The sequence below is a fragment of the uncultured Paracoccus sp. genome (assembly GCF_937873615.1).
Classification (GTDB): domain Bacteria; phylum Pseudomonadota; class Alphaproteobacteria; order Rhodobacterales; family Rhodobacteraceae; genus Paracoccus.
In genome coordinates this window covers 1-54999 of the sequence record NZ_CALMYP010000004.1, presented here as the reverse complement: position 1 = coordinate 54999, position 54999 = coordinate 1, and the positions used below count along the sequence as shown (strand labels likewise).

The window sequence follows — 54999 nt, the reverse complement described above, 5'->3', positions numbered from 1 at the left end:
GGGCCTCGAAATCGCCCAGAACCGCTTCACCGTGAACGGCAAGCCGGTCGATCTGGGCAAGATCAAGGATGTTGCCGTCTTCACCGTCGAGGGCGCGAATGACGACATCTCTGCCCCCGGCCAATGCGTCGCCGCGCTCGACATGCTGACCGGGCTTGATGCCAGCAAGAAGCAGCAGCATCTCGAACCCGGCGCCGGCCATTACGGCATCTTCGCCGGCAAGAGCTGGCGGCTGAACATCCGCCCCATCGTGCTCGACTTCATCGACGACAATGCCGGCGGCGAGGTCCGGCCCCATCGTCGCCGTGCCAAGGCCAGCAACAACAATGTCGACGCGCCTGTCATCAACAGCAGCCGGATGCCGGTCTGACGACAGCACGCCAAGCCGGGCCAGCCTGAGCCGCTGCCCGGCAGAGCATCTGACTGACCTGCCAAATCCGGTATGGCACCGGCTTTCCGGCGGATTGGCTGTCCGAATATCTCAGAACGCAGGGCAGAACCACCAAAGTGAGGCGTGAAGTTTCGCCCTCACCCCATCCGTTCCGACGCATAGCTTCCCGGCGAAGCCGGAAACACCACCGTCCGGTTGCTGTTCAGAAACACGCGGTGATGGATATGGGCGTGGATGGCGCGCGCCAGCACCTGCGCCTCGACATCTCGGCCAAGCGAGACATAATCCGCCGGCGATTGCGCATGGGTGACGCGCACGGTGTCCTGCTCGATGATCGGGCCCTCGTCCAGATCGGCGGTCACATAATGCGCCGTCGCCCCGATCAGCTTCACCCCGCGCTCATAGGCCTGCTTGTAAGGGTTCGCGCCCTTGAAGCTGGGCAGGAAGCTGTGGTGGATATTGATGATCCGCCCCGACATTTCGCGGCAGAGCCGGTCCGAGAGGATCTGCATATAGCGCGCCAGCACCACCAGTTCCGCCCCGGTCTCCTTGATGACGTCCATCAGCCGCGCCTCGGCCTCGGGCTTCGTGTCCTTCGTCACCTTGATGTGGTGGAAGGGGATGTCGTGGTTCACCACCAGCTTCTGATAGGTCAGATGGTTCGAAACCACACCGACGATCTCGATCGGCAGCGCGCCGATGCGCCAGCGATAGAGGATGTCGTTCAGGCAATGCCCGAAGCTCGACACCATCAGCAGCACCCGCATCGGCCGGGTGGCGTCGTGAATGGCGGCCTCCATCTCGAAACTTTCCGCCACCGGGGCAAAGCCCGCGCGCAAGGCCTCGATCCCGTGGTCGTCCGTGTCACGAAAACTGATCCGCATGAAGAAGCGCCCGGATTCGAGATCGTCGAACTGGGCCGAGTCGGTGATGTTGCAGCCGTTTGCCGCCAGAAAGCCCGAAATCGCCGCGACGATCCCGCGACGGGTCGGGCAGGTGACGGTCAGGACCAGATCGGACATGAGGCTCTCCACGATTATGCGGCCGCGTTCACCGCTGCCCGGGGTGCGATTGCAGAAATGGATCGGCGCGGGTCAGATCTGCTTTTCGGGCATCTGCACGACCAGACCGTCAAGCGCATCGCTGACTTTCAACTGGCAGGTCAGGCGCGAACGCGCGGGGTCCGGCTCAAAGGCGAAATCCAGCATGTCCTCTTCCATCGGGTCCTTCGCCGGCAGGCGGTCCACCCATTCTGGGGCGACATAGACATGACAGGTCGAGCAGGCGCAGGCGCCGCCGCAATCGGCCTCGATCCCCGGAATGCCATTGTCGCGGGCGCCTTCCATGACCGTCATGCCGGTCTTGACCTCGACCTCATGGGCGGTGCCGTTATGCTCGATATAGGTGATCCTGGCCATGACGTTCTCCTGTATTTGCGGAAGGAAATAGGTCATTCGGCAGGCAAAGGAAAGGGCGGGACCGAAGCCCCGCCCGCCTTGCCGTTCCAGATGTCGCGACCCGATCAGTCGGCGACCGAGATGGCGACGAATTGCGGCTCGCCGCCGCGACGGATCATCAGCAGGATCGACTTGCGGCCGGCCTCGCGGGCCTCCTTGATGCGGTCGTCGAAATCGCTGACCGAGGTCACCGGCTGCTGGCCGGCCTCGGTGATGACATCGCCCGGCGACAGGCCCTTGTCGGCGGCATCCGAATCCGGCGCAACTTCGCGCAGGACCAGCCCCTCCTGCCCCTCGTCGAGGCCCAGTTCCACCGCCAGTTCGGGCGTCAGCGCCTGCAGTTTCATCCCCAGCAACTCATCGCCGGCACCGCTGGCCTGCGGCGCATTGCCGCCATCCGCGGCACCGCCCTCGGCGGTCTCGCGCCGGCCAAGGGTCACGGCGATATCCTGGGGCTTGCCGTCGCGCAGCACGGTCACATCCACCGCCTCGCCGATCGGGGCCTGGGCCACGCGGGCCACCAGATCGCGGTCGTCCTCGATCTCATTGCCGGCGAAATCGAGGATGACATCGCCGGGACGAATGCCGGCCTCGCCCGCGGGTCCGTCGAAAACATCGGTCACCATGGCGCCGCGATCATTCTCCAACCCCAGCGATTCCGCGATCTCGGGCGTCACCCGCTGGATCTTCACGCCCAGCCAGCCGCGCCGGGTCTCGCCGAAATCGCGCAACTGGTCGACCACATTGGTCACCACGTTCGACGCCATCGAGAAACCGATCCCGATGGAGCCGCCATTGGGCGACAGGATCGCCGTGTTCACGCCGATCACCTCGCCATCCATATTGAACAGCGGGCCGCCCGAATTGCCCCGGTTGATCGAGGCATCGGTCTGGATGAAATCGTCATAAGTGCCGGTGAGCGCTCGGCCGCGCGCCGAAACGATCCCGGTCGAGGCCGAGAAGCCCTGCCCCAGCGGGTTGCCGAGCGCCAGCACCCAATCGCCCACCCGGGCATCATCGCTGTTGCCGAAGCCGACGAAGGGCAGATCGTTCGCATCGACCTTCAGCAGCGCGATATCGGTCTGCTTGTCGGTGCCCACGACCGTGGCCGAGCGGCGGGCGCCGTCCTTGAACTCGATCTCGATCTCGTCCGCGCCCTCGATGACGTGGTTGTTGGTGACGATGAAGCCGTCATCCGAAATCACGAAGCCCGAGCCGAGCGCATTGGCGCGCTGCGGCGAACGCTGCTGCTGCTGACCGAAGGGGTTGTTCTGCCCCGGCGCCGGCATCCCGAATTCGCGGAACAGGTCCGAGAAGGGGCTGCCTTCGGGGAACATCGGATTGGTCGGCTGCTCGATCACCGAGGTGGTGTTGATATTGACCACCGCCGGCGAGACCTTCTCGACCAGATCGGCGAAGCTGTCGGGCATGACCTGCTGGCGCCGCGCGGCGCTGTCGGGCGCGGTCAGCGGGGCATCGGCGCTGTTGGCGGCGGGGGCCGCTTCCTGTGCGGTGACGGGCAGCGCGCCCAGGGTCAGTGCCGCAATCGAAGCGGTCGCCATAAAACGAGTGACTGGATTGCGCATCCAATGATCCTTTCCATTTTTCGCGCGGGGGCTGATCCTCCGACCGGAAAGCCGGCTTGCCCAAGGCAACAAATGCCAGATAGGGCTTCGTTGCAATTAAATCACGTTCAGCTTCGATGAACTCATTGTGACTTGCCCATGGCGCCATGAAAAAGGGCGGCCGAAGCCGCCCCTTTGTTCTCAATTCGTGGCCGGTGCCGCCGGCTCCGGCTGGGCCTCCTCGGCTGCGGGTTCCTCCGCAGGCGCGGGTTCCGCCGCATCCGCTGCCGGGGCATCGCCCGACAGGGCCTCGCTGGCGGTGGGCATCGGGCTTTCATCGGCGGTTTCACCGATCCCTGCCCCCGGCTCGCTGTCCCAGGGCATCTCGATGGGGCGCGGCACGACGGCGCTTTCCGGCTGGATCGGGGCCGCTGCCGGGTCGGCACCCTGAGCAAGCTCGGGTTCCGGCAGATCCTCGACCGGGGTCAAAGGCTGCGCCTCGGCGGCACCATCGCGGCCCATATAGCTGAAGAAATCGCCGTTCGGCGGCACGACCAGTTGCGAATTGCCGGCTTTCAGCGACTTCTCGTAGGCTTCCAGCGAACGGGTGAAGGCGAAGAATTCCGGGTCCAGCTGATAGGCTTCGGCATAGATGGCGTTACGCGCGGCATCGGCCTCGCCTCGGATGATCTCGGCGCTGCGGCGCGCGTCCGAGGTCAGCTCGACCTGGGTCCGGTCGGCGGCGGCGCGGACCCGGCGGGCGGCCTCGTTCCCGCGCGCGATCAGGTCGGCGGCCTCGCGCTCGCGCTCGCGGCGCATCCGGTTGAAGGTCTCGGTCAGGTTCTGCGCCGGCAGGTCGGTCCGGGTCAGGCGCACGTCGATGATCTCGACGCCAAGGCCTTCCGATTCGACCCGCACCTCGTCGCGGATCGCGTTCATCAGCGAGGTCCGGTCATCCGACAGGATCGCCGTCGAGGGCACGCCACCCAGCACGACCCGGATCGCGTCCTGCACGATCGGATCGAGCCGGCGCATCGCCGCCTCCTCGCCATCGGGGCCGACAGCCTGACGGAAGCGGACCACATCGACGATCCGCCAGCGGGCGAAGGCATCGACGATGACCCGGCGCCGGTCGAGCGGGTTGATTTCCAAGGGCGAGGTCTGCAGCCCCAGCATCCGGTCGTCATAGCGCACAACATCGTCAAGAAGCGGCATCTTGAGGCCCAGACCGGGGGTTTCCTTCACCGTCACGACGCGGCCAAGGCGCAGCACAAGCGCCTTCTCGCGCTCATCGACGATATAGACCGACATGGCGACGACGACACCGGCGACGACCAGGGCGGGAATGGCCAGCGTGGCAAGTAGGTTTCTGCGAGCCATCAGTTGCCCCCGTTCGTCGTCGTGGTGGTGGATGCGTCCATGCCTTCATCCGGCAGGGCCGTGGCCGCGCCGGACCGGCGCAGCTGATCGAGCGGCAGATAGGGCACCACGCCCTCGCCCGCCGAGGGGTCGATGATGACCTTGTCGACGCTGCCGAGCACGCGCTCCATGGTTTCCAGATACATGCGCTTGCGGGTCACTTCCGGGGCGCGGGCATATTCGGCATAGACCGACTTGAAGCGCGCCGATTCACCCTGGGCGTCGTTGACCGACTGGGCGCGATAGGCCTCGGCCTCCTCGACCAGAGCCGCCGCTTCACCGCGCGCGGCGGCAAGGACGCGGTTGGCATAGGCGTCGGCTTCCAGTTCCAGCGCATCGCGGCGCTGCTCGGCGGCCTGAACTTCGCGGACGCTGTCCAGCACCTCGGTCGGGGCGTCGACATTGCGCAGGTTGACGCGCACGACATTGATCCCGGACTGATAGCTGTCCATGGTCCGCTGCACGGCCCGGCCCAGTTCCTCGGCAATGGCGCCGAGATCGCGGTTCAGGATCGGCGACATTTCCGAACGCGCCACGATGTCGCGCATCGAGGATTCGGCCACCGCCCGCATCGTCCCCGACGGATCGGCGAGGTTGAACAGGAACTGTTCCGGGTCCGAGATATTCCAGACCACCTGATATTCCATATCGACGATATTCTGGTCGCGGGTCAGCATCAGCCCGGTATCGGCGGCGACGATATCGCCCGGCCCCTTGCGGCTGGTATCGACCTGATCGGTGCCCAGATCGGTGACGCGTTCGCCGGTGACCTGCACGATTTCCTTGGTCACCACCGGCCAGGGGGCGAAGTTCAGACCCGGCTCGCCGGTGCCGATGGCACGGCCGAACAGGAACTCGACCGAGCGTTCCTCGGGCCGGACGGTATAGAAACTGGCCAGGGCCCAGGCGCCGATGGCGATCAGACCGCCAACGACCAGTGCCCGGCGGTCAAGACGGAAGCCACCGCCGCCGCTGCCGCCCGGACGGCGCGGACGCCCCCCGCCAGAGCCGCCGCGCCCGCCCATGAGCACGCGCAGCCGGTCCTGGCCCTTGCGCATCAGATCCTCGATTTCGGGCATCTCGCCCTGCGGACGCTGGCCGGGACGGCGCGGCGGTTCGGGGCGTTGCCCGCCCTGATCGCCACCCTGACCCCAGGGGCGCTGACCGCCGCGCGGCGGCTCGTTGCCGCCCTTGTCGCCGTCATCGCCGCCGTTTCCACCGCTGCCGCCACCCCAGGGGCCTTGTGCCATCGAATTGCCTCTTCCTGTTTCGTCTTTCGTCATTGTGCCTGAAACTGGGGGCCAGACCGGGAATGTCAAGCGTTACCGCCGCTTCCCGACCCCTGCCCCTAGCCCTCGGGCCGCTCGTGCCGACGTGTCGGCATGCGCATGGTCACCAGTTCCTCGGCCAGGGTCGGATGGACCGCCACCGCCTGATCGAACTGTTCCTTGGTCGCGCCCATGGTGATTGGAATCGCTGCCATCTGGATCAACTCGCCCGCCTCCGGTCCGAATATCTGGCAGCCCACGACCCTGCGGGTTTCCTCGTCCACCATCAGCTTCATCATCACCCGCGCGTCGGACCCCGCGAAAAGCGAGCGCATGGGCCGGAAGCGGGCGTCATAGACCTCGATCCGGCCATGGCGGATGGCCTCGTCCTCGGTCATGCCGATGGTGCCGATCTCGTGCGGGCGCAGGTAAACGGCGCTGGCGACAAGGCCGTGATCCATGAAATGCGGCTTGCCGCCGAAGACGGTATCGGCAAAGTCGTGCCCCTCGCGGATCGCGACCGGCGTCAGGTTCACGCGGTCGGTCACATCGCCCACCGCGAAGATCGAGGGCACATTGGTCTGCGACCACTGATCGACAAGGATCCTGCCATTGTCGCCGGTCCTGACCCCGGCGGCCTCCAGCCCCAGCCCCTTGGTATAGGGTGCCCGGCCAGTGGCGAACATGACCTGGTCGAAGCGATCATTGCTGCCATCGGCGAAATGGACGCGGATGCCTTCGCCGTCCTGTTCCAGCCGGGTCGGCGTGGTTTGCAGCCGGACATCTATGCCGATCTCGGCCAGTTGCTCGCTTGCCATGATGCGCAGGTCGTCGTCGAAGCCGCGCAGCACCTTGTCACCGCGATAGGACAGCACCGTCTCGACGCCGAGGCCCTGGAAGATGGTGGCGAATTCGCAGGCGATGAATCCGCCGCCGACGACCAGCACCCGGCCCGGCAGGTGCTCCATCAGGAACATGTCGTCCGAGATCATGCCCAGTTCCTCGCCGGGGATGCCGGGCCGCTGCGGGCGGCCGCCCACGGCGATCAGGATATGCTTGGCGCTGATCCGGGTGCCATCGGCCAGTTCGACCTCATGCGGGCCGACAAGCTGCGCCCGCTGGTGAAAGACGACCCCGCCCGCAGCCTCGATGCCGCTGGTATAGGCGCGCTCCAGCCGGTTCAGTTCGGTATCGAGCTTGCCCTTGAACGCATCCCAGCTGAACGCCCCGGCGCTTGCTTCGGGCCAGCCATAGCCGCGCGCCTCGGCGGCGGCGGCGGGCGCGGTCGAGGCGAAGATCATCAGCTTCTTCGGCACGCAGCCCCGGATCACGCAGGTGCCGCCCATCCGGCTTTCCTCGGCCAGGGCCACGCGGGCGCCATGGGTCGCGGCGATGCGCCCGGCCCGGACCCCGCCCGAGCCGCCGCCGATGACGAAAAGATCGTAATCGAAGCTCATTCCTCGGCCTCCTGTTCGGGGCGCAATTCGACCGCCGAACCATCGGGCTTGCCGATGATGGCCAGATCGCAGATGCCCAGAAACAGCCCGTTCTCGACCACGCCCGGCAGCGCGTTCAGCCCCGCCGAGAGCGCCGCCGGATCGGGGATCGCCTGCAGCGACAGATCGAGGATGAAATTCCCCTCATCGGTGCGCAGCGGCAAATCGTCGCGCTTGCGCAAAACGATCGGTCGCCCCGACAGGTCGAGCCGGTCGAGCAGGCGCGAGATCAACTCCTTCGTCGTCTGCCAGCCGAAGGGAATGACCTCGACCGGCAAATGAAAGGCGCCGAGCACTTCTACCACCTTGCTGCCATCGGCCATGACCACCATCCGGTCCGAGGCGCAGGCCACGATCTTCTCGCGCAGCAGCGCCGCACCGCCGCCCTTGATCAGGTTCAGATCGGGGTCAAGTTCGTCGGCACCGTCAATGGTCAGGTCGAGCCAGCCGATCTCGTCCAGTGCCTCGATCTTGATCCCAAGGCTTTCGGCCAGATCGGCAGTCGCCTTGCTGGTCGAGGCGCAGCGCAGCCGCAACCCCTCGGCCTGCACCCGTTCGGCCAGCCGGCGCACCATGAAAGCGGCGGTCGAGCCGGTGCCGAGGCCCACGCGCATCCCGTCCTCGACAAGCGCCACGGCGGCGCGGGCGGCGGCATCCTTGGCGGCATCTGCGGGCGAAAGTTCAGTCATGGCATTGGTCCTTCATGCGCATCCATTCCGAAGCGTGCCCTGTCTAGCCTGCCCCGCCCCCAATAGACAGCGCCAATTCGCCCGAGGCGGTCACAGATGCGCGCCCGATTGCGCGACCCGCGCGGCTGCAATAGACCATGGCCATGAAGGATCTGTCCCAATTCGCCGTCATCGTCACCGCCGCCGGGCGCGGCACCCGCATGGGCGGGGCACCGAAGCAATGGCGCGATCTCGGCGGGCAAAGCGTGCTGGCGCGTTCCATCGCCGCCTTCGCCGCCTTCCCGCGCGTGATCGTGGTGCTGAACCCCGAGGATATGGATCGCGGGGTCGAAGAACTTGCCGGCCCCGTCGTGCTGGTCGCCGGGGGAAAGACCCGCTCGGACAGCGTGCGCGCCGCGCTGGAAACGCTCGATGGCAGCGGTTTTACCCATGTGCTGATCCATGACGCCGCCCGGCCCCTGGTGTCGCCCGGGGTCATCATGGGCGTGATCCTGGCCCTGCAGGCCGGTGCCGTGGCGGCCGCGCCCGGCGTGCCGGTCTCGGACGCGCTCTGGCGTGGCGAAGGCGGGCTGGTGACGGGACTGCAGCCCCGCGACGGGCTTTACCGCGCCCAGACCCCGCAGGGCTTCCGTCTGGACGCCATCCTCGCCGCCCATCGCGCCCATCCCGAAGGTGCCGCCGACGATGTCGAACTGGCCCGCCGCGCCGGGCATGAGGTTGCCATCACCCCCGGCTCGGACGACAATCTGAAACTCACCTACGGGCCGGATTTCGACCGCGCCCGCCGCATTCTGGGGACAGGCATGGATATTCGCCTTGGCAACGGTTTCGACGTGCACGCCTTCGAGCCCGGCGATCACGTCACGCTTTGCGGCGTGGAGGTGGCGCATGACCGGGCCTTGAAGGGCCATTCCGATGCCGATGTCGGCATGCATGCCCTGACCGACGCCATCTATGGCGCGCTGGCAGAGGGCGATATCGGCCGGCATTTCCCGCCTTCGGAGCCGCAATGGAAAGGGGCGGCCAGCGAGATCTTCCTGCGCCACGCCGCCGATCTGGCCCGCGCCCGCGGCTTTGCCATCGGCAATGCCGATGTGACGCTGATCTGCGAAGCGCCGAAGATCGGCCCCCATGCTGAGGCCATGCAGGACCGGCTGGCCGCGATTATCGGGATCGCGGCGGACCGCATCTCGGTCAAGGCCACCACCTCGGAAAAGCTCGGCTTCACCGGCCGGGGCGAGGGCATCGCCGCCATCGCCACCGCCACGCTGATCAAGGAGTAGACCATGCATCGACTGATCGCCACCTGGTTCGGTGCCGGCGACATGAAGCCCGCGCCGGGGACCTGGGGTTCCGCCGTCGCCGTGGCACTTGGCGTCGTCATCCACTGGATCGGCAGCTTTCCCCTGCTGGCGCTGGCGACCGTCGCGGTCACCGCGCTCGGCTTCTGGGCGGTGTCGCATTACACCGCCGGGATGGAAGACCCCGACCGCTCAGAGATCGTCATCGACGAGGTCGCCGGGCAATGGCTGGCGCTGCTGTTCCCGTCCTACGGCTTCTGGCATGCCGGGCTGCCCTCGACCGATTTTCCCTGGCCGGGCTGGCTCGCGGCCTTCCTGTTCTTCCGCCTTTTCGACATCTGGAAACCCTCGATCATCGGCCGCGCCGACCGCGAGGGCGGCACCATGGGGGTGATGATGGACGACCTCTGGGCCGGGGTCTTCGCCGGCATCTCGGTGATGATCTGCGCCGGAATCTATCACGGGTTGATCGCATGAGCCTTGCGGCACAGGTGCTGGACGCCGCCCGCCGGCAGGGGGTGACGATCGCCAGTGCCGAAAGCTGCACCGGCGGGCTGGTCGCCGGCGCGCTGACCGAGGTGGCGGGGTCCTCGGATGTGTTCGACCGTGGCTTTGTCACCTATTCCAACGCCGCCAAGCAGCAGATGCTGGGCGTGCGCGCCGAAACACTCGATGAATACGGTGCCGTCAGCGAGGCAACCGCCTCCGAGATGGCCACCGGCGCGCTTGCCCATTCCGGGGCGGGGCTGGCGGTCTCGATCACCGGCATCGCCGGACCGGGCGGATCCGAGCACAAGCCCGAAGGCCGGGTCTGCTTCGGCATTGCCGACACATCAGGCACGAAGACCGAGACCGTCGAATTCGGTGCCATCGGCCGCGACCGGGTGCGCGCCGCCTCGGTCGAACATGCCCTGAACCTGCTGCTGGCCGCGCTGCGAAGGCGATAGCGGGCAACGAAAAAGGGCGCGACCCGAAGGCCGCGCCCGATGATCTTTTTTCAGGCTCAGCGCGCGGATTCGCGCATCACCTCGCCCTTCGGCGAGACCACGATCACCACTTCCTCGCCCTGCGGGTTCAGGGCTTCGATGGTGATGCCACGGCCGGGGGTCGGGGCGATGGCGCCAAGCTCGGTATAACCGGCAGCCTCGACCGCGCTGCGAAGCGAGGCCTCGTCGATGGGCGCGGGCGGCGTGGCGGCACCCTCGCGCGGCCCCATCTGGGCGCCCTCACGGGGGGCCATCTGACCCTCGCGCGGTCTCATCTGGCCGCGATCCCCACGCTCGCCACGCATCATGCCATGCTCGCCGCCTCGGCCCTTGCCGCGCTGTTCGGCGTGATCGCCGCCGCGATCCCCCATGCCGCGCTTGCCCTGGTTGCCCCGGTCGCCGCGCTCGCCCATGTTCATGCCCATATCGCGCTTGCCATGATCGCCCCGCATGAACTGGGTCAACTCGCCCTCGGCATCGAAACCGATACGCACCTTATCGCCCGAGGCGTCCTGGCCACTGACCATGACCGCCCCCCCACGGGTGCCGATGGCGTTCAACTCGGTGATTTCCCCCAGGATCGGATTGGCGCGGGCGGTTTCCGGCAACAGCGCGTCGATTACCGATTGCGGCAGGGCCGAACCTTCGGCGGTGCGAATGCCCATCAACTGACCATCCGAATTCACCATGGCCTGAAAATCCTTGCCGCTTTCGGTCAGGCTGCCCTGAACGAACATCCCGCCGCGACGGCCCTGGCTGCTTTCGACATCGGCGAAGGCATCGCCCTGAAGGATCTCGGGGATCGTCACCGCCGGCGCGGGCGCGGCCTCGGTGGTGGCTTCGGGCGCGGCCTCGGGCGTTGCCGGCGCCGTCTGGGCAAAGGCCAGACCGCCCCCCAGAACACCCATCAGACCAAGTGCGAGAACGGAGGTTTTCAACTTGCTGCTCATTTGGTTTTTCCTTTCCAAACTCCGGTGGGGCGACATCAGAGCCAACCCCGGATGAGACCTTCCTAGCGCGGCTTCTGCAAACCATTCGCCAATGAGCCGTTGGGTTTCCATTTACGTTAATCGGCCTATTGTCAGGGCATGTTCCGCGCCGCCCTTGTTTTCCTGCTGATTCCCTTCATGTGCCTGGCCGACGAGCCACCGGCGCCCGACCTGCTGCCGCTTCACGAGGTCGTGAAAATCGTCGGAGAACGCTTCGAAGGCCGGCTTCTGGCCGCGCGAATCGATGAGCCGGAGCCATTCGAATTCGCGCTCGGCACCGATGTGGTGCAGGAACTGGTGCTGCTGTCGAAACAGGGCAATATCCTGAAAATCCGACTCGATGGCGTGACCGGGCGGGTTCTCGACATTCGCGGGCGCGGGCTTGGCGATGCCCGGCTGCGCGAGGACAAGAACGACCGGAAAGGACGGGACTGATGCGCTGCCTGATCGTGGAAGACGACCCGACGCTGTCGTCGCAACTGGCGCGGGCGATGCGCGATGCCGGCTTCGTCACCGATTGCGCGACGGACGGGACCGAGGGCGAGTTTCTGGGCGCGACCGAAAGCTATGACGTGGCGGTGCTGGATCTCGGCCTGCCGGGGATGCCAGGGATCGAGGTGCTGGAAAGCTGGCGCGGTGCCGGGGTCTCGATGCCGGTGCTGATCCTGACCGCGCGCGGCGAATGGGCCGACAAGGTCGCGGGCTTCCGCGCCGGGGCCGACGATTATGCCGTCAAACCCTTCCGGCTGGAGGAGGTCGTGATCCGCGCCCAGACGCTGGTGCGCCGCGCCGCCGGCCATGCGCAATCGACGATCCGGGCCGGCGCGCTTGTGCTCGACACCCAGCTAGGCATCATCACGCAGGACGGCTCGCCCCTGAAACTGACCGCGTTCGAACAGCGCATCCTGGCCTATCTGATCCACCACAAGGGCCGCGTCGTCTCGCGCTCCGAACTGGCCGAACATCTTTACGACGCCAATGCCGACCGCGATTTCAAATCCATCGAGGTGGTGATCGGCCGCCTGCGCAAGAAGGTCGGCAGCGGTGTGATCGAAACCCGGCGCGGCGAGGGCTATGTCCTGAACGACCAGCGGGCGACCCCGGCGTGAGCGGTGTGATCGGCTGGCATTCGATCCGGGGGCGGCTGCTCTGGCTTTCGGCGCTATGGCTGGTGGCAGCACTTGTCGCCGCCTATCTGGTCATCGGTGCGGTGCTGGAGCGTTTCGTGACCGACCGTTTCGATGCCGAACTGGCCGCCGTCACCGATGCACTGATGGTCGGCACAGGCGCCGATGCGTCGGGACTTGCGCAGGTGCTGGACAGTCCCGGCGATCCGCGTTTCAGCCGCCCGCTATCCGGCTGGTACTGGCAGATCGCCGCCGATGGCGAGGTCTTTGCGATGTCCGAATCCCTTTTCGGCACACCGCTTGCCACCCCCGGCACGGGCGACCTGACCGGCGCCGGCCTTGCCGGGCCGGATGGCGCGCGGCTTCGGCTGATGCAACGCGCCTATACCGTGCCGGGCAGCGAGGAGGCGCTTCTGGTCGCCGTCACCGCGCCGCAGGCGGAAATCGACGCCGCACTTGCGGCGGTGCGCAGGCCGCTGGCGCTGACGCTGGCGGTGCTGGGTATCGGGCTGGCGCTGGCGGTGCTGGTGCAGGTGACGGCGGGGCTGTCTTCTCTGCGTCGGATGGGCCGGGCGCTGCGCGATGTGCGCGAAGGCAGATCCGTCGCCCTGCCCCGCCCCGATGTCGCCGAATTGCAGCCGGTGGCCGAGGAGGTGAACGCCCTGCTGGCCCAGAATCGCGCGCAGCTGACCCGCAGCCGCGACCAGATCGGCAATCTCGCCCATGCGCTGAAGACCCCGCTGATGGCCTTGCAGGGGGAATTGGCCCCCGACGATCCCGGTCAGGCGGTGATCGCGCGCATGGATCGCCAGATCGCCTGGCACCTGAAACGCGCCCGCAGCGCCGGCGGGCGGCGGGTGCTGGGGCAGTTGACGCCCTTGGACCCGGTGATCGACGATATCCTGCTGGTCCTGAGCCGCCCCTTGCAGGATCAGGGCATTGCCGTCAGCCGCGACATTGCCCCCGGCCTGACCCTGCCGGTCGAGCAGGAGGATGCGCAGGAAATCTTTGGCAACCTGCTGGAAAACGCCGCGAAATGGGCCAAGGCGCACATCGCCATAAGGGCCGAGGAACAGGAGGGGCGGATCAGCCTGACCATCGCCGATGACGGGCCGGGCATGAAGGATGCCGATTTCGCCCTCGCCCTGTCGCGCGGCACCCGGCTAGACGAACGCGGCCCCGGCGCCGGGTTGGGCCTCTCCATCGTTGCCGATTTGGCGGCGCTGAACGGCGGCAGCTTGCGGCTTGGCCGTGACGAGGCGCTTGGCGGGCTGGCCGCGCGCGTCACGCTGCCGGCGGCTTAGGCTTTCGGCCCGAACCCCTCGACCCAGTCGATCAGCCGGGGCAGGCTTTGGCGGCGCAGGTCATAGCCGTCGAGGATCGTCGCCCGTGCCGCCTTGCGCAACCGCGCAGCCTCGGGATCGGCACCGGCAAGGCCCCGGATCAGCGCCGCCGAAAGCGCATCGCGGTCGAAGAAGGGCACCAGCCGGCCATTCTCGCCATCGCGGATCAGTTCACGCACCGGCTCGGTATCCGAACCGACGATATAGGCCCCCGCCGACATCGCCTCGGTCAGCGACCAGCTGAGCACGAAGGGATAGCTCAGATAGCAATGCACCCGGCCAACCTGGATCACCCGGCGATAATCCTCGTAAGGCACCCGGCCAAGGAAATGGATGCGGTCGAGGTCCAGCTTCTCACCCACCTCGGCCAGCAGCTTGGCCTTCCAGCTTTCGGCGTCGCCCGGCTGGCCGCCATAGCTGACGCCCTCATTTCCGACCATCACCACCTGCGCCTCGGGCCGCGCCGCCATCACCTCGGGCAGCGCCCGCATCAGCATGTGAAAGCCGCGATAGGGTTCCAGCGAGCGCGAGACATAGGTCAGCACCTCGTCGCCGGCGCGCAGGACCTTGCCATTCGGCAGGGTGAAACTGGCCTCGGGATCGGGCGTCATCACATCGCTGTCGATGCCGTCATGGATGACGGTGATCTTCGATTGCAGCTCTGCCGGGAAACTGCCCGCCTGATATTGCGTCGGTGCCAGCGCCGCATCGCATTGCAGGATCCCCATCGCCAGATGGGCATTGCGCGCCGTGCTCTTGAACCGCGCAAGGTCGAGATCCTGCGTCATCTCGGGGTCGAAGCCGATATCGTGACCGCGCGAGCGATAGAGAAGCTCGGCATAGACCAGCAGCCGGGCCTCGGGCCAGACCTCTTTCAGAAACAGCGTCTCGCCCCAGCCGGAATGGCCGAATATCACATCGGGCGTATACTTATAGCGATCCCGCAGCGCCCGCGCCCCGCGCGCCGCCATATAGCCACGCTCGACATGTTCGGCATAGGCACCGGCCATGGGCTGACTGCATTTCACCTCAACCGGGGTCTTGTATTTCAGCACCCGCACCTTGCTGGGCCGGTTGTTCTTCTGATCGGTCAGCGCCAGCACCTCATGCCCGCGCGCCATAAGCGCCGGGCCGAGATGCAGGAACTGGCCGGGATAATTCTGATGAACGAGAAGAATTTTCATGAATGCCTGTCTCTGAAAGCCGCTTCCATAAGCTCGCGGGTATAGTCGGTTTCGGGCGCATCGAAGATCTGCTCGACCGAGCCCTGTTCGACCACTTCGCCCGCGCGCATCACCATGATCTTGTGGGCCATGGCGCGCACCACCCGCAGGTCGTGGCTGATGAACAGGAAGGCCAGCCCGTGATCGCGTTGCAGCTTGCGCAGCAATTCGACGATCTGCACCTGCACGGTCATGTCGAGCGCGCTTGTCGGCTCGTCCAGAACCACCACCTTGGGGCGCAGGATCATGGCGCGGGCAATGGCGATGCGCTGACGCTGCCCACCGGAAAACTCGTGCGGATAGCGGTGCATGGATTCGGGCGGTAGGCCGACCTCTCCCATGATTTCGGCCACCATCTCGCGCCGGTTGCGGCCCGGCTCGACGCCGTGCACACCAAGCCCCTCGGCGATGATCTGCTCGACCGTCATCCGGGGGCTGAGGCTGCCGAACGGGTCCTGAAAGACGATCTGCATGTCGCGCCGCAGACGCCGAAGCTGCCGCGCCCGCCAGTCCGAGATATCCTGCCCCAGATAGAGGATCGGCCCCTCGCTTTCGATCAGCCGCATGATCGCCAGCGCCAGCGTGGTCTTGCCCGAGCCGGATTCGCCCACGATCCCCAGCGTCTCGCCCTCGCGGACCGAGACCGAGGCCCCGTTCACCGCCTTCACATGACCGACCACCCGGCGCATCAGCCCGCGCTTGATCGGGAACCAGACCTTCAGATCGCGGGTCTCGACCAGCACCTTCGCCCCATCCGAAACCGGTTCGGCCCGGCCCGCAGGCTCGGCGGCCAGAAGTTTCTTGGTATAGGGATGGCGCGGATCGGCGAAGATCGCCTCGACCGGGCCCTGTTCGACGATCTCGCCATCCTTCATCACGCAGACCCGGTCGGCGATGCGCCTGACCAGCCCGAGATCGTGGCTGATGAACAGCATCGACAGGCCTTCCTCGCGCTTCAACTCGGCCAGAAGATCGAGGATCTGCGCCTGAATGGTCACATCGAGCGCCGTCGTCGGCTCGTCCGCGATCAGCAGTTCGGGGCGGTTCGCCAGCGCCATGGCGATCATCACCCGCTGGCGCTGCCCGCCCGACAGTTGGTGCGGATAATCCGCCAGCCGGCTTTCCGGGTCGCGAATGCCGACCCGGTTCAGAAGTTCCAGCACCCGCGCCCGTGCCGGCGCGCCTTTCAGGCCCTGATGCAGGGCGATGCTTTCGGAAAGCTGCTTTTCCAGCGTGTGCAGCGGGTTCAGCGAGGTCATCGGCTCCTGAAAGATGAAGCTGATATCGTTGCCGCGAATGGCGCGCAGCTTGGCCGGATCGGCACCGACCAGTTCCGCCCCCTCGTACTTGACCGAACCTTCAAGATGCGCCGCATCGCCCAGCAGCTGCACCGTCGAAAGCGCCGTCACCGACTTGCCGGACCCGGATTCGCCCACCAGTGCCACCGTCTCGCCGCGCCCGATATGGAAGCTGACGCCGCGCACGGCGGGGACGATCTGGCCATCCTGGCTGAAACCGACCCGAAGGTCGCGGATCTCCAGCACCGTCTCGGCAGGCGGGGGCGCGGGATGGGTCACATGCGCCTCTGCTGCGGCGGGCAGAACGGTCTCGGCACTCATTTGAAGGTCTTCCGGGGGTCGAAGGCATCGCGGACGCCTTCGAAGATGAAGACCAGAAGCGACAGCATGATGGCGAAGGTGAAGAAGGCGGTGAAGGCCAGCCAGGGCGCGTTCAGATGCTGCTTGGCGACGAGGGCCAGCTCTCCCAGACTGGGGGCGGAACTGGGCAGGCCGTAGCCAAGATAATCCAGCGCCGCCAGCGTCGAGACGGTGCCGGTGACGATAAAGGGCAGCATGGTCAGCGTCGCCACCATGGCATTGGGCAGGATATGGCGGAACATTATCTTGCGGTCGGACACGCCAAGCGCGCGCGCCGCCCGGACATATTCGAAATTCCGCGCCCGAAGGAATTCGGCCCGGACCACGCCGACCAAGGCCGGCCAGCCGAAGATGATCATGATCAGCACCAGCAGCCAGAAACTTCGCCCGAAGACCGCGAACATGATAATGATGACGTAAAGCACCGGCGTGTTCTGCCAGATCTCCAGCACCCGTTGCAGCAGGATATCGGTGCGACCGCCGAAATAGCCCTGGATCGCGCCCATGGCGATGCCGATCACGGAGGCCACCGCCGTCACCACCAGCGTGAACACGACCGAGGCGCGGAAGCCATAGATGGTGCGCGCCAGCACGTCACGGGTGGTGTTGTCGGTGCCCAGCCAGTGCCGGCTGTCGGGCGCGCTCGGCGCCTCGCCGACCTTGTCGGTATCGAGGTAATGGAAGGGAATGATCGGCCAGATCATCCAGCCCTGTTCCTCCTCGGGGACGCCGGCACTGCCGTCCTTGACCGCCGCGATATAGGCCTCGGGGTCTTCGTCCCAGCATTCCTCGCGCCCGCCCGAGACGATCAGGCATTGCGTATCGGGCAGCCGGTACAGCGCCTCGGTGCGGAAATCGCCGCCGAAGGTGGTCTCGGGGTAGAATTTGAACACCGGGAAATACAGCTCGCCCCGGTATTTCGCCACGATCGGCTTGTTATTGGCGATCAGTTCCGCCCCCAATGAGACGACGAAGAGGATCGAGAACAGGATGAGCGACCAATAGGCGCGCTTGTTGGCGCGGAAATTGCGCCAGCGGCGGCGGTTCAATTCCGAGATCGCCATCAGCCCGCCCTCTTCTCGAAGTCGATGCGCGGGTCGACCAGCACATACATCAGGTCCGAGACGATCCCGATCAGCAGGCCGAGAAGGCCGAAGATATAAAGCGTGCCGAAGACCAGCGGATAATCGCGCTGCACCACCGCATCGAAGCCAAGCCGGCCCAGCCCGTCGAGCGAGAAGATGGTCTCGATCAGGATCGACGACCCGAACAGGATCGCCAGCAGCATTCCCGGCAGCCCGGCGATGATGATCAGCATGGCGTTGCGGAAGACATGGCCGTAAAGCACCCGCGCCTCGGTCAGGCCCTTGGCGCGGGCGGTCATGACATATTGCTTGTTGATCTCGTCCAGAAAGCTGTTCTTGGTCAGCAGCGTCAGCGTGGCGAAACCCGAAATCGCCATGGCCAGCACCGGCAGGGCGATATGCCACAGGTAGTCCTTGACCTTGCCGAAGGCCGACAACTGCTCGAAATTCGAACTGGTCAGCCCGCGCAGCGGGAAGATCTGCCAGTAACTTCCGCCCGCGAACAGCGTCATCAGCATGACCGCGAACAGGAAGGACGGGATCGCATAGGCCACCACGATCACGCCCGAGGTCCAGGTGTCGAAGGGCGTGCCCGCCCGCACCGCCTTGCGAATGCCCAGCGGGATCGAGATCAGATAGGCCAGCAGCGTCGTCCACAGCCCCAGCGTGATCGAGACCGGCAGCGTGCGCGCGATCTCGGTCGTCACCGAGTTCGACCGGAACCAGCTTTCGCCGAAATCGAAGCGCATGTATTTGCCCAGCATGATGCCGAAGCGGCGCACGGCCCCGATGGGTTCCTTGTGGCATTCCTCGGCGCTCAGGCTGGGGGTGCCGTCAAAGCCCGGATCGCAGACGATCTCGGCGAAACCCATCTGCAATTCCAGCTCGGCCAGAAGCTCCGGCGGAATGCCCTGGGCGCCGGCATACTGGATGCCGCCCTCGCCCGAACCGCCGCCCGAGACCTCGGCCATGGTATTGCCCTCGCCCTGCACGCGGGCGATCACCTGCTGGATCGGGCCGCCCGGCACGAACTGGATCAGGGCGAAATTCACCAGCATGATCCCGATCAGCGTCGGTATGACCAAAGCCAAGCGCCGTAGAATATAGGCTGCCATGCCCTGCCCTTCTTGTCGTCAGGTCTGTTGCCTGCGCATTGCCGACCGGTTAGCGCAAGACCCCGGCCTGTTTCAGCTTTTCCGCCTTTTCCGCGTTATACCACGCGATATCAAGATACCAAGGCGCATTGAGCGTTTCGGTCAGATAGGGCGGCAGGGTCTCGGGCCATTCATACTGGTCGTAATAGGCCAGGAACTGGTCCGGGTTGTACCAGTTCGGTACCCACGGATACATCGCCCTCAGCACACGGTCGAGCGCCTGCGTCGCCACCCGCATCTCGTCGTAGCTTTGGGCGGCGACGGCGGTGCGGATCAGGATGTCGATGGCCGGGCTGGTCACGCCCGAGGGGTTGAAGACATCGTCCTTGCCCTGCGACCCGAAGACCTGAAACAACCCCTCGCCGGCGATTTCCGCGGTCTGGGCGTGGCCGATGATGATGTCGTAATCGAATTCGTAGCGCCGGGTCTCATGTTCGGTATCGTCGACACGGGCCATGACCGCATCGACCCCGACCGCGCGAAGATTTTCGATGAAGGGGTTGATAACGCGGTCGAAAGTCGGGCTGTCATTCATGAACTCGACGCGCAGAACCTCTCCGGCGGCGTTGCGCCGCATCCCGTCATCGCCGGGCAGCCAGCCGGCCTCGTCCAGAAGTGCGCCGGCCTTGCGCAGATTGCCGCGATCGAGCTGCCGGTCGCTGCCCTCGGGCGGCACCACCGCCTCGGCACTCAGGATGCCTTCGGGCAATTGGTCGGCCAGCGGCTCCAGCAAAGCCAGTTCGGCCTCGGAGGGGGTGCCCGTCGCTTTCAGATCGGTATTGTCCCAGAAGGATTCGGTGCGCGTATACAGGCCATAGAACAGCGACGCGTTCGACCATTTGAAGTTGAACAGCAGCCCCAAGGCCTGCCGCACGCGCGCATCCTGGAACTTCTCGCGCCGCATATTGATGAAGAAGCCCTGCGCCGGCGCCTTGTTCTGGTTATGGATCGTGGTCTTGATGACATGTCCACTGTTCAGGTTCGGGAAATTGTAACCCGTCGCCCATTGAACCGAGGAATTTTCGTGCCGGATGGTATATTCCCCGGCCTTGAACGCCTCGAACGCGGCCTCGCTATCGGCGAAATACTCGGCCCGGATGGTGTCGAAATTGTTGCGCCCGATATTGATCGGCAGATCGTTGCCCCAGTAATCCGGGTTGCGCTTGTAAACCGAGGTCCGCCCGATATCGGCGCGCTCGAACATATAGGGGCCGGAACCGATATAGGGCGTGCCGCCCGGCGCGCTCAGGTCGCGGCCGTTCTTCTCGAAATCCTTCTTGGAAAAGACCGTCATCCCCCCCGCCGACTGAACCACGTCGCGGCGCGGATAATCGGGCATGAAATCGAAGCGGATGGTGTGCTCGTCGATGACCTCGGCGCCCTTGGTCGATTGCGCCAGCACCGCGCGATAGGAGGACAGGCCCTTGTCGCGCATGGTCTCATAGGAAAACAGCACATCCTCGGCGGTGACCGGGCTGCCATCGGAAAACTTCGCCTCGGGGCGCAGATGGAAGATCGCCCAGTCGCGGCTTTCGGGATATTCGACGGTCTCGCAAAGCAGGCAATAGGCGGTGCCGATCTCGTCCATGGTCCCGACCATCAGCGATTCGAGCATGATCGTCGACAGGATGTCGGCCCGCCCCTTGACCGTGAACGGGTTATAGCTGTCGAAACCGCCCGGCATGGCGACCGAAATCTCGCCGCCCTTCGGCGCCTCCGGGTTCACATAGCGCAGATGCGGGAAATCCGCCGGCAGTTCGGGCGCGCCGAAAACGCCGATGCCATGGGCGATGGTGACATCGCCTTCGCCCGGCGCGGGGGCGGCATCCTGCGCGGCCAGCGGGCCGGCAAGGATGGAAAGCGGCAGGAACAGGGCGGCAAGGCGGACAGTCCGGGTCATCTCGATCCTTCGCAAAACAATCGCAGCAAGGCTAAGGCAGGGCGCGCGCCGGGATCAATCCGCGATTTCGCCCGACCCCGGAATCGTGATCGCCAAATGAAAACGCCCGGCCGCAAGGGGCCGGGCGCATTTGGTTCGAAAAGCCCGATCTTACGGATTCGCCTGCAGATAGGCGATCAGGTTGGCGCGATCCTCGGGCTTGGGCAGGCCGGCGAAGCTCATCTTCGTGCTCGGCACGACGCCTTTCGGATTTTCCAGGAACTCCTGCAGCGCATCCGGCGTCCATTCCGGCGCTTCGCCGGCATGGGCCTTCATCGGGTCGCTGTAATTGAAGCCGGCGGCACTGGCGACGGCGCGATCGACCACGCCGTTCAGATGCGGGCCGGTACCGTCGGTGCCGTCAAGCTTGTGGCAGGCCTTGCACTTGCCGAAGACCTTCTCGCCCTTGGCCGGATCGGCGGCTTCCATCAGCGATGCGAAGTCGACCTGAACCTCTTCCTCACCCGCATCGTCGCCACCGGCGGATTCGACCGGAATCGTATAGGCCTGCGCGACCGGCTCATCGCCATGGGCGCCTTCGGCGGGGCCGACATGGAAAAGCGCGCTGCCAGCCCAGAGCAGCAGCATCAACGACAACAGCGATCCGATCAGCGCGCCCGCCGCCTTGGTGATGGTCATGGTGTTGAACATTTGCCGTCCCCGCTAGGTAGTGTTCAAATTTCTCGCGGTATCTATCCGCTTTCTTTCCCCCGGTTCAAGGTATAGTTCACGCTCGAACCCCCGACTTGTCAATCGGATGCGACCCAGATGCCCCACCCCACCAACCTCATCGCCTTTCAGGGCGAACCCGGCGCCTATAGCCATCAGGCCTGCCGCGACGCCCGCCCCGACATGCAGGCCCTGCCCTGCCGCACCTTCGAGGACGTGATCGAGGCGGTCCGCTCGGGTCAGGCCGATCTGGCCATGCTGCCGGTCGAGAATTCCACCTATGGCAGGGTCGCCGATATCCACCACCTGTTGCCCGAATCCGGGCTGCATATCATCGACGAGGCCTTCGTGCGGGTCCATATCTCGCTTCTGGCCCTGCCCGGCGTGCCCCTGTCCGAGGTGACCGACGCCATGAGCCATACCGTGCTTCTGGGCCAGTGCCGCCGTTTCCTGCGCGAAAATTCCATCCGCGGCATCACCGGCGCCGACACCGCCGGCTCGGCCAAGATCGTCGCCGAACAGGGGCAGCGTCACATTGCCGCACTTGCCGCCCCCCTTGCCGGCGAGATCTACGGCCTGAACCGCCTCGCCGACGAGATCGAGGACCGCCAGAACAACACCACCCGCTTCCTGATCATGGCCCGCGAGCCCGATTACAGCCGGCGGGCCAACCGCGCCGGCGAAGCGGGAATGCTGACCAGCTTCGTCTTCCGCGTCCGCAACATCCCGGCGGCGCTTTACAAGGCGATGGGCGGTTTCGCGACCAATGGCGTCAACATGACCAAGCTGGAAAGCTATATGGTCGACGGCGTCTTCACCGCGACCCAGTTCTATGCCGATATCGAGGGCCATCCCGAGGACGACAATGTCCGCCTGGCCCTGGACGAGCTGAGCTATTTCACCTCGATGACCAATATCCTCGGCGTCTATCCCGCCGATCCGCTGCGCGCCGAGCAATTGCGCCAGCAACCGGCCTGACCTGCGGGGCCGCGACATGCGCGGCCCGGTCTTGGCAAGCCCTGTCTCAGCCCGCCATGGCGTCGTCGACGAACTGGGCGACCCGCGCCGACAGCTTGCGGTCGATCTGGGTCTTGCCCAGCTTCGCCGTCTGCAGGATCAGCCGCGCCCGCATGTTGCGCGGTTTCACCTCAAGCTCGAAGATCAGCCGCGAGCGGTCGCGCGCCAGCGCCACCGCCGTCATGTCGATGCGCAGCTCGAACGGTTTCGATTCGCCGGTCATTGCGTATTTCTCGGGCCGGTCGAACTGGACCAGCACAAGGTGCAATTCGCGCCGCTGACCGCGCCAGTCGAAACCCAGATTCCAGCCCCGCGTCCCGTCGGGCATGTCGTCGCCCCGCGTCACCGAGACCCCGCGCCGTATAAGCATATGCTCGATCCTGTCGAAATTCGCGACCGCATCGAACAGCTCTGCGGCAGGGATATTCTTGTCGACACGGGTAGAGAATTTCATGGCAAACCGAGATAATTTGAGACGTTACGGTCCTAGTGAACGACCAACGAGCCTGCAAGTTTCTATTTTGACAAAATAATTTCCGCAACTATAAATTGTATTTTATAAAAAGAATCGTCCATGACTTGCATCACACCGTGATGACCCTGCAATTCAGCAATCGAGACGTAATGCCTGACGGAAGTTCCTCGACAGCCGACGCGTCCTTCAGCGGCGCGACAACATCCATTTCGATCTCGCTGCGCATCCTCGCCACCACCGATCTCCATATGCATCTCGGCTCCGAGGCGCGGCGCGGCGGGCTGGCGCGGCTGGCGCCCCTGATCGCGGCGCAGCGCCGCGCCCATGCCAATCTGCTGCTTTTCGACAATGGCGACCTGCTCGACGGCACGCCGCTGGCGGACGAACTGGCCCGCGCCGGCCTTGGCCCGCATGACGTGCACCCGGCCATCGCGGCGCTGAACCGGCTCGGCTATGATGCGGCGACGCTCGGCAATCACGACTTTACCCATGGTGTCGATTTCCTGCGCCGCGCCCTTGCCGATGCGCGCTATCCGCTGGTGGTGGCCAATGCCGGCCTGCTGCAGGGCGCCCCGCTCTGGGCGGAAACCGCGCTGCTGCGCCGCCGGATGATCGCCACGAACGGCCAGCCACAGGACATCGCCATCGGCGTCTTCGGCGTGCTGCCCCCGCAGACCGTCGAATGGGAGGCCGGGCTTGCCCAGGAGTTGACCACGGAAGATATCGTCACCGCCAGCCGGCGCGCGGTCTCGGGCCTGCGCGCGCGCGGCGCGGATGTGATCGTGGCACTCAGCCATGGCGGGCCGGGCGACGGCCAGCAGCACCGGGCCGAAAACGCCGCCGATGCCATAGCCGGGATCGCCGGCGTCAACGCCGTCATCGCCGGTCACACGCATGAGGTCATGGCGCGGCCCGGCACCGCGCAGGCCGCCCCGCTGGTGACGGCGGGCTATGCCGGCACCCATCTGGCCGCGATCACGCTGTCGCTGTCCGGCCATCCCGGCACCTGGCAGATCAACGCCACCGCTGCCGAGGCGATGGCCGCCCCGACCGACCGCGACACGCCCGAGTTGATCCCGCCGCCACCGCCGGCCAGCACCCGCCACCTGCACGCCCCGATCGGTCGTATCCGCGAAGCGCTGTCCAGCCATTTCGCCCTGCTCGGCACCGATTCCGGCCTGCGCCTGACCGAGGCCGCCTTGCGCCAACATATCGCCACCCAGTTGCCCGACAGCCCGCTGCCGGTTCTGGTCGCCCTTGCCCCGTTCCGCACCGGCGGTCGGGGCGGGCCGGAATATTTCGTCGACACCCCCGCCGGCACCTTCCGGCGCAGCGACCTCTCGACGCTCTATCCCTTTACCAACCATGCCGCCGTGATCGAAGTCACCGGCACCGACCTTTCCGAATGGCTTGAACGCGCCGCCTCCGCCTTTTCGCACCTGCCAAGCCCCGGCGCGCCCGCGCCGCTACTGGATGACACGATCCCCGGCTTCAACCTCGACATGATCGCAGGGCTGGATTACGAGATCGACCTCTGCCGCCCCGCCGCCTTCGACGGCAACGGGCGGCGGCGGGCCGCGACAGGCCGCGTCGGCCCGATCCTTTATCGGGGCCGCCCGGTGCAACCCGACCAACGCTTCCTTCTGGTCACCAACAGTTACCGGATGACCGGCGGCCCGCTTTATGCCGATCTGACCAGATCCCGACCCTGCCAGCTTCCGCCGCCCGCCCGGATCCGCATTCGCGACATCATCGCCCGGTTCATCGCCAGCGGCGGCACGGCGGACACTTACGGACAGCCCTTCTTCCGCCTGCGCGCCGCCCCCGGCACCGAAGCCTGGTTCGACACCGCGCCCGAGGCCGACCCCGCCGCCTGCCCGATCCCGGTGCGCGGCCGCCATATCGCGAAGGACGGTTTCCAGCGCCTTTTCCTCGCACTCTGAACAGGCTGAATTCTGCTGATTTTTCCCGGATCCGGCTTCCACCCTTGCATCCCGCAAACTCTGCGCATATTTCTGGTCTTGAGAGGCTGGCACGGGCGAACGCCTCGCCAACCCGGTCAGGTCCGGAAGGAAGCAGCCGCAACGAATTCCGTTCGGGTCGCTGTCCAGTCTCTCACCTCCTTCCCCAATCCGGAACCGGACCGATGCCTCTGGGCTTGTCTGGCCTGAAGGTTGCGCCCATCTCCTCGGTTGTCGCCCCGCATTCGCCCGGCTAATGTGGCGCGATCCAGACGAGGCGAGATGACCGAAAGCGAACAGAACTATCAGGTGCTGGCCCGGAAATACCGGCCGGAAACCTTCTCCGACCTGGTCGGGCAGGATGCGATGGTGCGCACGCTGAAGAACGCCTTCGCGGCGCAGCGGATCGCGCAGGCCTTCATCATGACCGGCATCCGCGGCACCGGGAAGACCACCACCGCCCGCATCATCGCCAAGGGGCTGAACTGCACCGGCCCCGATGGCACGGGCGGCCCGACGACCGAGCCTTGCGGCCAATGCGAGCATTGTGTGGCGATCACCGAGGGCCGCCATGTCGACGTTCTGGAAATGGACGCGGCCAGCCGCACGGGCGTGAACGATATCCGCGAAATCATTGAATCCGTTCACTATCGTGCCGCTTCCGCGCGCTACAAGATCTATATCATCGACGAAGTCCACATGCTGTCGACAAGCGCCTTCAACGCGCTGCTGAAGACGCTTGAGGAACCGCCGCCGCATGTGAAATTCATCTTCGCCACCACCGAGATCCGCAAGGTTCCGGTGACCGTTCTGTCGCGCTGCCAGCGATTCGATCTGCGCCGGATCGAGCCCGAGGTGATGATCGACCTGCTGCGCCGCATCGCCGGGTCCGAAGGCGCCGAAATCACCGATGACGCGCTGGCGCTGATCACGCGCGCCGCCGAAGGCTCGGCCCGCGATGCGACCAGCCTTCTCGATCAGGCGATCAGCCACGGCGCGGGCGAGACCACGGCGCCGCAGGTGCGCGCCATGCTGGGTCTGGCCGATCGTGGCCGGGTCATCGACCTGTTCGAGATGATCCTGCGCGGCGATGCCGCACAGGCGCTGGCGGAACTGCAAGCACAATATGCCGATGGCGCCGATCCGGTCGCGGTCCTGCGCGATCTGGCCGAGATCACGCATTGGATTTCCATTGTGAAGATCACGCCGGAAGCCTCTGACGATCCGACGATTTCCCCCGATGAGCGGGTGCGCGGCGCCGATCTGGCCGCGAAGCTGCCGATGCGGGTGATGACCCGGATGTGGCAGATGCTGCTGAAGGCGCTGGAGGAGGTCTCGGCCGCGCCGAACGCGATGATGGCCGCCGAGATGGCGGTGATCCGGCTGACCCATGCCGCCGATCTGCCCGATCCCGAGGCGCTGATCCGCAAGATCCAGTCCTCGCAGGCGGCGGGCGAGTTTTCGCGCCCGGCCCCGAATGGCGGCGGCGGCAATGGGGCGCGCGCCTCGGCCCCGTCCACGGGGCAGTTCGGCGCGCGCGGCACCGCAGGCGGTGCCGGCCCCCACGGTCCGGTCGGATCGCATGGGCAGGCGACGGCGCTTGCGGCGGTCCCCGAATCGCTCATCGCCGCCTATCCCGATTTCGACAGCGTGCTGGAGCTGATCCGGCGGATGCGCGATGTGCCCCTGATGATCCTGGTCGAAACGCACCTGCGACTGGCGAAATACAGCCCCGGCCGGATCGAGTTCCAGCCGACGCCGGACGCGCCCGCCGACCTGGCCTCGCGTCTGGCGGAACGGCTGCGCGGCTGGACCGGCGGGCAGCGTTGGGCGGTCAGCGTCGTCAACGAAGGCGGCGGCCCGACCATTGCCGAGACCCGGGCCGAAGCCGAGGCCGAAGCCATGGGCCGCGCCGGTGCCCATCCGGTCGTGCAGGCCGCACTCGCAGCCTTTCCGGGCGCGAAGCTGGTGGCGGCGAAGCGGGTCGAGAAGCCGCTGGCCGAGACCCCGGAGCCGCCGCCCGAGGGTGCGGCCCTGCATGACGACGGTGCCGGCCCGGTGGCCGAGGTCGAAGAATGGGACCCTTTCGAGGACGAGGAGTAGACGATGTTCAAGGGATTGGGCGGGCTTGGCGACATGGCCAAGATGATGGCCGCCGCGAAGGACATGCAGGCCAGGATGACCGAGATGCAGGACAATCTGGCCAGCATCACCGTGACCGGAGAGGCCGGTGCCGGGCTGGTCAAGGCCACCGCCACCGCCAAGGGGGAACTGACCGCGCTCGATATCGACCCGTCGATCTTCGTCGCCTCCGAGAAGGAGGTGGTCGAGGATCTGATCCTGGCCGCGATCAAGGATGCGCAGCGCCGCGCCCAGGATCGCGCCCAATCGGAAATGGCGAAGATCGGGCAGGATCTCGGCCTGCCGCCCGACATGAAGCTGCCCTTCTAGGCCCCGATGTCCGAAGGCGGCGGCGATATCCAGGCGCTGATCGGCGCCATGGCCCGGCTGCCGGGGCTGGGGCCGCGCTCGGCCCGGCGGATCGTGCTGTCGCTGATCGGGCGCCGGCCCGGGCAGATGGCGCAGCTTTCGGCGCTGATGGCGCGGGTCACCGAAAATGCCCGGCCCTGTTCGCGCTGCGGCAATATCTCGGACAATGACATCTGCCCGATCTGCGCCGATCCGGCCCGCGAAACCGGAGAGATCTGCGTGGTTCAGGACGTGGCCGACCTGTGGGCGCTGGAACGCGGGCGCGCCTTTCGCGGACGCTATCATGTGCTGGGCGGCACGCTCTCGGCGCTCGACGATATCGGCCCCGAGGATCTGGGCATCCCCCGGCTTCTGTCGCGCATCGCGGAAGAACGCGTGCGCGAGGTGATTCTGGCGCTGAATGCCACGGTCGAGGGCCAGACCACCGCCCATTACATCGCCGATGCGCTGCCCGAGGGGCTGGCGATCACCGGCCTCGCCCAGGGCGTGCCCATCGGCGGAGAGCTGGATTATCTGGACGACGGCACCATCACCGCCGCCTTGCGCGCCCGGCGCAGCTTCTGAGCCCCCGCTCATGCCAGTTGCCGCACGATGATCGCGGTCAGTTCGCGCGCCACCGCGCCACAGATCTCTGTTGCCTCGCGATCATGCACCAGCCAGAGCGGCGCCTCCCATTCGCTGCGCGTCGGCATCAGCTCGACCAGGTCCGGCGACCAGAGCAGGCTCGACAGCGGCAGGAACCCGGCACAGCGCCCCGACAGGATCGAGTGGCGCATGACCGTCTCGTCATTGCTGCGAAAGACGATCTGCTGGCGCGAGGTATTGGCAAACAGCCAGCGGAACCAGGGCGTCGCCGCATCGTCCAGATCGTTTCCCACCAGCGGATAGCGCGACAGATCCTCGGGCAGTTCCGGCAGGCCCATGCGCCGGACATAATCCTGCGTGGCCACCAGCGCGAAGGTCAGCCGCCCCAGCCAATGCACGACGTGACGCTCCTCCGGGGGTTTTACCCCGGCGCGCACGGCAAGGGTCGCGCCGTCCGACAGATCGACAAACCGCATCTCGCTGCGATAGACGAGCTGCAGTTCCGGCATCTTTCGGCTCACCTGCATCATCGCTGGCGTTACCAGCTCACCGATCAGCGGCACGGCATTGATGACCACCTTATCGGCCATGGTCTCCTCGTGATTCGCCCACAGACTAGCCGAACTCGATCAAGAGGGGGTTAACGCCCCCCGGCTTGACTTTCGCCCCCGACTTGACTTTCGACCCCCGCCCCAGTATCTGCTGGCGCAATTCCCGGAAGGTCTGCCCTTCCGGTCCCCGTTTATGCGCGGGGATCGCCCTCCGTCAGCGCGTTGCGCCCACGGGGGCGTTCGTGCATTTCGCACCCGCGCGCCAGCAACCGGACCTCAGGAGGCCCGCATGTTCGAGAATCTGTCAGACCGCCTTGGCGGCGTCTTCGACCGGCTCACCAAGCAGGGCGCCCTGACCGAGGATGATGTCACCGCCGCCATGCGCGAGGTGCGCACCGCGCTGCTGGAGGCCGATGTCTCGCTGCCGGTGGCGCGCAGCTTCGTGAAATCGGTGACCGGCAAGGCCACGGGGGCCGCCGTCACCAAATCGGTCACGCCGGGCCAGCAGGTCGTGAAGATCGTCCATGACGAACTCATCCGCACCCTGCAGGGCGAGGGCGAGCCCGACGCGCTGAAGATCGACAACCCGCCCGCCCCGATCCTGATGGTCGGGCTGCAGGGCTCGGGGAAAACCACCACCACGGCGAAGCTGGCCAAACGCCTGAAGGACCGCGAGGGCAAGCGGGTGCTGATGGCGTCGCTCGACACCAACCGCCCGGCGGCGATGGAACAGCTTGCCATCCTCGGCACCCAGATCGGCGTCGACACGCTGCCCATCGTCAAGGGCGAAAGCGCCGTCCAGATCGCGAAGCGCGCCAAGCAGCAGGCGACGCTTGGCGGCTATGATGTCTATATGCTCGACACCGCCGGGCGCCTGCATATCGACGAAGTGCTGATGGACGAGGTGCAGGCGGTCCGCGACATCGCCACCCCGCGCGAGACGCTTCTGGTCGTCGACGGCCTGACCGGTCAGGACGCGGTGAACGTGGCCAGCGAATTCGACGGCAAGGTCGGGATTTCCGGCGTCGTGCTGACCCGGATGGATGGCGACGGGCGCGGCGGCGCGGCACTGTCGATGCGCGCCGTCACCGGCAAGCCGATCCGCTTCGTGGGCCTGGGCGAAAAGATGGACGCGCTGGAGGTCTTCGACGCCCAACGCGTCGCCGGCCGCATCCTCGGCATGGGCGATATCGTGGCCCTCGTCGAAAAGGCCCAGGAAGTGCTGGAGGTCGAACAGGCCGAGCGCATGATGAAGCGCTTCCAGAAGGGCATGTTCAACATGAACGACCTTCGCAGCCAGCTGGAGCAGATGCAGAAGATGGGCGGCATGGGCTCGATCATGCAGATGATGCCGGGGATGCAGAAGATGGCCAAACAGGCCGAGGCCGCCGGCATGGACGACACCATGATCCGCCGCCAGATCGCGCTCATCAACTCGATGACGAAAAAGGAACGCGCCAATCCCGACCTGCTGCAGGCCAGCCGCAAGAAGCGCATCGCCGCCGGTGCGGGGCTTGAAGTGTCGGAGCTGAACCGCCTGCTGAAGATGCAGAAGCAGATGGCCGACACGATGAAGAAGCTCGGCAAGATGAAGGGCGGGATGCTGAAACAGGCCATGCGCGCCATGACCGGCAAGGGCGGCGGGTTGCCCGACATGGCCAATGCCGATCCGGCGAAAATGGCCGAGGCGACGAAGATGCTGCAGGACCCCAAGGGCCTTGGCGGGCAATTGGGCGGCGCCGGGCTGCCCTCGGGCCTGTCGGGGCTGTTCGGCAAGAAATAAGCGATGATTGCAGCGCAGCATATCCCGCAGGGCACCCCCCTGCGCATGGTGCCGGTCCTTGAGACCGAGCGTCTTCTGCTGCGCGCCCCCGAATCCCGCGACCACGCCGCCTATGCGGCCTTCTTCGCCGATGCCGGGGCCTCGCATTTCTATGGCGGCCCGCTGCTGGCCCATCAGGCCTACGGGATGCTCTGCCGCGATATCGGCCATTGGGTTCTGAACGGCTTTGGCAAATTCACCGTCGAAGCCGATGGTCAGGTGCTGGGCGGCTGCGGCATCGTCCATCCCGAAGGCTGGCCCGGCCACGAATTGACATGGTGGCTCATGCCCGCCGCACGCGGGCGCGGCATCGCACAGGAAGCCTCGCGCGCGGTGCTGGGCTGGGCTGGCGAAACCCTCGGCTGGTCCCATGTCGAAACCCATTTCCGCGACGAAAACATCGCCGCCCGCCGGCTGACCGAGTCGCTCGGCGGCGTGAAGCAACGGCGCGAGACCTTCCCCGACGGCTTCGAGCGCGACATCTACGCCATGCCGACGACGGCGGGGGTGCCGGCATGACCCCGACGCCCATGCTGATCACTGAGACCGACCGGCTGATCCTGCGCCGCCCGCAGCCCGGCGATCTGGACGCCTTCACGGCCTATTACGCGAGCGACCGCTCGGCCACGACCGCCGGTCCCCTGGACGGCCCCGCCGCGTGGAAAGCCTTCGCAACCGAACTCGGCCATTGGCAGATGCGCGGCTTCGGCATGTGCAGCGTGATCGAGAAGGCCTCGGGCCGGCTGATCGGGCGCTGCGGCCTCTGGTATCCCGGCGGCTGGCCGGAACCCGAACTCGGCTGGACATTGTATGATGGGGCCGAAGGCAAGGGCCTCGCGACCGAGGCCGCCATCGCCATGCGCGCCCATGCCGCGACGGCGTGGAACCTGCCGCATCTGATTTCCATCATCGCGCTTCGCAACACCCGCTCGGAGGCCGTCGCCACCCGGCTGGGCGCGGCACTCGAATCCGACTGGACCTCTCCCGCCGGCAGGCAGGCCCGGATCTGGCGCCACCCGAGGGAGGCCGCATGATCGACCTCGCAAACACCCCGGTTCTGGAAACCGAACGCCTGACCCTGCGCGCGCCCAAGGGAGCCGACTGGCCGGTCTGGCGCGATTTCTACATGACCGACCGCGCGCAATATTGCGGCGGCGGTGCCGACATCACCCTCGGCCATGCCTGGCGCAGCTTCGGCCATGTCATCGGCCATTGGGCGATGCGCGGCTATGGCAGCTTCGTCTTCACCCTCAAGGGCGACGACGCGCCCTTGGGCATGACCGGCCCCTGGCATCCCGCCGACTGGCCCGAGACCGAGATCGGCTGGACCGTCTGGACCCCCGAGGCCGAGGGCAAGGGTTACGCCTTCGAGGCCGCACATGCCGCCCGCGACTTCGCGCGGAACACGCTCGGCTGGACCGATATCGTCAGCTATATCGACCCGGCCAATGCGCGCTCCATCGCGCTTGCGGAACGGCTGGGCGCCACGGTCGATCCGGACGCCGTCCAGCCCAAGCCCGAGGAACCCTGTCTGGTTTTTCGCCACCCGAAAGGAGCCGTCTGATGTCCCGACAGCATATGCACGCGGTATGTACGGGTTATGCACGCCCTGCATCCCCCCTGCGGAGGGCGAAATGAACGACGCCGTGACCCGCGCCGCCGCGCTTCTGAAAGGCCATCGCGACAGCATCGACCGGCTCGATGCGATCCTCGTCTATACGCTGGCCGAAAGGTTCAAGCACACCCAAAGCGTCGGCCGCCTCAAGGCCGAACACGACCTTCCTCCGTCCGATCCGGCGCGCGAATCCGCCCAGATCGAGCGGCTGGAACGCCTCGCGCGCGAGGCCGATCTCGACCCGGAATTCGCGCGCAAATTCCTCAATTTCGTGATCGCGGAAGTGATCCGTCACCACGAAAGCTACCAATCCTAGACGCATCAGATATGCGTTCTAATACCGCCATTTTGAAGGAGAAAACCAATGGCAATGAAAATCCGTCTGGCCCGCGGCGGCTCCAAGAAGCGCCCGCATTACGCCATCGTCGCCACCGATTCGCGCATGCCGCGCGATGGCCGCTTCATCGAGAAGCTGGGCGTCTATAACCCGCTCCTGCCCAAGGACAGCGAAGAGCGCGTGAAGATGGACATGGAGCGCGTTCAGTACTGGCTCGGCCAGGGCGCCCAGCCGACCGACCGCATCGCCCGCTTCCTGGAAGCCGCCGGCGCCAAGGACAAGACCGAGCGCAAGAACCTGAAAAAGGCCGAGCCGGGCAAGAAAGCCCAGGAACGCGCCAAGTCCCGCGCCGACAAGGCCGCCGCCGCTGCCGCCCCGGTCGAAGCGCCCGCCGAAGCCCCGGCCGAAGAAGCCGCTTCGGAATGATCCCGACACGGCCCGCCCCTGCGGCGGGCCGTTGATTACCGGACGCCACATTGTTCATTCTGCGACTGTTCCGGCTGGCGATCTTCTTGCTGTTCGCCTTCGTCGCCGGCATCTTTTTCGAGCGCTCGCACCAGATCGACCTGTGCGAGGCCTCAGGCGGCACCTGGGTCCGGGCCGGCTTCTGCGGGGGAAAATAGCGCATGTCCGACAAGATCTGCATCGGTGCGATCGCCGGCGCCTTCGGTGTCCATGGCGAGGTGCGGCTGAAAAGCTTCACCGCCGAAGCCGCCGATATCGCCAGCTACGGCCCGCTCTCGACCGAGGACGGGTCGCGGCAATTCACCATCGCCCTGACCCGCCCGGTCACCGGCGGGATCGGCGCGCGCCTGACCGGCATCGCCACCCGCGAAGAGGCCGAGGCGCTTCGCGGCACCACCCTCTGGGCGCCGCGTTCGGCCCTGCCCTCGCTGCCCGATGACGAATTCTATCATGCCGACCTGATCGGGCTGGAGGTCTTCGATACCGGCGGCAGGCCGCTTGGCCGGGTCAAGGCGATCTTCGATCACGGTGCCGGCGACATCCTGGAAATCGCCGCCAACCCGCCCCTGCTTCTGCCCTTCACCCGCGAGATCGTGCCGACCGTGGACCTTGCCGCCGGCCGCATCATTGCCGACCCGCCCGGATCGGACGAATGATCCCGACGAAATCCCATGGCCGCCTGTCTGCCCAGGCCTCGACCAAGCCACGAGAGTTGATGGCGGAGCCGCAGGTCAAGGGCGCATGGACGGCGAATGTCATCACACTTTTCCCCGAGGCTTTTCCCGGCGTTCTCGGCCTGTCGCTGACGGGCCGCGCGCTTGCCGAAGGGCTGTGGAACCTGCGTACCATTCCCCTGCGCGATTTCGGCATCGGCAAGCATCGCAATGTCGACGACACGCCCGCCGGCGGCGGCGCCGGCATGGTCATCCGCCCCGATGTGATGGACGCCGCCATCCGCGAGGCCGGGACCGCCCTGCCCCTGATCTACCTGTCGCCGCGCGGTCGCCCCCTGACCCAGGGGCGCGCCCACAGGCTGGCAGAAGGCCCCGGCCTGACCCTGATCTGCGGCCGTTTCGAGGGCGTCGACCAACGCGTTCTCGACGCGCGCGGGATCGAGGAAATCTCCATCGGGGACTATGTCCTGACCGGCGGAGAGCTTGCCGCACAGGTCTTGATTGATGCGACGGTTCGGCTTATACCGCGCGTCGTTGGGAATCAGGCGTCGCTGGCCGAGGAATCCTTTTCCGAAGGCCTGCTTGAGCACCCGCAATATACTCGCCCCGCCGAGTGGGAAGGCCGCAGGATACCCGACGTGATCATGTCGGGCAATCACGCGGCCATTGCCGCTTGGAGGCGCGAAGAGGCCGAAAGGCTGACCAAGGAACGCCGCCCCGACCTGTGGCGGGCATATCGCGAAGGCGCTATGGACCCGGCAAAGGACCGACAGCTCTCGGGCGCATCACACCAAGCGGGGAACGAACCCGCGCAAGACAAGGATGAACAGCGATGAACCTGATCGCACAGCTCGAAGCCGAGCAGATTGCCGAACTCGGCAAGGATATCCCGGACTTCAAGGCCGGCGACACCGTTCGCGTCGGCTACAAGGTGACCGAAGGCACCCGCACCCGCGTGCAGAACTATGAAGGCGTCTGCATCTCGCGCAAGGGCGGCAATGGCATCGGCGCCTCGTTCACCGTGCGCAAGATCTCCTTCGGCGAGGGCGTCGAGCGCGTCTTCCCGCTTTATTCGACCAATATCGACTCGATCACCGTGGTCCGTCGCGGTCGTGTCCGTCGCGCCAAGCTCTACTACCTGCGTGACCGTCGCGGCAAATCCGCCCGTATCGCCGAAGTCACCAACTACAAGCCGAAGGCCGATAAGGCCGACGCCAAAGCCTGAGGTTCATGGTCATGAAAAAAGACATCCATCCCGATTACCACATGATCGAAGTCAAGATGACCGACGGCACCACCTATCAGGTCCGCTCGACCTGGGGCGCCGAGGGCGACGTGATGTCGCTGGACATCGACCCGACCTCGCACCCGGCCTGGACTGGTGGCTCGGCCAAGCTGATGGACGCCGGCGGTCGCGTGTCGAAGTTCAAGAACAAATACGCGGGCCTCGGCTTCTGATCGAGCTTCCCGTGCAAACGACAAGCGCCGCCCTTCGGGGCGGCGCTTCGCATTTAAGCACTTTTTTCTTTTCTGATGACGACAGGGACCTGGTCCGGTAAGCTTTTGAAATCGAGTGTCGGCCTTACCTCGCACTGCGGCATTACGCCCCATCCTGCCTGGCATGGACCCCGATCACGCGCCTGTTTTTCCAAGGTTGCCTGACTCATTTTCGGTTCTTGCCCCTGATCTGGAGCCTGCACCGCCCAAGTCGCCTGATTTTGGTCAAGGTCCGAACCTCGCCAGCATATGAAAAGGCCGCATGAACGTTGCGAATCGCATCCTGGTTTTTCTGTTGGTCGCCGCGATCTCTGTCGCCGGCGCCGCACAGGCTGCTGACGCAACAGCACATGGCGCCCACGCGATCGAGCTTTGCGACAACGGCCAGGTCACCATAATCCTCGTCAACGATAATGGCGAACCGGTCGCGCCCTGCGACTGCGCGGCCTGCCCGGATTGCGCCATACCGCTACCCGGCATTCTGCCGGTGAACGCCTTCAAGGCTGCCCGCACCGGCCTGCCCCAGCCGGCGCGCTTCACCCAGGCCAGCGGCCATCTCAGCCAACCGCAACGTCACCTGCCCCTGCCCCGCGGCCCCCCGGCCGGGAAAGAGATGTCATGAACCTGCAACGCCTTTTTTCACATCTTTTGATCCTGCTTGTCGCGGCCTGCCTGTTTGCAGCACCCGCCCGCGCACAAGGCGCCGGCCCCGCCGGCAATGTCCTGTCCAGCTATATCGGCGAGGTGCCGCCGGGCGAATTGGTGCCCGGTGCCGACGCGTTCGGCCCGATCCGCGACGATCTGGCCGTGGCCCCGGTGCTGAAGGGCGGCGAAACGCTCGGCTACGCCTTCATCACCTCGGATTTCGTCGGCACGACCGGTTATTCCGGCAAGCCCATCCATACCATGGTCGCCGTCAGCCCCGAGGCGAAGGTGCTGGGCGTGCGGCTGGTCAAGCATTCCGAACCCATCGTCCTGATCGGCATTCCCGAAGCCAAGATGAAAGCCGTGGCCGAGGGCTACGCCGGGCTGGATCTGGTGGCCGAGGCCGAGGCGGGCGGATCGGCGCATGATCTGAACATCATCTCTGGCGCCACGGTGACGGTGATGGTGATCGACGATTCCATCGTCCGCTCGGGGCTCAAGGTGGCGCGCAGCCTCGGCCTTGGCGGGCTGGCCGGAGAGGACAGCGCCCCGGCGCGCCAGCTCAACCCCGAGGCCGTGGCTGAGGGCGACTGGGCCGCGCTTCTGGGCGACGGCACCGTGCGCAGCCTGCGCCTGACCACGGGCGAGGTGAACGAGGCTTTTGCCGCACTTGGCGATCCGCGCTCGGACGCCCGCGCGCTGACCGATCCGCCCGAGACGACATTCATCGACATGCAGGCGACGCTGGTCAGCGTGCCGGGCATCGGCAAGCCGGTGCTGGGCGATGCCGGTTATGCCAATCTCGACGCCTGGCTGGACGAGGGCGATCAGGCGGTGCTGATCGCGGGCCTCGGGCTCTACAGCTTCAAGGGCTCGGGCTATGTGCGCGGCGGCATCTTCGACCGCATCCAGTTGATTCAGGACGATGTCTCGGTCCGCTTCCGCGACCGCCAGCACCGCCGCGCCTCCATCGCGCTGTCCGGCACGCCGGATTTCACCGAGGTGGACCTGTTCAAGATCCCCGCCGATAGCGGCTTCGACCCGGCCAAGCCCTTCCGCATCCAGTTGCTGGTGCATCGCGATGTGGCCGCGATCGAGAAGCTGTTTACCACCTTCGATCTGTCCTACACCCTGCCCGAGGCCTATCTGCTGGCCCCGCCGCCGCCCCCGCCGGTGGCCGAAGCCCCGGCGGCCGCGGCACCCGAACTGGATGAGAATGCCGCGCAGGCGGCGCTGTGGAAGCGCATCTGGGAAAGCAAGACGCCGCAGATCATCACCATAACGGTGCTGCTCGGCATCCTGACCGCCGCCTTCTTCTTCCAGGAATTCCTGAGCCGCTCGGAACGCGCCGTCTACTGGTTCCGCATGTCCTTCCTGACCGTCGTGCTGGTGGTGCTGGGCTGGATGTGGAACGCGCAGCTTTCCGTGGTCAATATCATGGCCCTGGCCAACAGCTTCGCCACCGGCTTCAGCTGGCAGGCCTTCCTGCTCGACCCGCTGACCTTCATCCTGTGGTTCGCGGTCGCCGCCGCGCTGATCTTCTGGGGGCGCGGCGCCTATTGCGGCTGGCTTTGTCCCTTCGGCGCGCTGCAGGAACTGCTGAACCAGATCGGCCGCAAGCTGGGCATTCCGCAATTCACCCTGCCCTGGGGCCTGCATGAACGGCTCTGGCCGGTGAAATACATGATCTTCCTCGGGCTGTTCGGGGTCTCGCTGGCCAGTCTGGAACAGGCCGAGCATCTGGCCGAGGTCGAGCCCTTCAAGACCGCCATCATCCTGAAATTCGCCCGCGCCTGGCCCTTCGTCGTCTATGTGATCGGCCTGCTGATGGCCGGGCTTTTCGTCGAGCGCTTCTATTGCCGCTATCTCTGCCCGCTGGGGGCCGGTCTGGCGATCCCGGCGCGGATCCGCATGTTCGACTGGCTCAAGCGCTATAAGGAATGCGGCAATCCCTGCCAGACCTGCGCCAACGAGTGCTTCGTGCAGGCGATCCACCCGACCGGCGAGATCAATCCCAACGAGTGCCTGAACTGCATGCATTGCCAGGTGCTGTATCACAGCCATTCGAAATGCCCGGTCGTCATCAAGCGCGACAAGCGCCGGGCCAGCATTTCCGGCAGCACCGTTCCCGACCTGAAACCCCGGGACGGGCTGGCCAATCACCCCAATCTCAAGAGCAAACCCGAAGGAGTCTGAGATGACCGACGAAACCAAACTTAACATCAGCCGGCGCGGCCTGCTGGGCGCGACCGCCGGCGGCGTCGCCATCGGCGGCATGGGTCTGGGCGGTGCAACGGCGCTGCTGGCCGGCGGCGGTGCCGCCACGCCCGCCGCTGCGCAGACCGCCTCGGAAGGGGCAAGCTGGCATCTCAAGCCGGGCGAACTCGACGAATATTACGGCTTCTGGTCCTCGGGCCAGACCGGCGAGATGCGTATCCTCGGCGTGCCCTCGATGCGCGAACTCATGCGGGTTCCGGTCTTCAACCGCTGCTCGGCCACCGGCTGGGGCCAGACCAATGAATCGCGCAAGATCCTGACCGAGAACATGCTGCCCGAGACCAAGGCCTATCTTGAGGCCAACGGCAAGCAACTGCACGATCAGGGCGACCTGCACCATGTCCACATGTCCTATACGGACGGGACCTATGACGGCCAGTACCTGTTCATGCAGGACAAGGCCAATACCCGCGTCGCCCGCGTCCGCTGCGACGTGATGAAATGCGACAAGATCCTGGAAATCCCGAATGCCAAGGCCATCCACGGGATGCGCCCGCAGAAGGTGCCATCGTCGAAATACCTGTTCTGCAACGGCGAGGACGAGGCGCCGCTGATCAACGACGGCTCGACCATGGACGATCCGTCGACCTATGTGAACCTGTATACGGCCGTCGATACCGCGACCATGCAGGTCGCCTGGCAGGTGATCGTCACCGGCAACCTCGACAATACCGACGCCGATTACGAGGGCAAATACGCCTTCTCGACCAGCTACAACTCGGAAATGGGGATGAGCCAGGCCGACATGACCTCGGCCGAGCTCGACCATGTCGTCGTCTTCAACCTCGCCAATATCGAGGCCGGGATCGAAGCCGGCGATTTCCAGGAACTCAACGGGGTCAAGATCCTCGACGGGCGCAAGGAAAACGCGGCCAAGAAATACACCACCTATATTCCGGTGCCGAACAACCCGCATGGCTGCAACATGGCCCCGGACAAGAAGCACCTCTGCATCGCCGGCAAGCTGTCGCCGACCGTCACCATCATCGACGTCACCAAGCTGGACGCGGTGTTCAACGACGGCGCGGCACCGGAATCGGTGATCGTGGCGCAGCCGGAACTGGGCCTCGGCCCGCTGCACACGGCCTTCGACGGTTCGGGCAATGCCTTCACCTCGCTCTTCCTCGACAGCCAGGTGGTGAAGTGGAACATCGAGAAGGCCATCGCCGCCCATAACGGCGAGGCGGTCGATCCGATCATTTCCAAGGTCGACGTGCAGTATCAGCCGGGTCACCTGAAGACGACCATGGGCGAAACGCTGGAAGCCGATGGCAAATGGCTGGTCTGCCTGTCCAAATTCTCGAAGGACCGCTTCCTGAACGTGGGTCCCCTGAAGCCGGAAAACGATCAGCTCATCGACATCTCCAAGGATGAAATGGTCGTGGTCCATGACGGCCCGAATTTCGCCGAGCCGCATGACGCGATTGGCGTCCATGCCTCGAAACTGGCGAATATCAAGTCGGTCTGGGACCGTCAGGACCCGATGTGGGCCGATACCCGCAAACAGGCCGAGGCCGACGGGATCGACCTGGACGACTGGCAGGACACGGTGATCCGCGACAAGGACGACCCGACCAAGGTGCGCGTCTACATGTCCTCGCAGGCGCCGACCTTCGCACTGGACAGCTTCGAGGTGAATCAGGGCGACGAGGTCACGGTGATCGTCACCAACCTGGACGATATCGACGACCTGACCCACGGCTTCACCATGGGCAATCATGGCGTGGCGATGGAGATCGGTCCGCAGGCGACATCCTCGGTCACCTTCGTGGCCTCGCGTCCGGGCGTTTACTGGTATTATTGCCAGTGGTTCTGCCACGCGCTGCACATGGAGATGCGCGGCCGCATGTTCGTGCGTCCGACCGTGGCCTGATGATCCGCGCGCTTGCCCTTTGCCTGTGTCTCTCCTCGCCGCTTTTTGCGGCCGAACGGGGTGTGCCCATGGGCGAAGGGCTGGCCGAAGCCATCGCCGGGGCAGCCCCCGGCGATGTGCTGATCCTTTCCCCCGGCCTGCATCGCGGGCCGGTGGTGATCGACAAGCCGCTGGTGCTGGACGGGCGAGGCGAAGCCCGGATCGACGCGGGCGGCACCGGCTCCGTCATCAAGGTGACCGGCGAGGACGTGGTGATCCGTGGGTTGACCCTGACCGGATCGGGCAATTCGCATCAGGAGATCGATTCCGGCGTGCTGATGACCCGAGAGGCTGCCCGCGTGCTGGTCGAGGATAACCGGATCGAGGGCAATCTTTACGGCGTCGATATCCACGGCGCGCGCGACAGCATCGTGCGCGGCAATACCATCATCGGCCGGCAGGACCGGCGCATGAACGATCGCGGCAATGGTGTCTATGTCTGGAACGCCCCCGGCGCCGTGGTCGAGGGCAACGACATCCGCTTTGGCCGCGACGGCATCTTCACCAATACTTCGCGCAAGAATGTCTTCCGCGACAATCTTTTCCGCGACCTGCGCTTTGCCGTCCATTACATGTATACCCATGACAGCGAGGTCTCGGGCAATGTCTCGGTCGGCAATCACCTCGGCTATGCGATCATGTATTCGGACCGGGTGAAGGTTCTGAACAATATCTCGCTGAAGGATCGCAGCCACGGGGTGATGCTGAACTTTGCCAACAGCTCTGACGTGGTCGGCAATCTGGTGGCCGGCGGGACCGAGAAATGCACCTTCATCTATAACGCCCACAAGAACCTGATCGCCAACAACCGTTTCGAGGGCTGCGATATCGGCATCCATTTCACCGCCGGATCCGAGCGCAATGCCATCACCGGCAATGCCTTCATCGGCAATCGCGAGCAGGTGAAATACGTAGGCTCCCGCGATGTGGAATGGAGCCTCGACGGGCGCGGCAATTACTGGTCCGACCACCCGGCCTTCGATTTGAACGGCGACGGCATCGCCGACAGCCCGTTCCGCCCCAATGACCTGATGGACCGCATCCTGTGGTCGCAGCCCGCCGCCGGCGCGCTGATCGGCTCGCCCGCCGTGCAACTGATCCGCTGGGCCCAGTCCAGCTTCCCCGCGACCCTGCCGGGCGGCGTGGTCGACAGCTTCCCGCTGACCGCCGCCCCCGAGATCGCGATTCCCGAAGATGTGGCCGCCATGGCCGCCGAAGCGCAGCCGGCCTGGCTGCAAGAAGGTTACGATGACGCCCCGATTGACCCTCTCACAGCTCACTAAGCGCTACGGCGAGGTCCATGCCCTGACCGATGTCTCGCTCGATGTCGCCCCCGGAGAGCGGGTGGCGCTTCTGGGCCATAACGGCGCCGGCAAATCGACGCTGATGAAGATCGTGCTGGGGCTGATCGGTTTCGATGCCGGCACCGTCTCGGTCGAGGGGGCCGCCCCCGGCAGCGCCGCCGCCCGGCGCATGACCGCCTATCTGCCGGAAAACGCCGCCTTTCACGCCGCGCTGACCGGGCGCGAACTGGTGCGCCATTACCTGCGTCTGCGCGGCCAGCCGGCCTCGCAGGCCGGCGAGTTGCTGGACCGCGTCGGTCTTGCACATGCCGCCGACCGCCGGATCGGCACCTATTCCAAGGGGATGCGGCAGCGCGTCGGGCTGGCGCAGGCGCTGATCGGCCAGCCGGCGCTGATGGTGCTGGACGAGCCGACCTCGGGCCTCGATCCGGTCTCGCGGCGCGAATTCTATGCGCTGATCGACGATCTGGCCCATGCCGGGGCCTCGGTGCTGCTGTCCTCGCACGCGCTGACCGAGGTCGAGGCGCGGACCGACCGGCTGGTGATCCTGTCGCGCGGCCGCATCGTCGCCGCCGGCAGCATGGCCGATCTGCGCGCCCGCGCCGGCCTGCCTTTGTCGGTGACCGTGACCCCTGCCCCGGAGTCGGCAGCCGTGCTGCGCGCGGCCCTTCCCGCCGATGCCATCTGGCAGGACGGGCGCGGGCATCTGCATATCCCGGTGGCCGAGAAGATGGGTTTTCTGGCCCGTATCGCCGCGCTCGGCCCGCAGGTCAGCGATATCGAGATCGCGCCGCCCAGCCTCGAAGACATCTACACCCATTTCAGCCAGACGCCCGGTGCCACCACGCCCGCCGAACGGGCAGAACAGGCAGAAGCCGCATGAACCGCATCCTGACCATCGCCGGAACCGAGTTCCGCATCGCCCGCCGCAACCGCTGGATCACCGTTTCGGCGGTTCTGATGATGATCTTCGCCCTTGTCCTGACGGCGGCGGGATCGGCCCCCAGCGGCGCGCTTGCCGCCGACCGGCTGTCGGTCGTCGTCGCCAGCCTGACCAGCCTTGCCGTCTATGTGGTACCGCTGATCGCGCTGCTTCTGTCCTTCGACGCCATCGCCGGCGAGGTCGAGCGCGGCACCCTGTCGCTGCTTCTGACCTATCCGGTCTCGCGCGCCGAGGCACTGGCGGGCAAGCTTCTGGCCCATATCGCGGTGCTTACGCTGGCGCTGCTGGCCGGTTATGGGCTGGCAGCCCTGGTCGCCTTGGTCGGCGACCGTTCCGCCATCGCCGGTCTGCCGGCGCTGTGGCGCCTGGGATGGAGTTCGGTGCTTCTGGGCATCACCTTCCTCGGGGCCGGTTATGCGCTGTCCTCGCTGGCCGGGCGGCCATCGGGGGCGGCGGGTCTGGCCATCGCGCTTTGGGTCGGGGCTGTGGTGCTTTACGATCTGGCGCTGCTGGCCGCCGTTGTCGCCGACGATGGCGGGGCGCTGACCCGACAGGGGCTGCCGGTGGCGCTTCTGGCCAATCCGGCCGATGCCTTCCGGCTGTTCAACCTGTCCGCCAGTCAGGCGACGGCGGCGGCCTCGGGCCTCGGTGCCGCCGCCAAGACGGTGCCGGCGCTGGCAACGCTCGGCTCGCTGGCGATCTGGCCGGTCCTGGCCTTCGCCCTCGCCTGGCTGGGTTTCCGCAGGGTGCAGCCATGAAGCGCCTCATCCCCGTGGCCGCGCTGATCCTGCTCTCCGCCTGCCGCACCGAGTCCGAGGTGCCCGAGCCGGTCGCCATGACCTCGGAGGCGGTCGGCTATTACTGCCAGATGAACGTGCTGGAACATCCCGGCCCGAAGGGGCAGGTGCATCTGAAGGACATGCTGTTCCCGCTGTTCTTCAGTCAGGCCCGCGACGCCATCGCCTATCAGCGCATGCCCGAGCAGGAGGCCGAGATCACCGCCATCTATGTCAGCGACATGGCCAAGGCCCCCAGTTGGGAGGAACCCGGCACCGAGAACTGGGTAGCGCTGGAGGATGCGGTCTTCGTCGTCGGCTCCACCCGCGCCGGCGGGATGGGGGCCAGCGAGACGGTGCCCTTCTCGGACAAGGCCAGGGCCGAGGCCTTTGCCGCCGAATATGGCGGGCAGGTCATGACGCTGGCCGAGATCCCCGACAGCGCGGTGCTTGAGGCCGCCGACAAGCCCGCAACCACAACAACCGATGCCGGGCCGGAGGATTATGCCGCCCGCCTGCGCGCCCTTTCCCAGCCTGCGGAGTCGAAGCCATGAACCGCCGCCGTTTCCTGACCATCACCGCCGCCGCGAGCACGCTTGCCCTTGCCACCCCAGCCGGTGCCGCGCCACTGCGCCTGCGGCAATGGCACGGCGTGGCACTTGGCGCCGCCGCCACCATCGCGCTCGACCACCCGGAGGCCGACCGGCTGATCGGGCTGGCTTTGGCCGAGATCGACCGGCTGGAAGATGTCTTCAGCCTCTATCGCCCCGACAGCGCACTGGCGCGGCTGAATCGCGACGGGCATCTGGACACGCCGCCTTTCGAGTTGCTCGACTGCCTCAGCCTCTGCGGGCGCGTGAACCGGGCCAGCGGCGGGCGCTTCGATCCGACGGTGCAGCCGGTCTGGCAGGCCCATGCCGAGGCCTGGGCGGCCGGTCACGCCCCCGACCCGGCCCGGCTGGCGGCAGCGCGCAAGCTGACCGGCTGGAACGGTGTGACGACCTCGCCCGGGGCGATCCGGCTGGCTAGGCCCGGCATGGCGCTGACGCTGAACGGGGTGGCGCAGGGCGTGATCGCCGACCGCGTGGCCGACCTGCTGCGGGCCGAGGGTTTGGGTGCCGTGCTGGTCGATACCGGCGAGATCGTGGCGCGCGGCCAGACCCCGGACGGCACGGCCTGGCCGGTCACGCTGAGCGATGGCACAGGGCTGAAACTGCAGGACCGCGCGCTTGCCAGTTCCTCGCCACGCGGAACGGTCTTCGACGCGGCGGGCCTGCAGGGCCATATCCTCGACCCCGCAAGCGGCCTGCCGGCCCGCGCGGCTTTCGATCTGGTCAGCATCAGCGCCCCGCGCGCGGGCCTGGCTGATGCGCTGTCGACCGCCGCCTGCCTGATGCAGGGCCGGGCCGAAGTGGCTGCACTGGTCAGGCAATTCCCCGATACCAGTATCGAAGCTTTGCATCCTGCGGTGGGGTAAATCTGGCAGGCCAGCTGTCGCAAGAGTATTGAAGCCAGGCTGCTGACAAGCGGCAGATGGGCACTCATGCGAGATACGCTGACCGCAACGAATGCGGGATTTGAAATCCTGTGTTTGGGGCGGCTCGCCGCCGTCACGGGCGCATCCGGAACGGCTGCAAGCTCAGCCTCAGCCGCCGGTATTGATCTCCACCCCCAGATGCTTGGCGACAGTAAAGATGTCCTTGTCGCCGCGCCCCGACAGGTTCACCACCATCAGGTGATCCTTCGGCAGGTCGGGGGCGATCTTCTGGACATGGGCGAGCGCGTGGCTCGGCTCCAGCGCCGGAATGATGCCCTCGGTCCGGCACAGAAGCTGGAAGGCGCCAAGCGCCTCCTGGTCGGTGACATAGACATATTCGGCCCGGCCCTGATCGTGCAGCCAGGCATGTTCCGGCCCGATGCCCGGGTAATCGAGCCCGGCGCTGATCGAATGCCCGTCGAGGATCTGGCCCTGCTCGTCCTGCAACAGATAGGTGCGGTTGCCATGCAGCACGCCCGGCCTACCGCCGGTCAGCGAGGCGCAATGCTCCATCCTCTCATCGACACCGTGACCGCCGGCCTCGACCCCGATGATGCGGACCTCGGGGTCGTCGATGAAGGGATGAAACAGCCCCATCGCGTTCGAGCCGCCGCCGATGCAGGCGATGACGCTGTCGGGCAGACGGCCCTCGGCGCGCATCATCTGCTGCTTCGTCTCGCGCCCGATGATCGACTGAAAATCGCGCACCATGGCCGGATAGGGATGCGGGCCGGCCACCGTGCCGATGCAGTAGAACGTGTCGCGCACATTGGTCACCCAGTCGCGCAGAGCGTCGTTCATCGCGTCCTTCAGCGTCCCCTTGCCCGAGGTGACCGGCACCACCTCGGCCCCAAGAAGCCGCATCCGGAAGACGTTCGGCGCCTGGCGCTCGACATCGGTCGCACCCATATAGACAATGCATTTCAGCCCGAAACGCGCGCAGACGGTGGCCGTGGCCACGCCGTGCTGGCCGGCCCCGGTTTCGGCGATGATCCGGGTCTTGCCCATGCGCCGCGCCAGCAGGATCTGGCCCAGCACATTGTTGATCTTGTGGCTGCCGGTATGGTTCAGCTCCTCGCGCTTGAGATAGATCTTCGCGCCGCCCAGTTCCTCGGTCAGGCGCGGCGCGAAATAGAGCGGGCTCGGCCGGCCGACATAATGCGCCCAGAGATCGTCCATCTCGGCCTTGAAGGCCGGATCGGTCTTGGCGCGCTCGTATTCCGCCTGCAGATCGAGGATCAGCGGCATCAGCGTTTCAGACACGAAACGACCACCAAAAATGCCGAAGCGGCCCTGTTCGTCCGGCCCCTGGCTGAGCGAGTTGATGCGTTCGTTCATGGCGCGCCTCCTGTCGGTTCGACCTGTCGTAGCGAAGCGCGCGCCGGGCGGCAAGCCGGGCTTGCAGATAATGCCACCGCAGGGTAGGCGATGCAGGTCGGAGGAGTGGCAGAGTGGTCTAATGCACCGGTCTTGAAAACCGACGTAGGTGGAAGCCTACCGTGGGTTCGAATCCCACCTCCTCCGCCAGAATATCCGTATTTATTATTGAAAATCAGCGCATTGTTACCAGATCACTTTATTCAGACCCACATTTCACCCCACTTATTTTTCTGGATTGCGTTGGCCGTCACTGGCTGAGTCTGGACATGTCCCTCGACGACCGAGGGCTTTTGCCCTCGCCTGCGATCACGGTTGGTCTTTGCCCCTGAGACAAGGTGCGCGCAGACTGTCATGAATGTCGGCGTCGACGGGACCGTGCAGAATGCGCTGCGGCCCAAAACCCTGCCTGACTGACCAGAATCACCACCGTTCGCGAGGCGCTGGAATTTGTCGACAGGACCACACCCGTTTCCCTTGTCTCGGGGTGGTGACCGGGACGCCCGAGGCTTTGCGGATGATGGTGGGTTCGGATGCAGCGCGTTACGGCATGACATAACTTTATTGTCATTACCTGTAATGATATCGCGGAACCGCCAGCACCAAAGCCCCTGCAAGCAGGTCCTGGCTACACGATTACCCCACCCCCCCGATCCAATCCGCGACCTTCAGCGGCTTCTGCCCTGCGGCCCTGATGACCGCCTCAGTGCCGGTGACGGGTCGAAAACCCCAGAGGTCGACCCCGACATTGACCTGCCGGTCGGAGCCCGGCCAGCGGTCATGAACATGGCCGAAGAGTTGTATTGCCCCCTGCCGTGCGCCATTCCATGACAGCAGCGGGTAGTGGCAGAGCACGAAGCATTCCGGTCCGTCACGCAGCTCGATCAGCTCATGCTGGCTGGTCCATGGCAGGGCGGTGACGCGGGTATCGTCATGGTTGCCGCGAACAAGGTGCGCTCGACCCGGCAGGCGCTCGATCAAGGTTCGGGCAAGCTCTTCGCCACCTGCCCCCGTATCGGCGACATCGCCAAGCACCCAGAGGTCATCGCCCTCACGCAGCCGTGCCACGATGCCGTCGATCATGGCATTGTTCATCTCGGTGATGCTGCGGAACGGTCGCCCGAAATATCGCATGATACCCTCGTCGCAAAAATGCAGGTCAGCTGTGTACCAGTGGGTCATATGGCCTCCTTAACTCTGTAGGGCGGGTGTCGGTCGGGCTCATGTCTTTCGCCGCCTGCGCTTTCGTGCCCCGCCCCGGGCACAGTATTGCGCGACCGGGCAGCTATGGCGCTGCTCGCAGAGCCGACCCTTACCGACCACACGGGCGCGGCACATACCGTGCTCGGTCTCGGCACAGAAACGCCAAATGGCCAGTTCAACAAGGCGCGGGAAATATGCCGGGTAGTCCGCGTGGATTTCCTGCACCGGCACGGCACGCGCGAGTTCGGCGATCACCCCGTCACAGCCATCGGCCCGGTAACAGCGCGGCCCATAGGCATGCTCAAGCGCAAACTCGTGGAGGATGCCGGTCCGATCAAGAAACTTATGGACCAGCACATCGACCGTGCACATCGCCGCCCCAATCGACCGCCAGCGCAGGTCATCGGGCCTGCCGCCAAGCAGGATATCGGCCAGCACCATATTGGCCAACTTGGCCGATACGCCACTCACCCGGGTAAATTCGCCCAACAGGGCATCGCGCGCCGCCAATACTGCATCGGGCAACAAAACCCCGGCATCGGTGCCCTCAGCCCCCGAACAGTGCCGCGCAGCGCCTGTACCGGCCCCGGTAACCGCGCCATCGATGAGCTGATCGATGAACCCGGCCACATCATCATGGCAAACGTCACGCAGGAAAAAATGCAGCGAATGCGCCTGGATATTGAGCAACCCCTTGCGCAGCGGGGGTTTGCGCACCGGGCAAAGCCGCAAATGTTGCGGGCGGGCACAGCTCATCGCCGACTTTCGGTAACGGCAGCCGCTATAGGCCTCGAACCCCGCCAGCTTCGGGCAGGCGCAGCGGCTGCGGGCAAGCGCGGCCCGGATCTCGCTGCGGGTCGCATTGCCGTGGTGGGCGATGTATCGGACCGCGATATCGTCAGAAATGCCCTGCATGCTCAGCGACAGCATCAGGTGGTCATAGATCAAGTCGGCATCACCTTCGGCAAGCGCCCGCGCCAGCCCGGACCTCTCAACCTCGTTGGTAACCTCGTCGAGGTAACCGGGGCCGATCATCAACCGGCACAAGGCCTCCAGCATGTGTGCCGCATGCACCCTACTCATCGCCATTCAATACTCCGAGGCCAGCATGATGGTCATCACACGTCGGGTCAGCTGCGGGTCCGCAGGGTCCGGCGAAAGCCCCCTCAAGTCTTGATCGTAATAGTCGATCTTCCAGATGATCCGGTGCCGCCCCATGCTCATGACCGCACAGTCATGTTCATCCCAGGGGTCGTTATCCTCGGTGAAATCGTCAAAGCAGGCCACCGCCCGCAGGATCGCGATCACCTCAGCATCGGGCAACATATCGACCTCACGCGTGACGAAGACCTCGCCGCCGATACCTCGCCGGCGCAAAGCGTCATTCAGCATCCGAACCAGCCGAACATCATAGGGCCGGTCGCTGGCCCCAACCTCATTGTTGCCATTTTGTTCTTTGCTGCTTTCCATTGAATCCCGTTCGTCCATTGCTGCTTTCCTTTCAGATGAGTTTGATCAACCGACGCTGCGCCTGTTCGTCGCCGTCGATATAGCCTTGGGTGGTCTGTATGGATCGATGCCCGGCCAACAGTTGCACATCACGCAGCGACCCGCCCGCGCGGGGGAGCTGACGCGCCGCCCGGGTGATAAAGCTCCGACGCCCCGAATGCGATGAACAGCCCTGCAGCCCAAGCTGCCGGTAAAGCCCGGTAAACCAGTTGACCAGCGACTTCGGTGACATCGCCCCGCCCCGGCATGATCGAATTACCGGCCCCTGCCGCATGCGCACGCGCGGGGCCAGCCGGGCAAGGGCGCGGCGCAGTTCGGGGTGAAGCGGGATACGACGCCCCGAGCGGCGCTTCGCGGCCACTGGCGGCAATTCGATATGCGCCCCGATACCGCCATCGGCTCGCGTCAGCATGGGCCAGGTCAGTGCGCAAACCTCACAGGCGCGTAACCCCGCTGTGATGGTCAGCAAAAACATCACCCGGTCACGGGCTGCCGTTGGGGAGAGGTCGAGATGGCGTAAAACGCGCCGCTGTTCAGCGGCTGTGATTACCTTGGCCGGGCGGCCGCGCATATGCTCACACAAATCAACATACAATATGTATACACAACTAAAGGAAGAATGTCAATGCATGTATTCAACCTGAACTGAAGCGCCGGCCCGATATTCTGTCTGGACACCGTTTGGCCCTATTGGCGTCAAGCCGCAGTTTCCGATGTTGAGCCCGACGATGCGCCCAAGAAACTGGGCATTGGCCACCACCGATTGCCCCATTCGGCACGGAAGGGTGGCGCAGACGGACCGACCTTGCAGAATCGTCGCATCGTCGGGATGACTCCGTGGTCGCCGGCTTCATCCGCCGATGGCGGCGCAACCGTAAAAGGACGCATGACATGAAACTGTATTATTCGCCCGGTGCTTGCTCGCTGGCCTCACATATCACCCTCCGCGAAGCTGGTACGCCATTTGAGCTTGAGAAAACCGACATCCGCACCAAGACTACAGAGACAGGGTCCGATTTCCGGAAAATCAACCCGAAAGGGGCCGTGCCAGCTTTGGCGCTCGATAATGGTGTGGTCCTGACCGAGGGTGTTGCCATCATGCAGTACGTGGCGGACAATTCCGGCTCGGAGGAACTGGCGCCGCCCGCCGGGAGCATAGGCCGCGCCCGGCTTCAGGAAGCACTGAACTATGTCGCGAGCGAGGTTCACAAATCCTATTCGCCGCTCTTCAACCCCGCCTTGCCCGACGATGCGAAGGCCGCCCAGAAAGAGGTGTTGAACACGAAGTTCGCATGGCTTGAAGACCTCCTTTCGGACGGACGGACCTACCTCACCGGCGCGAATTTTACCCCGGTGGATGCTTACCTGTTCACAGTAACGAATTGGTCGGACATGCTTGGGCATGACCTGTCGGACTTTCCAAGGATAGGTGAACTGCGCGCTCGTGTCGCCGCGCGGCCTGCGGTTCAAGCGGCGCTCGCAGCCGAGGGGCTGACGGGCTGACAAATAGCCTGATCACCATCGCGCGCCGGCCCGCCGGGCTGGCGCGCCTGTCACCATTTGTGCCCTCGGTGGGCTTACCGGCAATACATCGCAAGTGTCGAAGTTGGGGTTCAGGGAGCAGGTTTTACCCCCACACTGGCACAAATGGTTCGGAACGCTCTTCACTACGTTCTAACCGCGATAATTCACGACGTCCCATTATTCAGTCTTTGATGACGTTCTCAGCCGCTCGGATCTTCTGCGCGCAATCTCCGACTGTTCGCATCGGGCGGTGGCGTATGAATGTCCGGTTCGATGCCGCTTGCGCTATTCACGTGGCCTGCGGGGTTGCTTTGGCTTGCGCCCTGCCGCGAGTGCCGGAGGTGGGTTATCACCGATGGGGTCATCAAACAGCTCCCGAACCGGCACTCCAAGGGTAGCCGCAAACTGCTCCAAGCGGGCGACGGTCACATTTTCCGAACCACGTTCGACGCGCCCAACATATGACCGGTCAATACCTGACTCAAGCGCCAGCCTCTCCTGCGACAGGCCCTGCGCAACCCGAAGCCGGCGTAGATTCCAGCCGATGACTTTTCGCGTATCCATATCGGCAAAAAGCAGATGGGTGGCTTGACAATCGACGGACTGTCAGTCCCATATTATGCTCAATCGTGACTGAACCCGCCGACCAGTTCGACGGTCGCGGGGGCTGATATCAAAGGACCAATAATGACCGCATATTTTGACGCGTTCCGCCGCTACTTCGATTTTTCCGGCCGCTCTACCCGCAGCCAATACTGGCTGTTCACGCTCTTCTACGCGATAATTTTGTTTGCCGCGCTGATGCTGGACGGGGCGCTGGAAACCGACCCGACGGGTGAGGTGCCGATCATTGCAGCCTTCGTGCAACTGGCGCATATTATCCCAGCGCTGAGCGTGACGGTTCGGCGGCTGCATGACACCGACCGCAGCGGCTGGTTCCTCCTGCTGGGCATTATCCCAGTCATCGGCCAGATCGCCTTGCTTGTATTCCTCTGCACGCGTTCGACGGGCCCCAACCGCTACGATGGGCAGGCCGGGGGTATGTACCAGCAAACCGACGTGGCCGCTGCGATCCCGCCGACAGGGCATGGCAGCACCGCGCAACTTGATCAGCTCGAAAAGCTTGTAGCGCTCAAAAACGCAGGGACCATTGACGAAGTCGAGTTTGGCCGGATGAAGGCTGACCTGCTGGCCCAACAACGCACATGATCGGGCGCAGATTTCTTGTCAGCGCGCCAGTGGTGTTAGCGCTGGCGCTCGCCGCGAACGGCCTCCACGCTACTGCAGCGATGTCGCAGTCGAACCCAGGGCAGGACGTAACCGACCTTTCGCTGTTAGCGCTGATCGGGTTTGTTGCCCTTATCGTGTTTTTGCTGCCAACTATTGTCGCCTTCATGCGCGGCCACCCGAACCGTTGGCCAATCATGCTGATCAACCTTGTATTCGGCCTGACGGTGCTGGGTTGGTTCGGTACATTGATCTGGGCAATGGGGGCCGTTCATAAAAGCCCAACCGGGTCAAATGGCGGTGAAAGCGGGCTGAACCTGTTCGTCAACGACCCTCAGGCAATTCGCATTGCGAGCTCGCCCGAGGCCCCCTCAGAGGCGCAGCAGTTGACCGAACGGCTTCACAACCTCAAGCAGTTGGAGGTCGATGGCGCGATCAGCGCAGAGGAGCATCAACAGTTGCGAGGATCGTTGCTTGACGGCTTTGGTCGCACTCAACGTGGTGCTTGAAGGCGGCGAGCCTCGGGGCGACCGCACGCCGACAGAAAATGCCCTGATGGCCAATATGGGCGCAGGTGGTTCAACGCCGATTTCGTCACGCGCCCAGCCGAACCTAACCCGGCCAACATGGCATTTGTGGCAAAAGGCCATGTAAGTAGCAGGCTCGGTTTTTTCGTCACAGTCGCCCCTGCGTTCACCACGACCCAGTTACGATACGGCAGCCGACCAGCTTCTGTTGACGGCGCCGACGACAGCAGCAAAGCCGCCATTCGCTATACATGCTGCATCGCAGCTTTCACCTTGCGGCCATCGGGCCTTCTTGCCGCATTTGACCAATCGGACAGCCAATACTTGCCCCCGGGATCCGGTCGAGGCAGTTATTGGGAAAGTGTTCACGACCGAGACCTGCCCATGGCGCGCAAACCTGCCCTGACCAACGACAAGCTGAAAGACCTCGGCGCCGACAAGCTCGCGCAACTGGTGCTGGACGAAGCCGAGCGCAACGCGGGGTTTCGGCGGCAGGTCAAGGCGGCGCTGGTCGGGAAAAACGGCCCCGAAGCCATCGCTAAGCTGATCGACCGGCGACTGTCCGGGCTGGCGCGGGCAAAGAGCTTCATCGAATGGGACAAGGCCCGCGCCTTTGCCGAGGATCTGCGAAGCCTGATCAATACGATCACCTCTGAGCTTGGCCCTGCCGCCCCGGCCTTGGCCACAGACCGACTGCTGCGCTTCATCGCGACACATGAACAGGTGTTCGAACGCGTCGACGATTCCTCGGGCCGCGTTCAGGACGTCTATCATCAGGCGATCCAAGCGACCGGTGATCTGGCGCGCAGCCTGACTGCACCCGAGGCGGACCTGCTGCCCGAGAAGATCATGACGGCCCTTGGCGAAAGCACGCATGGCTACCTCGCTGACGTGACCGAGGCTGTGGCGGCACACCTGCCGCCAGACAGCTTGGCGCGATGGGATAACGATCTGAAAGACGCCATCGCCGAGCGGCAGGCCAGGGATGCCGCCCGCAAATCGGATGACTGGTTCTACTCCGTGACCTCGCAATGGGCTGCGATGCGTCAGACCCTCGCCTCGGCGCGAGGCGATCTCGACCTGCTCATCGCGCTGGAGCTCAAGAAGAAGCCACATATGCAGGATACGCTTGGGATCGCTGCACAGCTTCTGGAGAGCCGTCGCAGTGCCGAGGCGCTGGAATGGGTGCGCAAGCCCGGGCGGCGTACCTTTGGCGAAGCTGATGATGGCCTGTCGCCAGAACGGGTCAGTCTGGAGGCGCGCATCTTGGACGCCACTGGCGACAGTTCGACCGCACAGGCCCTGCGCTGGCGCTGTTTCGAGGCGCGGCTGCCCGCCGACATCCTTCGGGAGCACCTCAAACAACTGCCGGACTTCGAGGATATCGAGGCCGAGGAACGCGCCCATGCCTTCGCGCTGGAAAAGGCAGAACCCGAATTGGCACTGCAATTCTTCCTCGATTGGCCGCGACTTGATCTGGCGGCAAAACTGATCACGACGCACCCGCACCGCTGGGATGGGGGTGACTGGCACATTCTGCCTAAGGTTGCGGGCCTTCTGGAACATGAACATCCGCTGGCATCGACGATCCTCTATCGTGCCCTTCTGGATGACATCCTCGACCGCGCACGCTCAAAGGCCTATGGGCACGGCGCAAAATACCTCGGGAAACTCGGCCTGCTGGCGGGCGAAGCGGATCCGATCCGCCCAAGCGGAATGGTCGACCATGCAACCTACCTTGCCAGGCTCAAGACAGCACATCCCCGCAAATCAGGATTCTGGGCACGTGTCGGAGACGGTGAACCGAAAGCACCACAAGCGAGTGGGGCCCGCCGCCCTGTGTGGATCAGGGATGGTGAGTAACGGCCTGATCCGGTCGTTCATCGCTCATGCCATCGTCGCGATCCGGGCCAGCAGGCAGGGAGTTTGCTGCAAGTGCGAAGCCGGGCGCTCGCGCTGCCTTCGTCACGCGACATAGCGGTCATCCGGCATCCGCTCGGCCTGACCGAGTGCGGCGAGGCTTTCGAGCAATGGCTGCACGGCTTTGGTGCGGGCGTGCCGGAAGCGGCGGGCGATCTGTTCCGGGGTCGCCTCGCCCATTTCGGACAGGGCCTCGCGGACGGCGGCGATCTGGTCGGGCAGGGTCGCGGGCCACGGGGCCTTTTCGGCTTTGGCGGCGGTGCCAAGGTCCATTTCGGCGGTCTTGCCCTTGGCGGCCTGCGTGCCAGTGGGGTTCTGGTAATCGGGGCGCAACCAACGGATATGGCCCTGCGCCTCTTCCGCCGCGCGTCCCTTGTTCAGCGCGACAAGGCGCAGCAGGATGTCTTCGTCGGGCAGATCGACCGGCCAGCCATAGGCATCGGCCACGGCGGAGTCGATCTGGTCGTGCAGGTCCTTGAGGATGCCGACAAGGCCGGAATCGTAAATCTCGCGGTCCTTGCCGTCGATGATTTCGCCGGCGCGGAGCTTTTCCAGCACGTTGTACATCTGGGTCAGGGTCAGCTTGGGGTGTGCTTCCAGCTGACGCTTGCGATGCGCGTCGAGTTCCTCGCCCAAGGTGCGGAGACGGGTGCGTTGGGCGTCGGTGAGGTCGGGGAAGGGGAAGGGGTCGAAACAGCGCGATTTGTTGTAGCGGGGATCGTTGCCGACACCCAAGCGCCCGCCGGCTGCGAGGGACCAAACGACATGAAAGCGACTTGAAAGCAGCGAGAGGTGGGCAGCATCCTCTGAAGCAACAACGTTGATCGTTGCGTCTACGAGGACCTGCCCCGGCACGAACTGAAAGACTCTGTGCTTTGCAGTGTACACCGTGCCGACGTATCTTGGCAGCCCCTCAAGTGCTTTACGAACGGAGTGCACATTTTCACCGAACTGCCACCATCGGTCACGATAGGCTTTGCGGTTGTTTTGGGCGCGCTCAGGCCGAACTGCATCACTAGGGTCAGGACTCATTCCCGATCATAACCAGAAGATGACGGTGGCGGCGAGCA

58 protein-coding genes, 1 tRNA gene and 1 other RNA gene (1 of these 60 only partly in view) are annotated in these 54999 nt (G+C 65.3%); 37 read left to right on the top strand and 23 right to left on the bottom strand.

What is annotated here, in order from left to right; all coding sequences use genetic code 11:
* A protein-coding gene (gene phaZ / locus Q0330_RS01085; RefSeq protein ID WP_299473371.1) for a polyhydroxyalkanoate depolymerase crosses the window boundary here: on the top strand, positions 1-370 show its end. Its footprint begins 950 nt before the window's first position; 370 of the gene's 1320 nt are visible here — the last part of the coding sequence; its start codon lies beyond the left edge, outside the window; its stop codon occupies positions 368-370.
* A 158-nt stretch (positions 371-528) separates the two neighbouring features.
* Here phaZ and purU read toward each other — a convergent pair whose 3' ends face one another.
* The 7 genes from purU to rpiA form a co-directional block, all read right to left on the bottom strand.
* Positions 529-1413, bottom strand: a complete 885-nt coding sequence (purU, locus tag Q0330_RS01080; RefSeq protein WP_299473109.1) for a formyltetrahydrofolate deformylase — start codon at positions 1411-1413, stop codon at positions 529-531.
* 72 nt (positions 1414-1485) lie between these two features.
* Positions 1486-1809, bottom strand: coding sequence for a 2Fe-2S iron-sulfur cluster-binding protein (locus Q0330_RS01075; protein ID WP_299473107.1), 324 nt, complete (start codon positions 1807-1809; stop codon positions 1486-1488).
* 104 nt (positions 1810-1913) lie between these two features.
* Positions 1914-3434 (bottom strand): Do family serine endopeptidase, encoded by a 1521-nt coding sequence (locus tag Q0330_RS01070; protein WP_299473105.1) that lies wholly within the window; start codon positions 3432-3434, stop codon positions 1914-1916.
* A 180-nt stretch (positions 3435-3614) separates the two neighbouring features.
* A complete protein-coding gene (locus Q0330_RS01065; protein WP_299473367.1) occupies positions 3615-4724 on the bottom strand; it encodes a protease modulator HflC in 1110 nt (369 codons plus the stop codon).
* 68 nt (positions 4725-4792) lie between these two features.
* Entirely contained in the window at positions 4793-6082 is a 1290-nt protein-coding gene (hflK, locus tag Q0330_RS01060) for an FtsH protease activity modulator HflK (protein WP_299473103.1), read from the bottom strand.
* Between the two features lie 98 nt (positions 6083-6180).
* Complete coding sequence (gene gorA, locus Q0330_RS01055; protein WP_299473101.1) at positions 6181-7557, bottom strand: glutathione-disulfide reductase; 1377 nt, start codon at positions 7555-7557, stop codon at positions 6181-6183.
* Positions 7554-8285 carry a ribose-5-phosphate isomerase RpiA gene (gene rpiA / locus Q0330_RS01050; RefSeq protein ID WP_299473099.1) on the bottom strand — a complete coding sequence of 244 codons (732 nt, stop codon included), beginning with the start codon at positions 8283-8285 and terminating at the stop codon, positions 7554-7556. The genes gorA and rpiA overlap by 4 nt, the downstream gene beginning before the upstream one ends.
* A 143-nt stretch (positions 8286-8428) precedes the next feature.
* Here rpiA and Q0330_RS01045 point away from each other — a divergent pair, with 143 nt between their 5' ends.
* The 3 genes from Q0330_RS01045 to Q0330_RS01035 are packed head-to-tail and all read left to right on the top strand — an operon-like array spanning position 8429 to position 10533.
* The gene (locus tag Q0330_RS01045) at positions 8429-9568 is read left to right on the top strand and encodes a bifunctional 2-C-methyl-D-erythritol 4-phosphate cytidylyltransferase/2-C-methyl-D-erythritol 2,4-cyclodiphosphate synthase (protein ID WP_299473097.1); all 1140 of its coding nucleotides are present in this window, start codon (positions 8429-8431) and stop codon (positions 9566-9568) included.
* Positions 9569-9571: 3 nt separating this feature from the next.
* Positions 9572-10063: a phosphatidylglycerophosphatase A gene (locus Q0330_RS01040; protein WP_299473095.1), complete on the top strand. Its 492-nt coding sequence runs from the start codon at positions 9572-9574 to the stop codon at positions 10061-10063.
* Complete coding sequence (locus Q0330_RS01035; protein WP_299473093.1) at positions 10060-10533, top strand: CinA family protein; 474 nt, start codon at positions 10060-10062, stop codon at positions 10531-10533. Before Q0330_RS01040 ends, Q0330_RS01035 begins: the two co-directional genes overlap by 4 nt.
* A gap of 56 nt (positions 10534-10589) precedes the next feature.
* Here Q0330_RS01035 and Q0330_RS01030 read toward each other — a convergent pair whose 3' ends face one another.
* The gene (locus Q0330_RS01030; RefSeq protein ID WP_299473091.1) at positions 10590-11522 is read right to left on the bottom strand and encodes a hypothetical protein; all 933 of its coding nucleotides are present in this window, start codon (positions 11520-11522) and stop codon (positions 10590-10592) included.
* Positions 11523-11660: 138 nt separating this feature from the next.
* Between Q0330_RS01030 and Q0330_RS01025 the strand changes: the two genes are divergently transcribed.
* Genes Q0330_RS01025 through Q0330_RS01015 form a run of 3 tightly spaced genes read left to right on the top strand, consistent with a single transcriptional unit; the run spans position 11661 to position 13992 of the window.
* Entirely contained in the window at positions 11661-11996 is a 336-nt protein-coding gene (locus tag Q0330_RS01025) for a hypothetical protein (protein ID WP_299473089.1), read from the top strand.
* On the top strand, positions 11996-12670 hold the full coding sequence (locus Q0330_RS01020) for a response regulator transcription factor (RefSeq protein WP_299473087.1): 675 nt from the start codon (positions 11996-11998) through the stop codon (positions 12668-12670). Before Q0330_RS01025 ends, Q0330_RS01020 begins: the two co-directional genes overlap by 1 nt.
* Positions 12667-13992, top strand: a complete 1326-nt coding sequence (locus tag Q0330_RS01015; protein WP_299473085.1) for a sensor histidine kinase — start codon at positions 12667-12669, stop codon at positions 13990-13992. The genes Q0330_RS01020 and Q0330_RS01015 overlap by 4 nt, the downstream gene beginning before the upstream one ends.
* Here Q0330_RS01015 and Q0330_RS01010 read toward each other — a convergent pair.
* From Q0330_RS01010 to Q0330_RS00985, 6 genes are all read right to left on the bottom strand, one after another.
* Positions 13989-15215 carry a glycosyltransferase gene (locus tag Q0330_RS01010; RefSeq protein WP_299473083.1) on the bottom strand — a complete coding sequence of 409 codons (1227 nt, stop codon included), beginning with the start codon at positions 15213-15215 and terminating at the stop codon, positions 13989-13991. The genes Q0330_RS01015 and Q0330_RS01010 overlap by 4 nt on opposite strands.
* The gene (locus Q0330_RS01005; RefSeq protein WP_299473081.1) at positions 15212-16873 is read right to left on the bottom strand and encodes an ABC transporter ATP-binding protein; all 1662 of its coding nucleotides are present in this window, start codon (positions 16871-16873) and stop codon (positions 15212-15214) included. Before Q0330_RS01005 ends, Q0330_RS01010 begins: the two co-directional genes overlap by 4 nt.
* Entirely contained in the window at positions 16870-17976 is a 1107-nt protein-coding gene (locus Q0330_RS01000; RefSeq protein ID WP_299473079.1) for an ABC transporter permease, read from the bottom strand. The genes Q0330_RS01005 and Q0330_RS01000 overlap by 4 nt, the downstream gene beginning before the upstream one ends.
* Positions 17976-19112: an ABC transporter permease subunit gene (locus Q0330_RS00995; protein ID WP_299473077.1), complete on the bottom strand. Its 1137-nt coding sequence runs from the start codon at positions 19110-19112 to the stop codon at positions 17976-17978. The genes Q0330_RS01000 and Q0330_RS00995 overlap by 1 nt, the downstream gene beginning before the upstream one ends.
* 49 nt (positions 19113-19161) lie before the next feature.
* A complete protein-coding gene (locus Q0330_RS00990; RefSeq protein WP_299473075.1) occupies positions 19162-21051 on the bottom strand; it encodes an extracellular solute-binding protein in 1890 nt (629 codons plus the stop codon).
* Between the two features lie 150 nt (positions 21052-21201).
* Complete coding sequence (locus Q0330_RS00985) at positions 21202-21741, bottom strand: cytochrome c family protein (RefSeq protein WP_299473073.1); 540 nt, start codon at positions 21739-21741, stop codon at positions 21202-21204.
* Positions 21742-21858: 117 nt separating this feature from the next.
* On the opposite strand from Q0330_RS00985, the gene Q0330_RS00980 reads away from it, so the two are divergent.
* Positions 21859-22737 carry a prephenate dehydratase gene (locus Q0330_RS00980; RefSeq protein WP_299473071.1) on the top strand — a complete coding sequence of 293 codons (879 nt, stop codon included), beginning with the start codon at positions 21859-21861 and terminating at the stop codon, positions 22735-22737.
* Positions 22738-22783: 46 nt separating this feature from the next.
* On the opposite strand, the gene Q0330_RS00975 is transcribed toward Q0330_RS00980, so the two are convergent.
* Complete coding sequence (locus Q0330_RS00975; protein WP_299473069.1) at positions 22784-23230, bottom strand: hypothetical protein; 447 nt, start codon at positions 23228-23230, stop codon at positions 22784-22786.
* 170 nt (positions 23231-23400) lie between these two features.
* Here Q0330_RS00975 and Q0330_RS00970 point away from each other — a divergent pair, with 170 nt between their 5' ends.
* The 5 genes from Q0330_RS00970 (at position 23401) to recR (ending at position 28266) form a co-directional block, all read left to right on the top strand.
* Entirely contained in the window at positions 23401-25194 is a 1794-nt protein-coding gene (locus tag Q0330_RS00970) for a 5'-nucleotidase C-terminal domain-containing protein (protein ID WP_299473067.1), read from the top strand.
* A 79-nt stretch (positions 25195-25273) separates the two neighbouring features.
* Positions 25274-25372: signal recognition particle sRNA small type (gene ffs, locus Q0330_RS00965), an RNA gene on the top strand.
* Positions 25373-25494: 122 nt separating this feature from the next.
* Complete coding sequence (locus Q0330_RS00960) at positions 25495-27315, top strand: DNA polymerase III subunit gamma/tau (RefSeq protein WP_299473065.1); 1821 nt, start codon at positions 25495-25497, stop codon at positions 27313-27315.
* A 3-nt stretch (positions 27316-27318) separates the two neighbouring features.
* The gene (locus tag Q0330_RS00955; RefSeq protein ID WP_299473063.1) at positions 27319-27663 is read left to right on the top strand and encodes a YbaB/EbfC family nucleoid-associated protein; all 345 of its coding nucleotides are present in this window, start codon (positions 27319-27321) and stop codon (positions 27661-27663) included.
* 6 nt (positions 27664-27669) lie between these two features.
* Positions 27670-28266: a recombination mediator RecR gene (gene recR, locus Q0330_RS00950; RefSeq protein ID WP_299473061.1), complete on the top strand. Its 597-nt coding sequence runs from the start codon at positions 27670-27672 to the stop codon at positions 28264-28266.
* Positions 28267-28274: 8 nt separating this feature from the next.
* Here the strand turns inward: recR and Q0330_RS00945 are convergent, their stop codons facing one another.
* The gene (locus Q0330_RS00945) at positions 28275-28877 is read right to left on the bottom strand and encodes a LysR substrate-binding domain-containing protein (protein ID WP_299473059.1); all 603 of its coding nucleotides are present in this window, start codon (positions 28875-28877) and stop codon (positions 28275-28277) included.
* A gap of 250 nt (positions 28878-29127) precedes the next feature.
* Between Q0330_RS00945 and ffh the strand changes: the two genes are divergently transcribed.
* The 19 genes from ffh to Q0330_RS00850 all read left to right on the top strand — a co-directional run bounded on the left by ffh (position 29128) and on the right by Q0330_RS00850 (position 44582).
* Positions 29128-30621 (top strand): signal recognition particle protein, encoded by a 1494-nt coding sequence (gene ffh / locus Q0330_RS00940; RefSeq protein WP_299473057.1) that lies wholly within the window; start codon positions 29128-29130, stop codon positions 30619-30621.
* 3 nt (positions 30622-30624) lie between these two features.
* Positions 30625-31179 (top strand): GNAT family N-acetyltransferase, encoded by a 555-nt coding sequence (locus tag Q0330_RS00935; protein WP_299473055.1) that lies wholly within the window; start codon positions 30625-30627, stop codon positions 31177-31179.
* Positions 31176-31694, top strand: a complete 519-nt coding sequence (locus Q0330_RS00930) for a GNAT family N-acetyltransferase (RefSeq protein WP_299473053.1) — start codon at positions 31176-31178, stop codon at positions 31692-31694. Before Q0330_RS00935 ends, Q0330_RS00930 begins: the two co-directional genes overlap by 4 nt.
* Positions 31691-32224: a GNAT family N-acetyltransferase gene (locus Q0330_RS00925; RefSeq protein WP_299473051.1), complete on the top strand. Its 534-nt coding sequence runs from the start codon at positions 31691-31693 to the stop codon at positions 32222-32224. The genes Q0330_RS00930 and Q0330_RS00925 overlap by 4 nt, the downstream gene beginning before the upstream one ends.
* A 70-nt stretch (positions 32225-32294) precedes the next feature.
* Positions 32295-32591 (top strand): chorismate mutase, encoded by a 297-nt coding sequence (locus tag Q0330_RS00920; RefSeq protein ID WP_299473049.1) that lies wholly within the window; start codon positions 32295-32297, stop codon positions 32589-32591.
* Between the two features lie 48 nt (positions 32592-32639).
* The gene (gene rpsP / locus Q0330_RS00915) at positions 32640-33038 is read left to right on the top strand and encodes a 30S ribosomal protein S16 (protein WP_299473047.1); all 399 of its coding nucleotides are present in this window, start codon (positions 32640-32642) and stop codon (positions 33036-33038) included.
* 50 nt (positions 33039-33088) lie between these two features.
* Positions 33089-33235 carry a hypothetical protein gene (locus tag Q0330_RS00910; RefSeq protein WP_299473386.1) on the top strand — a complete coding sequence of 49 codons (147 nt, stop codon included), beginning with the start codon at positions 33089-33091 and terminating at the stop codon, positions 33233-33235.
* Positions 33236-33238: 3 nt separating this feature from the next.
* Positions 33239-33733 carry a ribosome maturation factor RimM gene (gene rimM, locus Q0330_RS00905; RefSeq protein WP_299473045.1) on the top strand — a complete coding sequence of 165 codons (495 nt, stop codon included), beginning with the start codon at positions 33239-33241 and terminating at the stop codon, positions 33731-33733.
* On the top strand, positions 33730-34587 hold the full coding sequence (gene trmD / locus Q0330_RS00900; RefSeq protein WP_299473043.1) for a tRNA (guanosine(37)-N1)-methyltransferase TrmD: 858 nt from the start codon (positions 33730-33732) through the stop codon (positions 34585-34587). Before rimM ends, trmD begins: the two co-directional genes overlap by 4 nt.
* Positions 34584-34976: a 50S ribosomal protein L19 gene (rplS, locus tag Q0330_RS00895; protein ID WP_299473041.1), complete on the top strand. Its 393-nt coding sequence runs from the start codon at positions 34584-34586 to the stop codon at positions 34974-34976. The genes trmD and rplS overlap by 4 nt, the downstream gene beginning before the upstream one ends.
* 11 nt (positions 34977-34987) lie before the next feature.
* On the top strand, positions 34988-35209 hold the full coding sequence (rpmE, locus tag Q0330_RS00890; RefSeq protein ID WP_299473039.1) for a 50S ribosomal protein L31: 222 nt from the start codon (positions 34988-34990) through the stop codon (positions 35207-35209).
* Between the two features lie 334 nt (positions 35210-35543).
* Complete coding sequence (locus Q0330_RS00885; protein WP_299473037.1) at positions 35544-35870, top strand: hypothetical protein; 327 nt, start codon at positions 35544-35546, stop codon at positions 35868-35870.
* Positions 35867-38089, top strand: coding sequence for a NosR/NirI family protein (locus Q0330_RS00880; protein ID WP_299473035.1), 2223 nt, complete (start codon positions 35867-35869; stop codon positions 38087-38089). Before Q0330_RS00885 ends, Q0330_RS00880 begins: the two co-directional genes overlap by 4 nt.
* A 1-nt stretch (position 38090) precedes the next feature.
* Entirely contained in the window at positions 38091-40043 is a 1953-nt protein-coding gene (nosZ, locus tag Q0330_RS00875; protein ID WP_299473033.1) for a TAT-dependent nitrous-oxide reductase, read from the top strand.
* Positions 40043-41365 (top strand): nitrous oxide reductase family maturation protein NosD, encoded by a 1323-nt coding sequence (locus Q0330_RS00870; RefSeq protein ID WP_299473031.1) that lies wholly within the window; start codon positions 40043-40045, stop codon positions 41363-41365. The genes nosZ and Q0330_RS00870 overlap by 1 nt, the downstream gene beginning before the upstream one ends.
* Complete coding sequence (locus tag Q0330_RS00865) at positions 41331-42269, top strand: ABC transporter ATP-binding protein (protein ID WP_299473029.1); 939 nt, start codon at positions 41331-41333, stop codon at positions 42267-42269. The genes Q0330_RS00870 and Q0330_RS00865 overlap by 35 nt, the downstream gene beginning before the upstream one ends.
* Positions 42266-43087 (top strand): ABC transporter permease subunit, encoded by an 822-nt coding sequence (locus tag Q0330_RS00860; protein WP_299473027.1) that lies wholly within the window; start codon positions 42266-42268, stop codon positions 43085-43087. The genes Q0330_RS00865 and Q0330_RS00860 overlap by 4 nt, the downstream gene beginning before the upstream one ends.
* Positions 43084-43659, top strand: coding sequence for a nitrous oxide reductase accessory protein NosL (locus tag Q0330_RS00855; protein WP_299473025.1), 576 nt, complete (start codon positions 43084-43086; stop codon positions 43657-43659). Before Q0330_RS00860 ends, Q0330_RS00855 begins: the two co-directional genes overlap by 4 nt.
* The gene (locus tag Q0330_RS00850; RefSeq protein WP_299473023.1) at positions 43656-44582 is read left to right on the top strand and encodes an FAD:protein FMN transferase; all 927 of its coding nucleotides are present in this window, start codon (positions 43656-43658) and stop codon (positions 44580-44582) included. The genes Q0330_RS00855 and Q0330_RS00850 overlap by 4 nt, the downstream gene beginning before the upstream one ends.
* Positions 44583-44750: 168 nt before the next feature.
* Here Q0330_RS00850 and trpB read toward each other — a convergent pair whose 3' ends face one another.
* Positions 44751-45980 carry a tryptophan synthase subunit beta gene (gene trpB, locus Q0330_RS00845; RefSeq protein ID WP_299473021.1) on the bottom strand — a complete coding sequence of 410 codons (1230 nt, stop codon included), beginning with the start codon at positions 45978-45980 and terminating at the stop codon, positions 44751-44753.
* Positions 45981-46079: 99 nt separating this feature from the next.
* On the opposite strand from trpB, the gene Q0330_RS00840 reads away from it, so the two are divergent.
* Positions 46080-46169 (top strand) — tRNA-Ser (locus Q0330_RS00840).
* Between the two features lie 486 nt (positions 46170-46655).
* On the opposite strand, the gene Q0330_RS00835 is transcribed toward Q0330_RS00840, so the two are convergent.
* From Q0330_RS00835 to Q0330_RS00820, 4 genes are read right to left on the bottom strand one after another with little or no spacing between them, the layout of a single operon-like run.
* Positions 46656-47201 (bottom strand): metallophosphoesterase, encoded by a 546-nt coding sequence (locus Q0330_RS00835; RefSeq protein WP_299473019.1) that lies wholly within the window; start codon positions 47199-47201, stop codon positions 46656-46658.
* Positions 47202-47240: 39 nt separating this feature from the next.
* Positions 47241-48281 carry a hypothetical protein gene (locus Q0330_RS00830; protein WP_299473017.1) on the bottom strand — a complete coding sequence of 347 codons (1041 nt, stop codon included), beginning with the start codon at positions 48279-48281 and terminating at the stop codon, positions 47241-47243.
* A 30-nt stretch (positions 48282-48311) separates the two neighbouring features.
* Positions 48312-48710: a DUF3768 domain-containing protein gene (locus Q0330_RS00825; protein WP_299473015.1), complete on the bottom strand. Its 399-nt coding sequence runs from the start codon at positions 48708-48710 to the stop codon at positions 48312-48314.
* A gap of 13 nt (positions 48711-48723) precedes the next feature.
* On the bottom strand, positions 48724-49326 hold the full coding sequence (locus Q0330_RS00820) for a site-specific integrase (RefSeq protein ID WP_299473013.1): 603 nt from the start codon (positions 49324-49326) through the stop codon (positions 48724-48726).
* A 296-nt stretch (positions 49327-49622) separates the two neighbouring features.
* On the opposite strand from Q0330_RS00820, the gene gstA reads away from it, so the two are divergent.
* Complete coding sequence (gstA, locus tag Q0330_RS00815; RefSeq protein ID WP_299473012.1) at positions 49623-50234, top strand: glutathione transferase GstA; 612 nt, start codon at positions 49623-49625, stop codon at positions 50232-50234.
* A gap of 306 nt (positions 50235-50540) precedes the next feature.
* Here the strand turns inward: gstA and Q0330_RS00810 are convergent, their stop codons facing one another.
* Complete coding sequence (locus Q0330_RS00810) at positions 50541-50819, bottom strand: helix-turn-helix transcriptional regulator (protein ID WP_299473009.1); 279 nt, start codon at positions 50817-50819, stop codon at positions 50541-50543.
* 123 nt (positions 50820-50942) lie between these two features.
* Here Q0330_RS00810 and Q0330_RS00805 point away from each other — a divergent pair, with 123 nt between their 5' ends.
* The 3 genes from Q0330_RS00805 (at position 50943) to Q0330_RS00795 (ending at position 53872) form a co-directional block, all read left to right on the top strand.
* Positions 50943-51464: a DUF805 domain-containing protein gene (locus Q0330_RS00805; RefSeq protein WP_299473007.1), complete on the top strand. Its 522-nt coding sequence runs from the start codon at positions 50943-50945 to the stop codon at positions 51462-51464.
* Positions 51461-51991, top strand: coding sequence for a superinfection immunity protein (locus Q0330_RS00800; RefSeq protein ID WP_299473005.1), 531 nt, complete (start codon positions 51461-51463; stop codon positions 51989-51991). Before Q0330_RS00805 ends, Q0330_RS00800 begins: the two co-directional genes overlap by 4 nt.
* A 402-nt stretch (positions 51992-52393) precedes the next feature.
* Positions 52394-53872: a DUF6880 family protein gene (locus Q0330_RS00795; RefSeq protein ID WP_299473003.1), complete on the top strand. Its 1479-nt coding sequence runs from the start codon at positions 52394-52396 to the stop codon at positions 53870-53872.
* Positions 53873-53974: 102 nt separating this feature from the next.
* Here the strand turns inward: Q0330_RS00795 and Q0330_RS00790 are convergent, their stop codons facing one another.
* Entirely contained in the window at positions 53975-54961 is a 987-nt protein-coding gene (locus Q0330_RS00790; RefSeq protein WP_366518279.1) for a type IIL restriction-modification enzyme MmeI, read from the bottom strand.
* Positions 54962-54999 lie beyond the last annotated feature (38 nt).

Excerpts from the sequence above, each read along its gene's own strand:
- gstA (WP_299473012.1), top strand. The coding sequence starts at position 49,623 with ATGAAACTGTATTATTCGCCCGGTGCTTGCTCGCTGGCCTCACATATC.
- ffh (WP_299473057.1), top strand. The coding sequence starts at position 29,128 with ATGTTCGAGAATCTGTCAGACCGCCTTGGCGGCGTCTTCGACCGGCTC.
- Q0330_RS00970 (WP_299473067.1), top strand. The coding sequence starts at position 23,401 with ATGCCTGACGGAAGTTCCTCGACAGCCGACGCGTCCTTCAGCGGCGCG.
- Q0330_RS00825 (WP_299473015.1), bottom strand. The coding sequence starts at position 48,710 with ATGGACGAACGGGATTCAATGGAAAGCAGCAAAGAACAAAATGGCAAC.
- Q0330_RS00880 (WP_299473035.1), top strand. The coding sequence starts at position 35,867 with ATGAACCTGCAACGCCTTTTTTCACATCTTTTGATCCTGCTTGTCGCG.
- trmD (WP_299473043.1), top strand. The coding sequence starts at position 33,730 with ATGATCCCGACGAAATCCCATGGCCGCCTGTCTGCCCAGGCCTCGACC.
- rplS (WP_299473041.1), top strand. The coding sequence starts at position 34,584 with ATGAACCTGATCGCACAGCTCGAAGCCGAGCAGATTGCCGAACTCGGC.
- Q0330_RS00920 (WP_299473049.1), top strand. The coding sequence starts at position 32,295 with ATGAACGACGCCGTGACCCGCGCCGCCGCGCTTCTGAAAGGCCATCGC.
- rpiA (WP_299473099.1), bottom strand. The coding sequence starts at position 8,285 with ATGACTGAACTTTCGCCCGCAGATGCCGCCAAGGATGCCGCCGCCCGC.
- rimM (WP_299473045.1), top strand. The coding sequence starts at position 33,239 with ATGTCCGACAAGATCTGCATCGGTGCGATCGCCGGCGCCTTCGGTGTC.
- Q0330_RS00990 (WP_299473075.1), bottom strand. The coding sequence starts at position 21,051 with ATGACCCGGACTGTCCGCCTTGCCGCCCTGTTCCTGCCGCTTTCCATC.
- Q0330_RS00985 (WP_299473073.1), bottom strand. The coding sequence starts at position 21,741 with ATGTTCAACACCATGACCATCACCAAGGCGGCGGGCGCGCTGATCGGA.
- Q0330_RS00865 (WP_299473029.1), top strand. The coding sequence starts at position 41,331 with ATGACGCCCCGATTGACCCTCTCACAGCTCACTAAGCGCTACGGCGAG.
- Q0330_RS00830 (WP_299473017.1), bottom strand. The coding sequence starts at position 48,281 with ATGCTGGAGGCCTTGTGCCGGTTGATGATCGGCCCCGGTTACCTCGAC.
- Q0330_RS01030 (WP_299473091.1), bottom strand. The coding sequence starts at position 11,522 with ATGAGCAGCAAGTTGAAAACCTCCGTTCTCGCACTTGGTCTGATGGGT.
- Q0330_RS00975 (WP_299473069.1), bottom strand. The coding sequence starts at position 23,230 with ATGAAATTCTCTACCCGTGTCGACAAGAATATCCCTGCCGCAGAGCTG.
- rpsP (WP_299473047.1), top strand. The coding sequence starts at position 32,640 with ATGGCAATGAAAATCCGTCTGGCCCGCGGCGGCTCCAAGAAGCGCCCG.
- Q0330_RS00925 (WP_299473051.1), top strand. The coding sequence starts at position 31,691 with ATGATCGACCTCGCAAACACCCCGGTTCTGGAAACCGAACGCCTGACC.
- nosZ (WP_299473033.1), top strand. The coding sequence starts at position 38,091 with ATGACCGACGAAACCAAACTTAACATCAGCCGGCGCGGCCTGCTGGGC.
- Q0330_RS01025 (WP_299473089.1), top strand. The coding sequence starts at position 11,661 with ATGTTCCGCGCCGCCCTTGTTTTCCTGCTGATTCCCTTCATGTGCCTG.
- Q0330_RS00800 (WP_299473005.1), top strand. The coding sequence starts at position 51,461 with ATGATCGGGCGCAGATTTCTTGTCAGCGCGCCAGTGGTGTTAGCGCTG.
- Q0330_RS01075 (WP_299473107.1), bottom strand. The coding sequence starts at position 1,809 with ATGGCCAGGATCACCTATATCGAGCATAACGGCACCGCCCATGAGGTC.
- Q0330_RS01010 (WP_299473083.1), bottom strand. The coding sequence starts at position 15,215 with ATGAAAATTCTTCTCGTTCATCAGAATTATCCCGGCCAGTTCCTGCAT.
- Q0330_RS01000 (WP_299473079.1), bottom strand. The coding sequence starts at position 17,976 with ATGGCGATCTCGGAATTGAACCGCCGCCGCTGGCGCAATTTCCGCGCC.
- Q0330_RS00935 (WP_299473055.1), top strand. The coding sequence starts at position 30,625 with ATGATTGCAGCGCAGCATATCCCGCAGGGCACCCCCCTGCGCATGGTG.
- Q0330_RS00860 (WP_299473027.1), top strand. The coding sequence starts at position 42,266 with ATGAACCGCATCCTGACCATCGCCGGAACCGAGTTCCGCATCGCCCGC.
- Q0330_RS01070 (WP_299473105.1), bottom strand. The coding sequence starts at position 3,434 with ATGCGCAATCCAGTCACTCGTTTTATGGCGACCGCTTCGATTGCGGCA.
- rpmE (WP_299473039.1), top strand. The coding sequence starts at position 34,988 with ATGAAAAAAGACATCCATCCCGATTACCACATGATCGAAGTCAAGATG.
- Q0330_RS01045 (WP_299473097.1), top strand. The coding sequence starts at position 8,429 with ATGAAGGATCTGTCCCAATTCGCCGTCATCGTCACCGCCGCCGGGCGC.
- Q0330_RS00930 (WP_299473053.1), top strand. The coding sequence starts at position 31,176 with ATGACCCCGACGCCCATGCTGATCACTGAGACCGACCGGCTGATCCTG.
- Q0330_RS00795 (WP_299473003.1), top strand. The coding sequence starts at position 52,394 with ATGGCGCGCAAACCTGCCCTGACCAACGACAAGCTGAAAGACCTCGGC.
- purU (WP_299473109.1), bottom strand. The coding sequence starts at position 1,413 with ATGTCCGATCTGGTCCTGACCGTCACCTGCCCGACCCGTCGCGGGATC.
- Q0330_RS00945 (WP_299473059.1), bottom strand. The coding sequence starts at position 28,877 with ATGGCCGATAAGGTGGTCATCAATGCCGTGCCGCTGATCGGTGAGCTG.
- Q0330_RS00955 (WP_299473063.1), top strand. The coding sequence starts at position 27,319 with ATGTTCAAGGGATTGGGCGGGCTTGGCGACATGGCCAAGATGATGGCC.
- Q0330_RS00790 (WP_366518279.1), bottom strand. The coding sequence starts at position 54,961 with ATGAGTCCTGACCCTAGTGATGCAGTTCGGCCTGAGCGCGCCCAAAAC.
- Q0330_RS01035 (WP_299473093.1), top strand. The coding sequence starts at position 10,060 with ATGAGCCTTGCGGCACAGGTGCTGGACGCCGCCCGCCGGCAGGGGGTG.
- Q0330_RS00835 (WP_299473019.1), bottom strand. The coding sequence starts at position 47,201 with ATGACCCACTGGTACACAGCTGACCTGCATTTTTGCGACGAGGGTATC.
- Q0330_RS00960 (WP_299473065.1), top strand. The coding sequence starts at position 25,495 with ATGACCGAAAGCGAACAGAACTATCAGGTGCTGGCCCGGAAATACCGG.
- Q0330_RS00870 (WP_299473031.1), top strand. The coding sequence starts at position 40,043 with ATGATCCGCGCGCTTGCCCTTTGCCTGTGTCTCTCCTCGCCGCTTTTT.
- recR (WP_299473061.1), top strand. The coding sequence starts at position 27,670 with ATGTCCGAAGGCGGCGGCGATATCCAGGCGCTGATCGGCGCCATGGCC.
- gorA (WP_299473101.1), bottom strand. The coding sequence starts at position 7,557 with ATGAGCTTCGATTACGATCTTTTCGTCATCGGCGGCGGCTCGGGCGGG.
- Q0330_RS01040 (WP_299473095.1), top strand. The coding sequence starts at position 9,572 with ATGCATCGACTGATCGCCACCTGGTTCGGTGCCGGCGACATGAAGCCC.
- Q0330_RS01005 (WP_299473081.1), bottom strand. The coding sequence starts at position 16,873 with ATGAGTGCCGAGACCGTTCTGCCCGCCGCAGCAGAGGCGCATGTGACC.
- Q0330_RS01065 (WP_299473367.1), bottom strand. The coding sequence starts at position 4,724 with ATGTCGGTCTATATCGTCGATGAGCGCGAGAAGGCGCTTGTGCTGCGC.
- Q0330_RS00980 (WP_299473071.1), top strand. The coding sequence starts at position 21,859 with ATGCCCCACCCCACCAACCTCATCGCCTTTCAGGGCGAACCCGGCGCC.
- Q0330_RS00995 (WP_299473077.1), bottom strand. The coding sequence starts at position 19,112 with ATGGCAGCCTATATTCTACGGCGCTTGGCTTTGGTCATACCGACGCTG.
- Q0330_RS00850 (WP_299473023.1), top strand. The coding sequence starts at position 43,656 with ATGAACCGCCGCCGTTTCCTGACCATCACCGCCGCCGCGAGCACGCTT.
- hflK (WP_299473103.1), bottom strand. The coding sequence starts at position 6,082 with ATGGCACAAGGCCCCTGGGGTGGCGGCAGCGGTGGAAACGGCGGCGAT.
- Q0330_RS00855 (WP_299473025.1), top strand. The coding sequence starts at position 43,084 with ATGAAGCGCCTCATCCCCGTGGCCGCGCTGATCCTGCTCTCCGCCTGC.
- Q0330_RS00810 (WP_299473009.1), bottom strand. The coding sequence starts at position 50,819 with ATGGATACGCGAAAAGTCATCGGCTGGAATCTACGCCGGCTTCGGGTT.
- trpB (WP_299473021.1), bottom strand. The coding sequence starts at position 45,980 with ATGAACGAACGCATCAACTCGCTCAGCCAGGGGCCGGACGAACAGGGC.
- Q0330_RS01020 (WP_299473087.1), top strand. The coding sequence starts at position 11,996 with ATGCGCTGCCTGATCGTGGAAGACGACCCGACGCTGTCGTCGCAACTG.
- Q0330_RS00805 (WP_299473007.1), top strand. The coding sequence starts at position 50,943 with ATGACCGCATATTTTGACGCGTTCCGCCGCTACTTCGATTTTTCCGGC.